A 49476-nucleotide genomic window follows, 5' to 3' on the forward strand; every position below is an offset into this window, starting at 1 on the left:
CTCCAGCGCCGCGCGCAGCCGCGCCACCGCATCCTCGCCATCGGGCCTGTCCGTCTCATGGGCGGCGCGCGTCTCCGCGACCCTGCGCGCATAGGCCGCCAGCAGCCGCATCGCCACCATATGCGGATGGCCGCGCTTCACCTTGCGGCTTTTCACCGTCCCCTCGGCGTCCAGCACCACCTCTTCCTGCTCGCTGCCGAACAGCGCCTGCCGCAGCATCAGCGCCTCCAGTTCCGCATAGCCGATGCTCAGCGCCTGCTCCCATTCCCGCGCAAATCCCGGATCGCGCCGCTTGAGCTGATAGGCGCCCGACAGGTTCCGCCCCGCCACCCGCGCCGCCTCGCTGACATTGCAGGTCGCCGCCAGCGTTTCCAGGAAGGTCTTGCGCCGCTTGTCCGTCCATCCGTCCTTGCGCACCGCCCGCATCTGCGCGCCCGCCCCGCCGCCGCAAAGCTGCCCCCGCTGCACCTTCATCTCCCTGCCCTTGCCCGCGCTCGCCCGCCCGCTGAAGCGGCGCACGCCGCCTTCGCCCTTCTCCTGCACGCTGACCTCCTCCTCCGCGCAACGCAAAAGGGCCGGTCCACCCGGACCAGCCCTCAGCGCCGCCTTGGCGACTCACATTTTCCCAATATCCGCTCATGTGCCATATGAGCGTGACGATGTCAAGATAAATGTTCCAAATAGGTTATATTACTTCCGTCACCCGTCTCCCCCGGCTGGCCCGGCGGACTGGCTATAGTCGATGCGGATGCGCACCCAGCTACCGACCATCGGCTTGCCGTTGACGCGCGGCGGCCGCACCAGAAACTGCCACGCCGCCAGCCGCACCGCCCGCGCAAAGCCGGATCCCTGCGGCGATTCGCCCAGCATCTGGCAATTTTCGACGCGGTAGTTTTCAACGGTCTTGCACGCCACCAGTCCCCATCCCTTGGCGGGCGCGTTGCCCGGAACATAGGTCGACAGTTCCGCATGAGTGGGCCGCCTGTACCATTCCGCTTCGAACAGCTGCACCCCGCCCGGCCCTTCGCCTGGGCCAGCGACGGCGGCCTGATCCCCTTGCCCCGCCGCGCCCCGGTCACCGCCGCCTCTGGGCATGCGCCCGATATCCGCGGCCGCCATCTGCGCGCCGTCCAGCACCAGGAAGGGCAGCGGCGTCTCGACCTCAGGCCTGCGCTCCACCTCGACCGGCCGCTCGCGTGGAGCCGCCGCCGCCCGCGCCTGCCGCTTTTCCTCCCGCCTGCGCTCGGTCTTCTCCGCTGTCTCCGCCCGATTCCCCGCCGCCACGTCAAAGGTGGTCAGCGGCCGCAGATCCTCCTGCCGCTGATCGGGCCTGGGCGCCAGCGTCAGCAGGGCCAGCAGCAACAGGGCGTTGAACAGCAGCGCGAACAGCAATCCGCCGCCGCGATCGCGCGCATCCCGCCAGGAAATCGCCGTCCTTCTCAAATCAACGCCCTTGAAAACCTTAGCCGGAACAGACCGCACCGCTCTGCCATCGGCTCCCCAAAGTCCACCGGCATCCGCAAGCTCCTATTGGCACGCCCCTCGCCCGGCCGCCAGCGAGTCGTCTCAAGTCCCGGCAAAAGCTCTGGCGGTGCGAAACGATCTCGGCTAGGCCCGCCGCGATGCTTACCAGGCTTTATCAATGGACGCTGGCGAAAGCCGCCCACGCCCATGCCGAACGCTGGCTGTTCCTTGTTTCCTTCATGGAATCCAGCTTCTTCCCCATCCCGCCGCATCCACTGCTCGGCCTCATGTGCCTGGCCCGGCCGGAACGCGCGATCCGCTTCGGCATCATCTGCACTCTGGCGTCGGTGCTGGGCGGCCTGCTCGGCTATGCGATCGGCTATTTCGTTTACGAAACGGTTGGCCAGCAGATCCTCGACGCCCTTGGCCTCGCCGCCAAATTCCCGGTCGCCGCCTGCTATCTGCGCGACTATGGCGCTGAAATCATCCTGGTGAAGGGCGCGACGCCCATCCCCTTCAAGCTGATCACGATCACCGCCGGGTTCATCGGCCTTTCGCTGTTCACCTTCATCTGGGCCAGCATCCTGTCGCGCGCCTTCCAGTTCATGCTGGTCGGCTTCCTGTTCTGGAAGTTCGGGCGGCCGATCAAGGCGTTCATCGAAAAATATCTCGGCCTGCTCTCCGCCGCCTTCCTGATCCTCCTCGCCGGCGGCTTCGTCGCTGCGTCCATGCTGTCGGGCGGCGGGCATGAAAGCGACAAGTGCAGCAACGCCACCATGGCGACCCTGCGCTGATCCGCGCCCGATGAAGGACCTGCTCAACCGTTTCCCGAACCTGGCCGCCCTGCTCGCCGGTTTCGCCGCCGCCACCGGCTTTGAACCCTTGAAGCTCTGGCCGGTCACACTTGCCTGTTTCGCGCTTCTCCTCTGGCTCATCGAAAACGCGCCCAGCCGCCGCGCCGCCTTCACCCGCGGCTGGCTGTTCGGCCTTGGCCATTTCACCCTGGGCCTCAACTGGATCGCCCACGCCTTCACCTTTCAGGACGCCATGCCCCACTGGTTCGGCTATGGCGCGGTCGTCCTGCTGTCCCTCTATCTCGCCGTCTATCCGGGTCTGGCGGCTTTGGGATCATGGTGGCTGCACAATCATGCGCTCCTGCGAAGGCAGGAACGCGGTTCGCTCACTCTCATCCTTCTCTTCGCCGCCTGCTGGCTCGCATCCGAATATCTCCGCGCCGTCATCTTCACCGGCTTCGCGTGGAACCCGCTCGGCGTCACCCTCCTTCCCACCGGCATCGCCATCGCCGCGACGCTGGTCGGCACCTATGGCGTGAGCGCGCTCGCCATCCTCGCCGCCGGAGCCATTCTCCTCGCAACGCGGCGCCGCTTCGTCCCGGCCGCCGCGCTTGCCGCCCCCCTCCTCGCCTGCGCCCTCTGGGGCCTGCTCACCTCCGCGCCCGCCACCCCCTCCGGTGCCCCCCGCATCCGCGTGGTCCAGCCCAACATAGGCCAGGACGAAAAATATTCGCCCGAACTTGAGCAGGCCCATTTCCGCACCCTTGCCCGCCTGTCGGGCGATCCGCGCCCCGCCCCCCGCCTCATCTTCTGGCCCGAAGCGGCGATCCCCGCCTATCTCGACATGGAACCGCAATGGCGCGCGCACCTCGCCGCGCTGCTCGGCCCCGGCGACCTGCTGATGACCGGCGGCACCAAGGTCTATTTCAAGCAGGTCGAAGAAAACGGCATCGTCACCAGCGCGCTGGCGGGCGCGAACAACAGCCTGTGGATCGTCTCGCCCCGCGCCCAGCTTCTTGGCCGTTATGACAAGGCGCATCTCGTCCCCTATGGCGAATATCTCCCCATGCGCGCGCTGCTCCAGCCCATCGGCCTGTCGCGCCTCGTGCCCGGCGACGCTGATTTCTGGCCCGGCCCCGGCCCGCAAAGCCTGACGCTGCCCGCCACGCTGGGGCGGCCGGAACTCAAGATGGGCGTCCAGATCTGCTATGAGATCATCTTTTCGGGCCAGGTCATCGACGCGAAGAACCGCCCCGCCTTTCTCTTCAACCCGTCGAACGACGCCTGGTTCGGAAGCTGGGGTCCGGTCCAGCATCTGGCGCAGGCCCGCCTCCGCGCGCTGGAGGAAGGCATCCCGATCATCCGCTCGACTCCGACCGGAGTCTCGGCCGTAATCGACGCGCGCGGCCATGTGCTGCACGCGCTCGGCCTGCACCGCGCCGGTTTCCTCGACACAGGACTCCCCCCGGCCCTGGCCCCCACCCTCTTTGCCCGCCTGGGAAATTGGGCCGCTTTCGCCTTCATGGCGCTGCTCGCCGGACTGGCCATTGCCATCGGCAGGGTGAGAAGCTAATAGCCACATAAACTTTTCTTTATGTCGCTTATCCAGCCAGCCTGCTAACGGGAGTTCCATGCGCAGCAACTATCTCTTCACCTCGGAATCCGTCTCCGAAGGCCATCCCGACAAGGTCGCGGACCAGATTTCCGACGCCATCGTCGATCTGTTCCTGTCCAAGGACCCCGAAGCCCGCATCGCCTGCGAAACGCTGACCACCACGCAGCTTGTCGTGCTGGCGGGCGAAATCCGCTGCAAGGGCGTCTATGAGGATGGGCAATGGGCCCCCGGCGCGCAGGAAGAGATTGAGCGCACCGTGCGCGAAACCGTAAAGCGCATCGGCTATGAGCAGGACGGCTTCCACTGGGAAACGTTGCGCTTCGAAAACAATCTTCACGCCCAGTCCGCGCACATCGCCCAGGGCGTCGACGCCAGCGGCAACAAGGATGAAGGCGCTGGCGACCAGGGCATCATGTTCGGTTTCGCCTGCGACGAAACCCCCGACCTTATGCCCGCCACGCTGGACTACAGCCACAAGATCTTGGCGAAGATGGCGCATGACCGCCACTCCGGCCGCGCCCCCTTCCTTGAACCCGACGCCAAGAGCCAGGTCACGCTGCGTTTCGAAAATGGCAAGCCCGTCGCCGCGACCGCGATCGTCGTCTCGACCCAGCATGGCAAGGGCTATGACGAAGGCGACAAGGAAGCGGAACTCAAGGACTATGTGAAGGGCGTCGTCGCCGAAGTCCTTCCGGCCGAACTGCTCTCCGCCGAAACCGTCTATCACATCAACCCCACCGGCAGCTTCGAAATCGGCGGCCCGGACGGTGATGCGGGCCTCACCGGCCGCAAGATCATCGTCGACACCTATGGCGGCGCATCCCCCCATGGCGGCGGCGCTTTCTCCGGCAAGGACCCGACCAAGGTCGATCGCTCAGCCGCCTACATCACTCGCTATCTCGCGAAGAACATCGTCGCCGCCGGGCTCGCCCGCCGCTGCACGATCCAGCTCGCTTATGCGATCGGCGTGTCCGAACCGCTCTCGCTCTATGTCGACACCCACGGCACCGGCAGCCTGGACGACGCGAAGATCGAGGACGCGATCAAGTCGATCAAGGAACTGGGCGGCCTCACCCCGCGCGGCATCCGCACCCATCTGGGCCTCAACAAGCCCATCTACCGCCCCACCGCCGCCTATGGCCATTTCGGCCGCAAGGCGGAAGGCGACTTCTTCCCCTGGGAAAAGACTGACCTGGTGGAAAAGCTCAAGGCCGCTCTTTAGGACCGGCTAAGCCTACCCGCCGCGCTCCTGCGAACACAGGAGCGCTCCCGGCGGTGGAGACGGCGCCATGCCTCAGAAGCGCAAGCCAACTCGCCCAAGCTTCCTGCCCTGGCATCCCCTCCACCCCCGTTCGGGCTGAGCTTGTCGAAGCCCATTCCTTCGCGCTTCGACAGGCTCAGGGCGAACGGAGGGGTTAGGTGGCGCTGTCAGCATAAGGCGTCATAAGCCAGCCCGCGCGATACCGGATGCGGGCAAGGCCTTCGTTGCCGCGCCTTTCCTTTTCGTCCCTCCGGCGCCATCCGTCCGGTTTGACCCGCCGCCAAAAGCCGGGCAGGTGCCGCAGCCATGACCGCATCTCCCCGCGTCCGCATCCATCTGATGCTCCTGCTCGTCATGCTGCTTTGGGCGGGCAATGCGCTGGTCGCGCGCGCGGTGCGGGCGGACGTTCCGCCCTTCACCCTCGCCTTCCTGCGCTGGAGCGGGGCCGCGCTTCTGCTCCTCCCCTTTGCCGCGCGCGGGATCGCCGCTGAATGGCCCCTCGTCCGCCGCCACTGGCCCATGCTCCTCCTGCTCAGCATATTCGGCGTGGGCTGCTTCAACGCTCTCCTCTATTCGGGCCTGCGCACTAGCAGCGCGACCAACGCCATGCTCATTCAGGCGGCGATCCCGGCGCTGGTGCTGGGATGCAACTATCTCTTCTTCCGCACCCGCGCGCTGCCCAGCCAGATCATCGGCGTCCTCGCCGCCGCGCTCGGCGCGCTGCTCATCATCTTCCGCGCGGACATCCACGCCCTTGCGGCGCTTCATTTCGGCACGGGCGACGCGCTCATCCTGCTGGGCGTCATCTGCTGGTCCGTCTACACGTCCCTCCTGCGCAAGCGCCCGCCGCTCACCGCCCCGACCTTCCTCTGGCTCAGCTTCGCGACCGGCGTCGTGATGATGGCCCCGCTGGCGGCAAGCGAATGGGCGAACCACCCCGTCCGCTGGACGCCCGGCGCTGCGGCAGGCATCGCCTATGTCGCGATCTTCCCGTCGATCATCGCCTATTTCCTCTACAATCATGCCGTGGCGCAGGCCGGTGCGGCGCAGGCGGGCCAGGCGATCAGCCTCCAGCCGCTGCTCGGCGCCTTCCTCGCCGCGCTGCTGCTCGGCGAAACGCTGCACGGCTATCATTTCGCGGGCATGGCGCTCATCCTGCTCGGCATCGCCGCCGCCGCCCGCAACGCCCGCGCGGCCGAATAGCCCGCTTGCCCGCACGCCCCGCCGCCGCTATCGGCGCGAGCCATGACAGCGCATAAATCCGGCGATCCGACGACCCTCAACCGTCTTTACGGCCGCCAGTCGGGGCACAAGCTGCGCGCGGGCCAGCAGGAACTGGTCGACACCCTCCTCCCGGCCCTGTCCGTCCCGGAAGAAGGGGAAGTCAGCGCCGCCCGCCTCTTCGGCTATGACCGCCCGCTGCACTTCGAAATCGGCTTCGGCGGCGGAGAGCATCTCGCCTACCGCGCCGACCTTCTGCCCGACCATGGCTTCATCGGCGCGGAGCCCTTCCTGAACGGCGTCGTCACCGCGCTCGGCCATGTCCGCGACAAGGCGCTGGGCAACGTCCGCCTCCACATGGGCGACGCGCTGTCGGTGCTCAGCCGCATCCCGGACGGAGCGTTGAGCTTCGTCTATCTCCTCCACCCCGACCCATGGCCCAAGGCCCGCCATGCCAAGCGGCGCATGATGAACCCCGGCCCGGTGGCGATGATCGCGCGCAAGCTCAAGCCCGGCGGCGAGTTCCGCTTCGGCACCGATCATCCCGTCTATCTGCGCTGGGCGCTGATGGTGATGAACGGCCATCCCGATTTCGACTGGCTGGCAAGCGAACCCGGGGACTTCCTCACCCGCCCCGGCGGCTGGCCGGAAACCCGCTACGAAGCCAAGGCCCGCCGCCTCGGCCATGAAGTGTGGTATTTCCGCTACCGGCGGCGCTGAACCGCGCGCGCCGTGACACGTTGGATGGGGCGAAGGAGATTGCCCCATGTCCGATAATCAGTCCGACAATCATGAAGAGATGATCCACGAAGACGGCCTGCCCGGTCACGAAAGCAGGCTGGAGCCCAAGCCGGAATGGGAGCCGCGCTATCCCGGCTCCGGGCGGCTCGCGGGCAAGGTGGCCCTCATCACCGGCGCGGACAGCGGCATCGGCCGCGCCGTCGCCGCGCTCTACGCCCGCGAAGGCGCCGACATCGCGATCCTCTATCTATGCGAACATGACGACGCGAAGAAGACTGCGCAGATCGTCGAAGCCGAAGGGCAAAAGGCCCTCACCATCGCCGGAGACATTGGCGAGAAAAGCTTCTGCGACGATGCCGTCAGGCAAGTCATCGACCGCTTCGGCCGCCTCGACATCCTCGTCAACAATGCGGGCGAACAGCACCCCGATCAGGACATTACCGACATCAGCGAGGAACAGCTGCGCCGCACTTTCCAGACGAACATCTTCGGCATGTTCTTCCTCACGCAGGCCGCCCGCCCGCATCTGAAAAAAGGCGCGGCGATCGTCAACTGCACCAGCGTCACCATGTATCAGGGCTCGTCGGAACTGCTCGATTACAGCAGCACCAAGGGCGCGATCACCGCCTTTACCCGCAGCCTGTCGGAAAATCTGGTGAAGGACGGCATCCGCGTCAACGCGGTCGCTCCCGGTCCGATCTGGACGCCGCTCAACCCGTCTGGCGGCGCGAGCCCGGAAAAGCTGGAGCATTTCGGCGAATCGACCCCCATGGGGCGCCCCGGCCAGCCCAATGAAGTCGCCCCCGCCTTCCTGTTCCTGGCCTGCGAGGATTCAAGCTATATGTCCGGGCAAGTGCTCCACCCCAATGGCGGCACGATCGTGAATGGCTAAGAAAAATCCTCCCCATGCCCGGCGTGGGGAGGATGAAGATCAATTCGCCTTGCTCATATCCACCTTCTCCACCCATTCCGGGTAGAAGGTCGGCTCCCGGTTCGACCAGCCGATCGCCGTCGCCGCCGCCTCGCTGATCGTCTGGAGCAAAGCCCGGCGCTTTTCCGGGTGAAGGTGCGGCAGGCTCGCCGCCGCGCAGAAGGCTCCGGGCAGCCACGGCCGGGCCCCCGCTCCCAGCAGCCGTTCGTACAGGAAACGATAGGCGGAAAAGCTGCCCAGCCGGTCCTGCCCCAGGTCGAAAGCGGACACCGTCACCAGCGGAGCCATGAACGGCTCCATCTGGTCGAGGCCGCTGTCGTCGGGCACCCGCGTCTTGATCTCGTCCAGCCGCCCGTAGATGCGGGCCTGTGCGCGGATGCTCGCTTCCTCCACCATGTCGCGCGACCATAGCTTCATGGCGTCGCGGCGGTGAAGGCCGATATCCAGCGAACGGCGGATATAGCGCTGTGTGGCAGACGGGAAACTGGCGAATTCACGCAACTCCGCCAGGGTGATTGCCCCGTCAGCTGGTCTTGCATTGGTGCCCATGCTCTTGCCCTCCGACTTCAAGTCGATCGACAGAAGATGCGCCCATCATGGTTACTATATGCTTAAGCGCGGATCCTGCCGACACCGACAAGGAATCATGTTTCCTTGTGCGGTGCAACATGAAAAATTTGTGAATGCGCCAAATGGTTTGATATGCGGCGATCCCCGGCCCGCGCCCGGACGGTCGCAGGCGGCAATTGCATGAAGAAGGGAGGATCGCGCCTGCTGCGCCCGGTCACTCGGCCCGCCGTTCCAGCACGGCGCCGATCATCTTGCGCCACACGGCCACGTCCCCGGCCTGCGCCATGTCGGCGTCGGGTTCGCGCAGCGTGTGCAGGATGGCATAGGCGTCGTCCACATGCTCGTGCCAGCTCGCGTCCACCGCGCTCGCCGCATGCGGATCGTCGCCATCGCCGTTCAGGCTCAACTGACGGCCTGCCAGCACGCGGGCGATGCGTTCGATTGCGGGAGTGGCGGACGTCGGCATGGATCAGGGTTCCTCTCTCCTGGGGAGGCGAACCGCCGGTCATCAACCCGCCGGTTCGACCTCTTCATGATCATATCACCATTGATGCGGCCGTCCATCAATCCTCATCATCTTCGTGGAAGCCGGACGAAGGCACCGGATGACCGTCATCGCCCGGCGTCGTGGCGGCTGGCGGGTCGGACGCGTCCATCGAATCCTTCAACCCCTCGTCCAGCTTCTCCTCGCGCGTCACGGCATGGTCCTGCGCGTCGGTCGGCCGCGCGTCGCCCGCTTCTTCCCGGCTGTTCGGCCTGATACCGGTCTTGTCCGTCATGTTCGCTCTCCTGGCGCAGGAACTATTTACCCGCGCTTGCCGGCATAAAACGGCCAGCGCCGATCCCCGGTTCCGTGGCGGTCATCGACCAACGGCGGCGTGCCTTCGACCAGCATCGGCCACGGGGGACGACAGGCGGCGCGCATTGGCCTAACAGGGGATGATGATCAGCCATGCCGAAGACGGCGATCGCGGCGGTGTTCCGGCCACGATCGCGCTCTATTCCATTCTGGGCTTCTGGTTCTTCTACGCGGTGCTGGTCACGCTGCGCGCATCGGTGATGGGTTTCGAAGCGCAGGGCGCGATGGCCGCGCGCCGCGCCGTGGTGACGGTGATCGGCATCGTCGTCACCTGGGTCCTGTATCTCTGCCTTCGCGGCTTCGACCGGAAAAGGCTCGCCATCCGCATCGTCGCCGCCTTCTCGCTGGCCGCGCCCTTCGCGCTCGCCACGGCGGCGGCCAATTTCTACGTCTTCAACATCTACGATCCGGCATCGCTCTTTCCCGATTCCGAATACCGGAAATATGCGCATGAGCAGGACTTCGCGCTCAAGCAGATCGTCGAGGATGCGATCAGCCGCTATTTCTTCCTCGCGGCATGGGCGGGCCTGTACCTCGCTTTGTCCTACGCCAGCGAAGCGCATCGGGTGGAACGGCGGGCCTCCCGCCTGGAACGCGCGGCCCAGCAGGCGGAACTGCGCTCGCTGCGCTATCAGGTGAACCCCCATTTCCTCTTCAACACGCTGAACTCCCTCTCCTCCCTGGTGATGAAGGACCGGCGGGACGAAGCGGAACAGATGATCCTTTCCCTCTCCAACTTCTACCGCACCAGCCTGACCGGCGACCCGCTGGAAGATGTCTCGCTGGAGGAAGAAGTCAGGCTGCAAAAACTCTATCTCGACATCGAATCCGTCCGCTTTCCCGATCGGCTGATCGTCCGCATCGACATTCCCGAAGCGCTGCTGAACGCCTGCGTGCCCGGCCTCATTCTCCAGCCGCTGGTCGAAAATGCGATCAAATATGGCGTGTCCCGCACCTCCAGCCCCGTCACCGTGACCATCGCCGCGCGGGAGGAATCGGGCATGCTCCTCCTCACCGTGGCGGACGATGGCGACAAGCCGCCCAGCGCCGATGACGGGGGCAGCGGCATCGGCCTCGCCAATGTCCGCGACCGCCTGTACGCCCGCTTCGGCGATCAGGGCCAGATTCGCTATGGCCGCCGCGATGGCGGCGGCTTCATGGTTCATCTCCGCCTGCCCATGATCCGCAGAGGCCAGTCATGACCATCCGCACCCTGATCGTCGATGATGAGCCGCTGGCGGTGGAGCGCCTGCAAATGCTGTGCGCCCGCGAACCGCGCATCACCCTGGCCGGAACCGCCAGCGACGGGGAGGCGGCGCTGCGCCTTATCGAAGGGCTTCAGCCTGACCTTGTGATGCTGGACATCGCCATGCCCTTGCTCGACGGGCTGGGCGTGGCGCGGGCGGCCAGCCGCATGGGCATCCGCCCGGCCGTCATCTTCGTGACCGCGTTCGAAGGCTTCGCGGTGGAGGCCTTTGACCTTGCGGCGGTCGACTATCTGCTCAAGCCCGTCGCGCATGAGCGGCTGACGCGCGCGATCGACCGGGTCGAATTGGCGCTGCGCAATCGCGAAGCCCCCTCGCCCGCCACCACCGCCGGGCCGGAATCGGAATGGGCGGAGGAATTCTGGGTCCCCCACCGTTCCGAACTCATCCGCATCGGCACCAGCCAGATCGACCGCATAGAGGCGGAGCGCGACTATATGCGGCTGCATGTCGGGCGGAACAGCTATCTGCTTCACCAGACGATCAGCTCGCTCGAAAGCCGCCTCGATCCGCAGCGCTTCGTGCGCCTGCACCGCTCGCACATCGTCCGCCGCGAATATATCGCCCGCCTGCGCCATGACGGCAGCGGCGTCTGGTTCGCCTGCCTCACCGACGGCGCGGAAATCCGCATCGGCCGCACCTATCTCGCCAACGCCCGCGCGATGACGGGACGATCCTGAAATAGCGTTCGGACTGAGCCTGTCGAAGCCTTCCACTGAGCGGAGCGAAGTGCCTTCGCCTCCAACACCGCTTGAAACCTCGACCAGCCCAGCCCGAACGGGCGAGAGGGCCGGGACGAACAAATCCGTCTGACAGCGATGCCCGCTATCTCACTTCCCGGCAGGCGCCGCCTGCTCCTTCCCCAGTTCCGCAAAGCGCTCCTCGCTCCGCGACTGCGCCTTGGCGATGGCGGCGTCGATCGGCGCGCGCAGATTGGCGACGGCCAGCTTCTGGCACTGCTTGGATGCAGCGATGGTATCGGCCGGGCACACCTTCACGGCCGCGCGCTTGATCCGGGCGTTCAGCGCGCGCTGGCCGGACGGCGTCGACAGGTCCAGATCATGATAGCGCACTTCGGTCGTATGGCCGTTCGATTCAAAGCCGCGGGCGCTGGCCATCCCGGCGCTGGCGGCAAGGGCGGTCGCGCCCAGGCTGGCGAGCATCTTCATCGTCATCTTGGCGGTCATCATGGCATGTCTCCTCAAAATCATTGTGGTGACGGCCATGACCCTGGCAGGCGGACCGTCGCGGGAAGGACGGTTCGCGCATCGGCGCTGGCTGCCTTCACATGACGCCTCCTACGCCTGTCCCGGCCATCGCGCGCTCGCCCTTCGACGGAAGCCGATGCTGGTCGTCCAACGACGCCCGGCTCGACCAACGGCTGACCGGGGCGGACCAATGACATTCATCGGGGCCGGAAAATGCCTTGTTTCCGTAACGTAAAACAAGGAAGCGCGCGGCTTGCGCCAAAGGAAAACGCCCCCGGCGCAAGGGAAGGCCGGGGGCGTATCCGGGATGCTGTCGGGCTATCCGGGATCTCATCGATATCTGTTCGCATCATCATAAAGGAAGCGTGGGAAAAGCCTTCCTCCATTCGATGACCCGCCACCCTGCCGCGCCGGGCGGCATGGCTCCACGACGAACGGCCGGCATTCGCCTACGAACGACATTCGCGCGCCGCTTGCGGCTTTCCCGCGCCACGCCCATATCCGCGCGACAGCCTTGCCCATCGGGAACAAATCTGGAACAACACGCCCCATGAGTCTCACCACGATTTCCGTGCGCGGCGCGCGCGAACATAACCTCAAGGGCGTGGACGTCGACCTGCCCCGCGACAGCCTGATCGTCATCACGGGCCTCTCCGGTTCGGGCAAGTCCTCCCTCGCCTTCGACACCATCTATGCCGAAGGGCAGCGCCGCTATGTGGAGTCCCTCTCCGCCTACGCCCGCCAGTTCCTTGAGATGATGCAGAAGCCGGACGTCGAGCATATTGACGGCCTCTCCCCCGCCATCTCGATCGAACAGAAGACGACCAGCCGCAACCCGCGCTCCACCGTCGCCACGGTCACGGAAATCTACGACTATATGCGCCTCCTCTGGGCGCGCGTCGGCATCCCCTACTCCCCCGCGACCGGAGAGCCGATCAGCGCCCAGACCGTCAGCCAGATGGTCGATCGCGTCATGCAACTGCCGGAGGGCACCCGCTTCTACCTCCTCGCCCCCGTCGTCCGCGGCCGCAAGGGCGAGTATCGCAAGGAATTGGCGGAATGGCAGAAGGCAGGCTTCACCCGCGTCCGCATCGATGGCGAGATGTACGCGATCGAAGACGCCCCCGCCCTCGACAAGAAGTACAAGCATGACATCGAAGTCGTCGTCGATCGCCTGGCGGTAAATGCCGACATGGCCACCCGCCTCGCCGACAGCTTCGAACAGGCGCTGAAACTCGCCGATGGCCTCGCTTATGTGGATTTGGCGGACACCACCGTTGTTCAGGCGCTTAGCACCCAACCCCCGTTCGCTTCGAGCGAAGTCGAGAAGCCGCGCGCAGGTGTCTCGACTTCGCTCGACACGAACGGAGGCAGTGAAAAGCCCAGCAAGGGCATGAAAAACGCAGGCATCCCCGACAACCGCATCGTCTTCAGCGAAAAATTCGCCTGCCCCGTCTCTGGCTTCACGATTCCCGAAATCGAGCCCCGCCTCTTCTCCTTCAACGCCCCGCAAGGCGCCTGCCCCGCCTGCGATGGCCTCGGCGAGCGGCAGGAGTTCGACCCCGAACTCGTCGTCCCCAACGAACATCTCACGCTCAAGAAGGGCGCCATCGTCCCCTGGGCCAAGTCCAACCCGCCCAGCCCCTATTATATGCAGGTTCTCGGCTCCCTTGCGAAGGAGTTCGGCTTCACCCTCGACACCCCGTGGATCGACCTGCCCGCCGAAGTAAAGATCATCATCCTCCACGGCACCGCAGGCAAGCCCGTCACCCTCCGTTTCGTGGACGGCAAGAAAAGCTACGAGGTCAAGAAACCCTTCGAAGGCGTCATCGGCAACCTCAACCGCCGCCTCCTCCAGACCGACTCCGCCTGGATGCGCGAGGAACTCAGCAAATACCAGACCGCCATGCCGTGCGAGACCTGCCACGGCGCCCGCCTCAAGCCCGAAGCGCTCGCCGTCAAGATCGCGGGTGAGGACATCTCCATGTCCACCCGCCGCTCCGTGGTGGACGCGCTCGGCTTCTTCTCCACCCTCCCCGCGCGCCTCAACGACCAGCAGAACCAGATCGCCAAGGCCATCCTCAAGGAAATCGTGGAGCGCCTCGGCTTCCTCAACAATGTCGGCCTCGACTATCTGAACCTCGACCGCACCAGCGGCACCCTGTCGGGCGGCGAGTCCCAGCGCATCCGCCTCGCCTCCCAGATCGGCAGCGGCCTGTCGGGCGTCCTCTACGTCCTCGACGAGCCCAGCATCGGCCTGCACCAGCGCGACAATGACCGCCTGCTCATCACCCTCAAACGCCTGCGCGACCTCGGCAACACCGTCATCGTCGTGGAGCATGACGAAGACGCGATCCGCATGGCCGACTATATCGTCGACATGGGCCCGGGCGCAGGCGTCCACGGCGGCCAGATCGTGGCGCAAGGCTCCCTCAACGAACTGCTCGCCCACAAGGACAGCCTGACCGCCGATTACCTCAACGGCACCCGCCGCATCGAAGTCCCGACCAAGCGCCGCAAGGGCAATGGCAAGAAGCTCACCGTCCACAACGCCCGCGCCAACAACCTGCAAAACGTCACCGCCAGCATCCCGCTCGGCACATTCACCTGCATCACCGGCGTCTCGGGCTCGGGCAAGTCCAGCTTCACCATCGACACCCTCTACGCCGCCTCCGCCCGCACCCTCAACGGAGCCCGCATCGTCGCAGGCCCGCATGACAAGGTCACCGGCCTTGAACATTGCGACAAGGTGATCGACATCGACCAGTCGCCCATCGGCCGCACCCCCCGCTCCAACCCCGCGACCTATACCGGCGCCTTCACCAACATCCGCGACTGGTTCGCGGGCCTCCCCGAAGCCCAGGCGCGCGGCTACAAGCCCGGCCGCTTCAGCTTCAACGTCAAGGGCGGCCGCTGCGAAGCCTGCCAGGGCGACGGCGTGCTCAAGATCGAGATGCACTTCCTCCCCGACGTCTATGTCACCTGCGACGTCTGCCACGGCGCGCGCTACAATCGCGAAACTCTCGAAGTAAAGTTCAAGGGCCACAGCATCGCCGACGTGCTCGACATGACGGTCGAGGACGCGGTCGAATTCTTCAAGGCCGTCCCCCCCATCCGCGACAAGATGGCGATGCTCGCCGAAGTCGGCCTCGGCTATATCAAGGTCGGCCAGCAAGCCACCACCCTGTCCGGCGGCGAAGCCCAGCGCGTCAAGCTCGCCAAGGAACTCTCCCGCAGAGGCACCGGCAAGACCCTCTACATATTGGACGAGCCCACCACCGGCCTCCACTTCGAAGACGTCCGCAAACTGCTCGAAGTCCTCCACGCCCTGGTCGAACAGGGCAACAGCGTGGTCGTGATCGAGCATAACCTCGACGTCATCAAGACCGCCGACTGGATCATCGACATGGGACCGGAGGGCGGCGTCAAGGGCGGCGAGGTCGTCGCCGAAGGCACGCCAGAGAAGGTCGCGAAGAACGCCCGGAGCTTTACCGGGCGCTATCTCGCGCCGTTGTTGGGGATGGAGGCTGTTGCAGCGGAGTGAAGCCGCTAATATAACGCGCTGGTAGCCGTTGGGGGGCATGATGACTGAGAAAAAGTTGAAACTTCGGGAAGTTTTTACTCCTGGCGGCCAACCATCTGTGACATACGTCAGTCGCGATCACCTAAATTTGGAACGTCGTGTTAAGCAGGCGATAGCAAAAGGATATTCGATAAACGTCGTTACGGGTGCTACGAAGTCGGGCAAGACAGTCCTCTGCAATCATGTGCTTGCGCAGTCTGGCGAATATATTTCAATTGAGGGCGGTCAAATTAGATCCGAAGCGGATTTCTGGGCGCAGATAGTTCATCTGTTGGACCTAGGCCGTGAGCGAATGCGATTAGAATCCGGTTCAGTAGCAGATAGCGTCAATGCTGGGGCAAAAGCTGGAATACCTGCGGTGGCCGAAATTAATGCCGCAGGCGGAAAAGCAAGCACCCGGACCACGCAGCGCTCGATCACTTATAATGTAAACCCGCAACGGGCCGCCCTAGATGCGTTGGTTGAACAAAGCATATCGTTGTTAGTGGATGACTTTCACTATATTCCGTCTGACGTTCAGAAAGCCCTAATTCAAGCATTAAAAGGGGCAGTATTCAAAGGTCTGACTGTTATTTTGCTCGCAGTGCCGCATCGGGCTTTCGATCCAATTACAGTTGAACATGAAGTCGAAGGACGATTTCAACACATCGAGATTGAACCTTGGGAAACGAGTGATTTGATCCTGATTCCAGAACGAGGCTTTGCAGCACTGAACATTCATACTTCTGCCGATCTGAACAAAGCGATTTGCGCGGAGGGATTCGGTAACCCGCTACTTGTTCAGGAAATTTGCAGCGACCTTTGCATCAAGAACGAGATTTATGAAAAGCAGGACACCGTCACTTCTATCGACGGCAAGAATCTCGAAAATTCATTAGAAGATATAGCAAAAAGCAAAGGATTTCCTAAGTACAATAAGCTGAAGGCAGGGCCCGACGCGCGTAAAAAGCGGCAACTTCGGAGCTTTAAGGATGGGTCATCTCAAGATAAATACTCTGCTATTCTTACAGCTATTGCGAGCCTAGGTCCGAAACCTAGAACTTCATATGACGAACTTCGGTCAGCCTTACAGGCGTTGTTGACCCCTACGTCTATGCCCGCAAAACATGAAATAACGGCTGCCCTCGTAAATATGACAAAAATCGCACGTGAAAAGATCGAGGGCGAGCCACCTATTGAATGGGTCGCCTCGGAGAACAGTTTAGTTATCACTGACCCGTTTTTACTGTTCTACATGAAATGGGCGACACATCATGATGCCCCTGGGAGTCACTTGCCGCTGAACTGACCGGATAGGAAAGGCACATAAACAATCTTGGCACGTTTAGGGAAACTTGGCAGCTTCGTGGCGCCTTGGTACAAGGGCATGATGGCCAAACTCACCCCCATCGAGTCCGAGTTCGCGACGACCGAGGAAGCCGAGGCCTACGACGCTTGGCTCCGCTCGGAAATCGATGCGTCATTAGCTGATCCCCGGCCCAGCATCCCGCACGACCAGGTCATGGCGGAACTACGCGCCATCATCGCGGCGAAGAAATCCAGCCAAGCATAATGCCGCACATAATCTGGCGTCCGAACGCGCGCGAGGAGGCGCGCCAGATCATCGACTATATTTCGGATCGCAATCTCGCCGCAGCCGCTCAGCTCGCTGAACTGACCGAATATGTTGCCGACCGGCTGGCCGATCCTCCCTATGTGAACCGGGCCGGGCGCGTTCCCGATACCCGCGAGGCGATAATCACCCCCAACTATATGCTCGTCTATCGCGTCGGCACCGAAGTCATAGAGATTTTGGCCATCAAGCACACCCGCCAGCAATATCCCTGACGCGTCCCCCTTCCCTTGCAATTCGCGTTCCCAGCCCCCATATCCTCTCTGCTACAGACGCAAATCGACGGTCTTTCGGCGCTTTGCGGCCCCTGAACTCCTTCTTTCCCTGCCCCTCTAGCGCAAGGCCCGTCCACACGGGGCGCGCCATACGAAAGAAGGAAACACCCAATGAGCATCACCGGAACCGTCAAATTCTTCAACGCTGACAAGGGCTATGGCTTCATCGCCCCCGACAATGGCGGCGCGGACGCTTTCGTCCACATCACCGCTGTCGAGCGCGCCGGCCTTGCCACGCTGCGTGAAAAGGACCGCGTCTCCTATGAACTGGAGCAGGACCGCCGTGGCAAGATGGCGGCCGTGAACATCGCCCACGCCGAATAAGGCGCTGCCTGAACCGTCCGGGCGCGCCACCCTGCGCCCGGACACTCACCCGCGAAAGGAGCCTCCATGTCCCACCCCGACTATCGCGCCCTCGCCGCCCAGTCCCGCAGCGATGCGGATGCGGCCACGCTCGCCAATGTCCGCGACCGTTGCCTGCGCTCCGAAGCCAGCTTCCTCGCCATGGCCGAACGGCAGGACCTTGCCGACCGCAACCGCGCCCGCCGCGAAGCCGCTGCCGCCGCCGTGGCGCAGGCGAATGAGGCTCCCGCCAGCGCCTGATATTTTCGGGCTGTCCTACAGGCCCCGAAATAGCATATCTGTCCTGTCCTCTTCCGCACTCAGGCGGAACATATGGAGGACAGACATGACCAAGCGTACCGGCAGGAACACCCCCGGCCATCCCGACAACCGCGCCGAGGACGGCTTTCCCCTTGGCCTGACCAAGCCTGTGCAGGAACTGACGCCTGCTGAAATGGAGGCCGTCGCCAAGCGCCACAATATCTGGACGCGGCCGAAAATGGCCCGCTTCCTCGATGCGCTGGCCAGCACCGCCTCCGTGTCGGCCGCGGCTCAGTCCGTCGGCATGTCGCGCCAGTCCGCCTATCGCCTGCGCTCCCGCCTTTCCAACCAGGCTTTCGATATCGCGTGGGAAGCGGCGCTTGAATTCGGCCTGCAACAACTCGCCCACGCCGCGCTCGAACGGGCGCTGCATGGGGTGGATGAGCCGATTTTCTACGAAGGGCGGCAGGTCGGCACCCGCAAGCGTTTCGATGAAAAGCTCACCGCCTTCCTCCTTGCCAACCCGGCCGCAGTCGGCCGCCGCGCGGTGCAGCGCGAATTGCTGCTGGAAAGCTGGCAGCGCGTGCTCGACCATGTCGAAACAGCGCCCGCCTCTGACGAAGCGGCCCTGCGCGAGCTGGAAAAGCTGCGGCAGGACCCGGATCAGGCCGAAGACCTCGCCGCCAGCGAAGCCTTGCTGGATGAGAAGATCAAGAGCTTCTACCGCGAACGCTCCCACTATCTCACCGGGGAAGAGGCAAAGGCGCCCCCGCGCGGCAAGACTCCGGGCAAATAGGAAAATTTCGGAAAAATGGCGGATTTCCGCGGCTCTGTCGTGTCACCTATGTCACCCTGCCGCGATCCCAAGTCCAGAACGCCGCCAGCGCCGCTCATCTTGTCGATTACTCCACAAGCGCCCGGAACCTGGCGGCGTCTGGCCGGTTATCCACGCAAACCTTGACAGGAACCATCCGGTAAGGAGCACCATCTATGATCCGCACTCTGATTTTCGGCGCCATCGCCGGTTATGTCGGCAAGAAGCTGTATGACGAAGGCAAGCTGACCGAGTTCAAGGATGACCTCGTCAGCCGCTACAACCAGGCCCGCAACGACATCTCCAACCGCAGCGCAGCCTCCGGCGCCAGTTCCGGCAGCAGCAATCTGGGCGGCAGCGACATTTCCCCGGCGGTAACGTCCACCCCCTCACGCCCCGCCACGGCCAGTTCGCCTGCGGTCAGCTGACGCTTAAAAAACATATTCCGGCGGCTTTTCCCTCTGGCCGCTGGCCACCGCCCGCCCGGCCCGCGTTCCCCCTTTCGCGAAGCCGCTGGCGGGCGGACTATTTCCATCCCTTTCCCGCTTCGTGCAACGCACCGCGATTCCGCTGAATGACCGATTGCCAGTGCCCCGAAGTGCATTGACCGGGACAAGAGATAGAAGCCACCGCCATGCTGATGCCATCACATCAGCCGCCGCAATAAAAAAGGGGGCAAGGTCATGGCAACCCGCCCCAAAGTAAGTTCCGTTCGTACCGGACTAACGAAGCCCAACAGAAACGCTTAGCAGAAAGGGCCGCTGGAGGCCGCCATTGAAGGCGGCACTCCAGCACCCGATCACAGCTTGCTGGTCAGTTCCGGGACCACCTTGAACAGGTCGCCTACCAGGCCGATATCCGCCACCTGGAAGATGGGCGCATCCTCGTCCTTGTTGATGGCGATGATGGTCTTGCTGTCCTTCATGCCCGCCAGATGCTGGATCGCCCCGGAAATACCGACGGCGATATAGACTTCCGGCGCGACGATCTTGCCGGTCTGTCCGACCTGATAATCGTTGGGCACATAGCCCGCGTCGACCGCCGCACGGCTCGCCCCCACGGCAGCACCCAGCTTGTCCGCCAGCGGGTAGATGACCTCCTCGAAAGTCGGCCCATCCTTCAGCGCGCGGCCACCCGACACGATCACCTTGGCGCTCGTCAGTTCAGGACGCTCCTGCTTGGCGATCTCCGCGCCGACAAAGGTCGACAATCCCTTGTCGCCGGTCGAGGAAACAGCCTCAACCACACCGGAACCACCCTCACGAGCCGCCTTTTCGAAAGCAGTACCGCGAACAGTGATGACCTTCTTCGCATCCTTCGACTTGACCGTCGCGATCGCGTTGCCAGCATAGATCGGGCGGGTGAACGTATCTTCGCTCTCCACCGAAAGAATGTCGCTGATCTGCATGACGTCCAGCAGAGCCGCGACCCGGGGCGCGATATTCTTGCCGTTGCTGGTGGCGGGCGCGACGAACGCGTCATGGCTGCCCATCAGCTCGACAATCAGAGGCGCGACATTTTCGGCCAGCGCATGACCGAAGGCTGCGTCGTCGGCCACATGCACCTTGCCCACCCCAGCGATCTTCGCGGCTTCCTCACCCACACTGCCCACGCCAGCGCCAGCAACCAGCAGATGCACTTCACCCAGCTTGGCAGCGGCGGTGACAGCGGAAAGGGTCGCGTCCTTGACAGCGCCGCCCTCATGTTCAACCCAGACTAGAGTCTTCATTGATGTTCCTTTCATCCCCACTTCCCGTTCGCTTCGAGCGCAGTCGAGAAGCGGCATGCGCATCCGTGTCTCGTTTTAGCCCGACACGAACGGCAGTTGGGTTCTTAAGCAGCGACGCCCAGAGCCTTCAGCTTCGCGACCAGTTCATCGACATCGGCAACCTTGACGCCAGCGGAACGCTTGGCGGGTTCGGCGACTTTCAGCGTCTCCAGCCGCGGTGCGATATCGACGCCATAATCGGCAGGCGCCTTCGTCGCGAGCGGCTTGCTCTTCGCCTTCATGATGTTCGGCAACGAAGCATAGCGCGGCTCGTTCAAGCGCAGGTCAGTAGTGACAATCGCCGGAATGTTCAGCTTCACCGTCTCCAGGCCGCCATCGACTTCGCGGGTCACGCTGACCTTGTCACCTTCAACCTCGACCTTCGACGCGAAAGTGCCCTGCGGCAGGTTCAGCAGAGCGGCCAGCATCTGGCCGGTCTGGTTGCTGTCATCGTCGATCGCTTGCTTGCCCAGGATGATCAGGCCAGCGCCTTCCTCTTCCTGCACCTTGGCGAGCAGCTTGGCGACGCCCAGCGGTTCAACCTCGTCATCGGTCTGGATCAGGATCGCACGATCCGCGCCCATGGCCAGCGCCGTGCGCAGCGTTTCCTGCGCCTTGGCGACGCCGATCGACACGGCGACCACCTCGGTCGCCACGCCTTTTTCCTTCAGGCGGATGGCTTCCTCAACCGCGATCTCGTCGAACGGGTTCATGCTCATCTTGACGTTCGCCAGATCGACGCCCGTGCCGTCGGCCTTCACCCGCGGCTTCACATTATAGTCAATGACCCGCTTCACGGGCACAAGGATCTTCATCGCAACATCCTCCGTTACACGCCATCGCCGCATATGCGGACAAGGACGCAGGCGGCCCTTTCAGACCGCCTGCGCCCCATGGTGCTTGTTCAAGTGGCTCGAAAGTGCCTCAGGCTGCCTTCCTCACTTCCGCCACGATCTTCTTGGCTGCGTCGCCCAGGTCGTCCGCGGGGACGATCGCCAGGCCCGACGATGCCAGAATATCCTTGCCCTGCTGGACGTTCGTGCCTTCCAGGCGCACGACCAGCGGAACCGATAGGTCAACTTCCTTGGCGGCGGCGACGATGCCCTCGGCAATGATGTCGCACTTCATGATGCCGCCGAAGATGTTGACCAGAATGCCCTTCACGGCCGGGTCCTTCAGGATGATCTTGAAGGCCGCGGTCACCTTTTCCTTGTTGGCGCCGCCGCCAACGTCCAGGAAGTTGGCGGGGAATTCGCCGTTCAGCTTGATGATGTCCATCGTCGCCATGGCCAGGCCCGCGCCGTTCACCATGCAACCGATATTGCCGTCCAGCTTGATGTAGGCGAGGTCATATTCGCTCGCTTCGACTTCCGCCGGATCTTCTTCGGTCAGGTCGCGCAGTTCGGCGATGTCCTTGTGACGGAACATGGCGTTGCCGTCGAAGCCGACCTTGGCGTCCAGCACCAGCAGGTTGCCCTGCTCGGTCAGCGCCAGCGGGTTGACTTCAATCTGCTCGGCATCGGTGTCCAGGAACGCGGCATAGAGCGACGAGGCGACCTTGGCGGCCTGCTTCGCCTGATCGCCAGTCAGGCCCAGCGCAGCCGCAACCGAACGGCCGTGGTGCGGCTGGAAGCCGGTGGCCGGATCAACCTTGACCGTATGGATCTTTTCGGGGGTCGAGTGGGCGACCTCTTCAATGTCCATGCCGCCCTCGGTCGACACGACGAAAGCGATGCGGCTGCTGGCACGATCGACCAGCAGGGCAAGGTAGAACTCCTTCGCAATGTCGGCCCCGTCGGTGATGTAGAGGCGATTGACCTGCTTGCCCGCCTCGCCGGTCTGGATGGTGACGAGCGTATTGCCCAGCATGTCGGTGGCGTGAGCCTTCACCTCGTCCAGGTTGAAAGCCAGCCGGACGCCGCCCTTGGCATCGGGGCCCAGTTCCTTGAACTTGCCCTTGCCGCGGCCGCCGGCATGGATCTGCGACTTCACGACATAGAGCGGCCCAGGCAGCTTCTTGGCGGCTTCCACCGCTTCATCGACCGAGAACGCAGCGAAACCCTGGGCGATCGGCGCGCCATATTTCGCCAGCAATTCCTTTGCCTGATATTCGTGAATGTTCATGGGCCCGGCCCGTCCTTTCGCTGCAAAGCTGTTGCGGCGGCTAAAGCACAGGCGGGGACGGGACTCCAGCAGGATTTTGCAAACGGACTTTGCAAAATTGCAAATCCGCTAAACTCGTCAGAACGAAAAGTGCGGATCAGCGCAGCAGTGTGCAGGCGACCGCAGCCTTGCTGGTCACCGCAAGTATCTCGGGATCCTCAAGGGCACGCAGCTTGTAGAGGAAACGATCCACCGTCAGATCGCCGATGTGTGAATTGCGGAGCGAGGCAAGGGACTGGACCCGCCGAAGCTGCCCCAGGCTCAACCGATCAACCATTCGCTCAGCCATGCAGCCTGCGGTAGAAGGCGGAAGACCTGCGTCGATCAGCCCGGCGCGCACCCGCGCCTCCGGCGAAACCGTAGCGCAGGAAGCCAAGAAAAGGGCGGGAAGCGTTATGCAGGGCAGGCGAAGGGATCGGATCGTCATACCCCTTCATCGCTCCCGCCGCCTGAACCTGCGGTAAACGGAACGTGCCAACGGAAATTCAGTGAGCGTGTTGCACCAAACGGCTATTCTCGCGCCGATAAGCATCGATCTGATCGGCATAGCCACGGGCAAGGCCCTCATAGGCGGCCCTTCCCTGCTGCGAACGGCTGAACTGCGCCCTTATCAGGGACACCTGCTGCCTGTGCAGCAAATAATTGACATCCTTCTCTCCGGTCATTCACGCCCTCCTACCGTATCGCTTTAAGACTGGCGGGGTGCCGCGACTGTGTCTGAGTCGTCTTTCCGGCAGAGCAACCATAACAGCGGCTCCACGCACCGGCGATTCCTCCTGGCGCATCACCGGAGCGGCCCAACGGAAAAATCGTGGTGACCTTCCGTGTCTCAAACACCACTCACCTCTCCTCATGCTTCATCATCTTGATTAACATAGGCTAAGCTTCGGTCCTTCCACGGAAAATTTTGAAGAAGACAGTTGAATCGCCGTCAAAGTAATGGCAACGCCGCCGCTCGATCAGAGGGGGGCTGACGATGGGGGAAGCGCTGATCGCCTTTCTGGCGATCGTTCATCATGAGGTTCTATTATTTGCTGTCCTAGGCCTCGCAATAGGCGGAGCGGACGATTTCTTGGTGGACGTTCTTTTCCTGTGCCGCCGCTGGTGGCGCAATATCACCGTCTATTCACGCCATCCCCGCATGACTACGGCGACATTGCCAGCATCGCCGCAGCCCGGCACGATCGCGGTCTTCGTTCCCGCCTGGGGTGAGGCGGATGTCATCGAGCCGATGCTGCGCAACGCGCTGATGCAATGGCAGCAAGGCGACTACCGCATATTCGTGGGCACCTATCCCAATGATTATGCGACACGGGCGGCCGTGGCACAGGTTGCCAAGGACGAACCGCGTGTCATCCTCTGCGTCAATGACCGGCCGGGGCCGACAACCAAAGCCGACTGCCTCAACCTGCTGTGGCGAAATATGCTGCGGGAAGAAAGCCGTACTGGCCGCCGTTTCAAGGCTGTAACTCTCCATGACGCCGAAGACGTGGTTCACGCCGATGAGATTCGCTTGTTCGATGTCATGATAGATCGTTTCCAACTGGTGCAGCTTCCGGTTCTGCCATTGCCCGGCCAAGGCGGATGGTGGTCGCGCGCGGTCGCCAATCACTATTGCGACGAGTTTGCGGAGAGCCATGGTAAATTCCTGACAGTGCGGGAGGCGATGGGCGCATCCATGCCGTCGGCAGGCGTTGCCTGTGCCTTTGCCCGCGATGCGCTGGAGGAGCTGGTCGATCCCGCCAATGGCGGCCCGTTCGATCCTGTGTCCCTCACCGAAGATTATGAGATGGGCCTGCGCATCGCCGACCAGGGCAGACGCGGAGTCTTCGTTCGCATGCGCGATGCGAAGGGTGAACTGGTCGCGACGCGCGAATTCTTCCCCGATGGCTTTTGGGCGGCCGTGCGGCAGAAAGCGCGCTGGATGGTCGGTATTTCTCTGGCGGGATGGGACCGCATGGGATGGCAGGGCGGCCCGATGGAATGGTGGATGCGCATCCGCGACCGGCGCGCCGCGTTGGCCGCCTTCATCCTCTTCACCGCCTACATCGCCCTTCTGCTCTGGTGCATCATCCTCGTCGGCGCATGGTTCGGCCTTGGCAAACCATATCAACCAACGCCGCTGGTCGAGGCGCTGCTGTGGGTCAATTTCGGCTTCATGGTTTGGCGGACCGGCATGCGCGCGATCTTCGTTAGCCGAAGCTATGGTTGGCGCTATGGGCTAGGAGCGATCCCAAGGACTCTCTTGGCCAACTTCATAGCAATGTTCGCAGCGCGGCGCGCGGTCGCTCTTTATATCGACTCGCTGTTCGGCAAACCGCTGGTCTGGGACAAGACCCAGCACCGCTTTCCTCAAATGTGAACCGGCATGCTTTGGAGCAATAGCGGACGGCCCGTCCGTTTCTTTCTCATTCTAATGAGCGGCTGGGTGGCGGTACGCTTTTCCAGTGGGATGATCGGATCTACCGAGCTTGCTGAAACGCAATCACGGCGCGGTCCCTCGCCCGCGTTCCGCTCCGCCAGCAAGCATGAATGGCGAGTCATTCCCAGGGCAGCGGCTATGCCGCTTCCCAAAGCCGCTGCTGTCCTCGTCCGCGCTCAGCTTTCGCACGCGGCCACGCTGCGCGTTAAGCAAAGGCATCTGCCGGAACCATCTCCGGGCGCTTTGGCGCTCAACCAAGTGCCCAGCGAGCAGCCGGAGGCCCAGACGCCGGCTGCCGCGCCATCCCTGGTTCCAGCCCTGCCGCTAACATCCGGGACCAATGCACCCTCACAGGATAGATGGCGCGGCAGCACATGGATATTATGGCGCGACGGCAGTTCTCCGGTAGCGGGTGCAATTCCGGCAGGCCGCCTCGGCGGATCTCAAGCCGGTATGCGGATCGACTATGACCTGACGCCCCGCTCCTTTGGAAGGGCGGCCCTCTACGGACGCATCAGCACCGCGCTCAACAGCCCGGCTTCGCCCGAAGCAGCGGCAGGCATAGGCTGGCAGCCCGCGAGAGCCGTCCCGGTCACGCTCGCCGCGGAACGCCGGATCGCACTGGGCAAAGGCGCGCGCGATGCAAGCGCGCTGCTCGTGACCGGCGGCTTCGGCCCGGCCCAACTCCTGCCGGGCCTCCAGGCCGAAGCCTATGCGCAAGGCGGCATGGTGGGTTTCCAGGCCCGCGACCTGTTCGCCGATGGAAAGATGTCACTGCTCTCGCCTGTCCGGAACACGCCGCTCAAGCTTGGCGGGAGCATATCAGGCGGCGCGCAGCCCGCGGTCGAACGGCTGGACATAGGCCCCGAAGTCCGGTTGCGCCTGCCGCTCCCCCGAATTGCAGCCCGCATGAGCCTGGAATGGAGGGAGCGGGTAGCCGGACGCGCCGCCCCTGGTTCGGGGCTGGCGATGACCCTTGGCGCGGATTTTTGATCGCCTGACACTCCTCCCGCCTTTATCTCGCTGCGCATTGGCCTTAACCCGATCAGCCGATGGACCTTTACCTCCCTGTCGCCAACCTGTCGGTCAATGCGCTGGTGATCATCGCCCTCGGCGGGGTGGTCGGTCTGTTGTCAGGCATGTTCGGGGTCGGCGGCGGCTTCCTGACGACGCCGCTCCTCATCTTCTACGGCATCCCGCCCACGGTCGCGGCGGCTTCGGCGGCGAGCCAGGTCACGGGGGCAAGCGTCTCAGGCGTGGTCACTCACATGGCGCGCGGCACGGTGGATGTGCGCATGGGCGGCGTGCTGATCGCCGGAGGCGTCGTTGGGGCAAGCATAGGCGTCTTCCTCTTCCGCCTGCTCCAGGCCGTGGGCCAGATCGATACGATGATCGGCATCCTCTATGTGCTGATGCTCGGCGGCATCGGCATATTGATGGCCAAGGAATCCATCCAGGCGCTGGTCGCGCTCAAGACGGGCAAGCGCCTCGCCGCGCGCAAGCGGCGTCACCACCCGTTGGTCGCCGCCTTGCCGATGCGGTGGCGCTTCTACCGCTCTGGCCTCTATATTTCCCCGCTCGCCCCCCTGCTGCTCGGCATGGCAACGGGCATCCTCACCATGTTGCTGGGTGTGGGCGGCGGCTTCATCCTCGTGCCCGCCATGCTTTATCTTCTCGGAATGACCACGCAGTCGGTCGTCGGCACGTCCCTGTTCCAGATCCTGTTCGTCACCATGGCGACGACGATGATGCACGCCATGACGACAAAGGCCGTGGACCTCGTACTCGCCATGCTGCTGCTCATCGGCAGCGTCACGGGAGCGCAGATCGGCACGCGCATTTCCATGTCGGTGCGCCCGGAATATCTGCGAATTCTCCTGTCGGCCATCGTCCTGCTGGTGGCAGCGCGCATGGCGCTGGGCCTTGGCTTCCGGCCCGACGAAATCTATACTGTGGAGGTCCGGTGAGCCTGCGCGCCCGCCTGACCCTCCTTTCCCCCGCCCTCCTGCTGTTGAGCGCGGCGGACGAGCCCTTGCTGGTGCCGGACGTGTCACAGCGCGAGGTGGAGATCCAATATAGCTTCACCGGCGCCGACCTGCTGCTGTTCGGCGCGATCGTCTACCCCGGCGGCAAGCAGCCGAAGAAACCCGCCGACATCCTCGTGGTGCTGAAAGGCCCCGACCAGTCCATCATCATGCGCGAAAAGCAGAAGGTGGCGGGCATCTGGGTCAATGCCGACACTGCCCGCTTCCGCTCCGCACCCAGCTTCTACGCCATCGCCTCCTCGCGCCCTATTGACGAGGTCGTGGACGAGCGCACCGCGGCCATTTACGAGATGGGGGTCGACAAGCTGCAACTCTCCCCTTCCTCCCTCAACGACAGCGCGGAACTGGATCGCTTTCAGGCCGGTCTCATCGACCTTCGCGAGCGTGCCGGTCTCTATGTGGAGCGGCCCGGAACGGTGGAGATCACGCAAGGCGTGCTCTACCGCGCCCGCCTGCCGCTGTCGGCACGCGTGATCGTGGGCGACTATACCGCCGAAACCTTTCTGGTGCAGGATGGCCGCGTCGTCGCCGCAGCGGTCCGCGACATCACCATCCGCAAATCGGGTTTTGAACGTTTCATGGCCGTTGCAGCCGAACAATGGCCCTTTCTATACGGCCTGACCGCCATAGCGCTGGCAGTCGGCATGGGCTGGACCGCCGGAGCAGTCGCGCGCCGTTTCTGACCCGCTCCCTTAGGGCGTCAAATCAACACGCTCATCCTCAGCGAACAGCATTTCCAGCAGAACCGACCGGTGGCAGGCGCTCGCATCCCGCTCGAAACAGAGCAGCGCCGTCGGCCGCTCCGCCGCCATTTCTCGGAGCTGTTCCGCCTGCACGACGGCTTCCGGCAGATCAAGCTGGCCCGCATAAATATCCCGCAGCTTCGCATGATCGCCTTTGCGCGCCGCTTCCCGCCCGGCCGGTGGCGTTCCCAGGGCTTTAAGGCCGACATATTCTATCCCCGCCTCCCGCAACCCCGCCGCCAGGATGTTCTTGGAAAAGCCGGGCCGGCGCGATAGCGGCACCGCCCTGATATCCGCCAGCAGCTTCACGCCTGCTTCCTGTAGCGCGGCGATAAGCTCCGCCTGCGTTGCCCCTTCATAGCCGATCGTGAAAATGCGCATGGCATCCAGATAGGAATGCGGACCGGCTTTCCAATATGGCGCCCCCTTCGCCCTGCCTGCGTGCGCCTTGCCCTCCTTCCCGCCCTCGCTTAAAGGGTCCGTTCATGCCCGACATCACCGTTCCATCCGCCTCGCCCGACCTGACTGGCCGGGCGCTGTTCCCGCACCGGCATTTGCTGTCCATCGCGGACCTCAAACCTTGGGAAATCCGCTTCCTGCTGGATGAGGCGGAACATTGGGCAAGGGCCAATCGCGGCAACGCGCGCAAGCATGACGACCGCTTGGCGGGCATGACCCAGATCAACGCCTTTTTCGAAAATTCGACACGCACGCTGCTGTCCTTCGAAATTGCGGGCAAGCGGTTGGGTGCCGATGTCGTCAACATGCATGCGGGCCAATCCAGCGTGAAGAAGGGCGAAACGCTGATCGACACCGCCATGACGCTTAATGCCATGGCCGCCGACGTGATCGTGATCCGGCATGCAAGTTCGGGCGCGGTGGCCTTGATCGCGGACAAGGTGGACTGCCCGGTGCTGAACGCGGGCGATGGCTGGCACCAGCACCCGACGCAGGCTTTGCTGGACGCGCTTACCATCCGGCGGCGCAAGGGCGGTTTCGAAGGGCTGATCGTCGCCATTTGCGGCGACGTGCTGCACAGCCGCGTGGCGCGATCCAACATGCTGTGTCTTGCGGCGCTGGGCGCTCAGGTGCGCGCGGTGGCCCCGCCCACATTGATGCCGCCCGAGGTGGAGATGCTGGGCGCGACGCCCTTCCACCGCATGGACGAAGGGCTGGAAGGCGCAGACGTGGTCATGATGCTGCGGCTCCAGAATGAGCGGATGGACGGCGCCTTCATCCCCTCGCCGCGCGAATATCATATGCTCTACGGACTGACGCAGGAACGGCTTGCGATCGCCAAGCCCGATGCCCTCGTCATGCACCCTGGCCCCATGAATCGCGGGGTGGAGATTTCCAGCGTCGTCGCTGACCACCCCGAACGATCGGCCATTACGGAGCAGGTGGAAATGGGGGTCGCCATCCGTATGGCCTGCCTGGACATACTGACCCGCCAAGCGCGCGGCGTGGAGGGATGGGCATGAACAAGCTCGCTATCATCAATGGGAAACTGGCCGATCCAGCCGGGCAGTCGCTTGGCAACGGCGTGGTCCTGATCGAAGGAGACCGTATCGCCGCCACAGGTGACATCCCCGTGCCAGAAGATGCGCAGCGTATCGATGCGGCCGGGCTGGTGGTTGCGCCGGGGCTGGTCGACCTGGGCGTCTTCGCGACCGACAAGCCAGCCTTCCATTTCGGCGGCATCACGCGGGCCGCGCTGATGCCGGACCAGTCCTTGCCCCTTGATGAGGCAGGGTTGATCCGCCAGGCCACCCGCGCGGGCAAGCCCGACTTCTGGGTCCACCCCATCGCCGCCGCGACGCGCGGGCTCAAGGGCACGGAACTTGCCGAAATCGGGATGATGCAGGCTGCCGGAGCCAGGGCCGTGGGCACCGGGCGCCAGTGGATCGCTGATTCCGGCGTGATGATGCGCGTGCTCGCTTATGCCTCCGGCCTCGGACTGACAGTCATCACTCATGCGGAAGATGGGGGCCTGGCAGGCAAGGCTGTCGCGACCAGCGGCGAAACCGCCACGCGCCTTGGCCTGCCCCATGCGCCCGCCTGCGCCGAAGCCATGGCCATAGCGCGGGACATCATGCTTGCGCGCGTCACCGGCGCTGCCATTCACTTCCGGCTGGTCACCACCGGGGCCGGGTTCGATCTGATCCGCGCGGCAAAAGCGGAAGGATTGAAGGTCAGCTGCGGCATCAGCCCCGCCTATCTGTTTCTGGCGGACAATGCGGTGACGGATTTTCGCACCTTCGCCCGGCTGTCGCCGCCCCTGCGATCGGAAGATGACCGCAAGGCGTCGATCGCAGCGGTGGCTGACGGGACGGTGGACGTGATCACCTCCAGCCATGACCCAAGGGGGCCGGAGGATAAGCGCCTGCCCTTCGCCGACGCCTCGCCCGGCATGGCGGGCGCGGAAACGCTGCTCGCCCTCTCGCTCAACCTCGTGCGGGACGGCCATGTATCGCTGAACCGGCTCATGACCCTGCTCAGCGGCAATCCCGCGAAGATTCTGGGCGTCAACGCAGGCAGCTTCGCCAGCGGGAGCGCGGCGGACCTCATATTCATCGACCCCGATGCGCCATGGATCGTGGATTCCGAGAAAATGGCCGCTCAGGCAGGGAATACGCCGTTCGACCGCATGCCGGTGCAGGGCCGGGCGCGCCGCATCATGAAGGGCGGCGTTTTCCTTTGAGCGGCAGCGCGATTATCTCCCTTGCCCTCCCAGGCAGGCCACGCTAAAGCGCCGTCCTTCGCCGGCACAGGAGTGTAGCTCAGCTGGTAGAGCGTCGGTCTCCAAAACCGAATGCCGGGGGTTCGAGTCCCTCCACTCCTGCCACGCCGCGCCTGCTTATCCTTGATTTTTCAGGGGTTCGGGGCTAGGCGGCCGAACGAAGATGGGTCGCGAAGCGGGCGGCCGCACCCCGGGACGCCGACATGGCGGGGTCCGGAGGGCGGACTGTTGCTTCGCGCTTTGGTGTTTGGTTCGAAGGTTTTGAGGCAGCGATGGCGAAGGTTTCTCCGGGCGAATTCGTCAATCAGGTGAAGACCGAGGCGTCGAAGATCGTGTGGCCTACCGGCCGCGAAACGGTCATGACGGCGGTGATGGTCGCCATCATGACGACGGTTCTCGGCCTCTTCTTCTTCGGCATCGACACTTTTTTCGGCGCGATCGTTCGGTGGCTGCTGAGCTTCGCCGCTAGTCAGGCCTGATTGGGAGTTTGAGACGGTAACATGGCGCGCTGGTACATCATCCACGCCTATTCGGGCTTCGAAAACAAGGTCAAGGAATCAATCCTGTCCGAAGCCGAGCGCATGGGCCTCTCTCAACTGGTCGAGCAGGTGGAAGTGCCCACCGAAACCGTGACCGAGGTGAAGCGCGGCAAGAAGGTGCAGGTCGAGCGCAAGTTCATGCCGGGCTATGTCCTCGCCAAGCTGGCGATGAATGACGATATCTATCACCTCGTCAAGAACACGCCCAAGGTGACGGGCTTCCTGGGTTCCTCCGGCAAGCCGCAGGCGATCAGCGAGAGCGAAGCCGCGCGCTATTTCGGCGCCCGCAAGGAAGCCGAAGCCGCGCCCAAGCACAAGGTCAATGTCGATTACGAGATCGGCGACAGCGTCAAGGTGCTGGACGGCCCCTTCGCCAGCTTCAACGGCACCGTCGAGGAACTGGATTTCGAAAAGAACCGGGTCAAGGTGTCCGTGTCGATCTTCGGGCGCGCGACCCCTGTCGAACTCGATTTCGAACAGGTCGAACTGTCGAAGTAAGGACCGCATTCGTCACCCCGGAACTGATCCGGCATGACGGAAAAAGGAATTTCCGGGCGACCGGAAATAGCTGCGGGAGGATCGCCCAGGTGATCCGTCAAGACCGCTAAACTTGAACCGGGCGCGCCTTTGGGCACGCCTAGCAACAGAGTGAGTGAAAATGGCCAAGAAGATTACGGGCTATATCAAGCTCCAGGTGCCCGCTGGAGCCGCCAACCCCTCGCCGCCGATCGGTCCGGCTCTGGGTCAGCGCGGTGTGAACATCATGGAATTCTGCAAGGCGTTCAACGCCTCGACGGAAAAGATGGAGAAGGGCACGCCGCTGCCGACCATCATCACCGTCTATGCGGACCGTTCGTTCAGCTTCGTCACGAAGCAGCCGCCCGCCACCTATCTGATCAAGAAGGCCGTCAACCTCAAGTCGGGCTCGAAGGAGCCGGGCAAGGTGACCGCCGGAACGATCAAGCGCTCGCAGCTCGCCGAAATCGCGCAGGCCAAGATGGCCGATCTGAACGCGAACGACATCGACGCAGCGACGAAGATCATCGAAGGCTCCGCTCGCGCGATGGGCCTCGAAGTGGTGGAGGGCTAAGACCATGGCAAAGCTGAGCAAGAAGGCGAAGGCCCTGGCCGCTGCCATCGACAAGGAAAAGCTGCACGGCGTTGACGAAGCGCTGGGCCTGATCAAGACCCATGCGACCGCCAAGTTCGACGAAAGCGTCGAAATCGCGATCAACCTGGGCGTCGATCCGCGTCACGCCGACCAGATGGTCCGTGGCGTCGTCACCCTGCCCGCTGGCACTGGCAAGACCGTCCGCGTCGCCGTGTTCGCCCGTGGCGACAAGGCTGAAGCCGCGACGGCCGCTGGCGCCGACGTTGTTGGTGCGGAAGACCTGCTGGAATCGATCCAGGCTGGCAACATCGACTTCCAGCGCGTGATCGCGACCCCCGACATGATGGGTCTGGTCGGCCGCTTGGGCAAGGTTCTGGGTCCCAAGGGCCTGATGCCGAACCCGAAGCTGGGCACCGTCACGCCGAACGTCGCCGAAGCCGTGAAGGCTGCCAAGGGTGGTCAGATCGAATTCCGCGTGGAAAAGGCCGGTATCATCCATGCTGGTCTGGGCAAGGCGAGCTTCTCCGCCGAAGACCTGCGCAAGAATTTCGACGCTTTCGTTGACGCGATCGTCAAGGCGAAGCCGTCGGGTTCGAAGGGCAAGTATGTCCGCAAGATCGCCCTGTCGTCGTCGATGGGTCCGGGCGTGAAGGTCGATGTGGCGGAAGTCGCTTCGGTCTGATCTGACGCTAGAACAGATAAGGGGAGCCTCCTTCCTCCACACGGGGAAGGAGGCTTTCTTCTTTTGTGAGGAGGCTGAAACGCCTATCCTCCATCAACCGTTCGGGCTGAGCTTGTCGAAGCCCCCGCTCTTTTCTTGAGGAAAAGGGATGCCCTTCGACACGTTAAGGGCGAACGGATTATGAGGCGGGTCAAAGCCTCTCAAACTGAACCGTCGGACAAGGACGGGTCGCTTTACCGACGGATAATATAATGTCTTTTGAACATCTTCCTCCCCTTCTCTCCGGCGCGTTGACGCGCAAAGGCTATGAAAGCCTCACCCCCGTCCAGGCCGAAGTCACCCAGCCCGAAGCCGAAGGCCGCGACCTCATCGTCTCGGCGCAGACCGGCTCCGGCAAGACGGTCGCCTTCGGCCTCGCCATGGCGAAGGAACTGCTGGACGACAGCAGCCGCCTCCCCGCTCCCGGTCTGCCGCTCGCCCTCGCGATCGCCCCGACGCGCGAACTGGCGCTGCAAGTGGCGCGAGAGCTGGAATGGCTCTACGGTGAGGCTCGCGCCCGCATCGCTACCTGCGTCGGGGGCATGGACGCCGCCAAGGAACGCCGCGCCCTCTCCCATGGCGCGCATATCGTCGTCGGCACGCCGGGCCGCCTGCGTGACCATCTGGAACGCGGCGCGCTCGACCTCTCCGGCCTCAAAACCGTGGTTCTGGATGAAGCCGACGAAATGCTCGACATGGGCTTTCGCGAGGATCTGGAAGAAATCCTCGACGGCGCACCGGAAGAACGCCGCACCCTCCTCTTTTCCGCCACCATGCCCAAGCCGATCGTGGCTCTGGCGAAGCGCTACCAGAAGGACGCGCTGCGCATTTCCACTGTCAGCGATGAACGCGGCCATGGCGACATCAGCTATCAGGCGGTAACGGTCGCGCCCGCTGACATCGAAAATGCCGTGGTCAACCTGCTGCGCTATCATGAGGCGGAAACGGCCATCCTCTTCTGCGCCACGCGCGACAATGTGCGCCACCTGCACGCCAGCCTCACCGAACGCGGTTTCGCCGCCGTGGCGCTGTCAGGCGAGCACAGCCAGAATGAGCGCAACCATGCCCTGCAAGCCCTGCGCGACCGGCGCGCGCGAGTCTGCGTCGCCACCGATGTCGCCGCGCGCGGCATCGATCTTCCGAACCTCAGCCTCGTCGTTCACGTAGAGATCCCTCGTGACGCCGAAACCATGCAGCATCGCTCCGGCCGCACCGGCCGCGCGGGCAAGAAGGGCACGGCCGTCCTTATCGTCCCCTATCCCCGCCGCCGCCGTGTCGAATCCATGCTGCGCGGCGCGAAGATCCCGGTCGAATGGGGCACCCCGCCCAGCAAGGAAGCAATCCAGCAACAGGATAATGCCCGCCTGCGCGAAAAGCTGATGGAGCGCGCCGAACTGGATGAGCAGGACTGGGCGCTGGGCGCCGAACTGCTCGCCGAAAAGTCGCCCAAGGAAATCGCGGCCATGCTGGTTAGGAGCGCCCGCGCTGCCCTCCCCGCGCCGGAAGAATTGCTGGACGCCAGCGAAGCGCCCCCGCGCCGCGATGGGCCGCGTCCGGGCTTCGAAGACACGGCCTGGTTCCGCATGGACATTGGTCGCCGCCAAAATGCCGATCCGCGCTGGATACTGCCGCTGATCTGCCGCCGTGGCCATGTGTCGCGTCAGGATATCGGTGCGATCCGCATCGCGGCGAATGAGACATTGTTCGAAATTCCGCGTGCCATCGTCTCGCGTTTCATAGCTTCGGTGAAGCGGACCGGAGAGGCCAGCGACGAAGGCGCGGAAATCTCCTTCGAACAGGTTGAAGGCACACCGCGCGAGGCAGCGCGGGAGAATCGGCGGGAAGCTCCGCGCGGCAAGGGACGCCCTAATGAAGGGCGCGGCCCCAAGCCCGCTTATGGCGCGCGGCCCTTCAAAGGCGGCCCCCGCAAGAGCGGCCCGCGCAAGCCGCGCGGCTGAATAGGGAGTTGTCCTGTTCAGGCTGAACGAATTCCTGCGCAGGCAGGAGTCCAGGTCCAATCAAGTCTGAACAGGACTACTCAGCAGGCTGAACGAACGTGGCCTAACCCACCCCGCATAACGACAGCATCCGCGCAGCCAGTTCCCGCTCACCCATGACGATATGGGGCACGCCCAGGCGTTCCAGATGGGCCACCTCCGCATCGGAATGGGCACGCGCAATCACCTGAAGGCTGGGGTTCAGGTGGCGGGCATGTTCGTGGATGGCGCCGCCCTCAAATCCTTCCGGCACGGCGATCAGCATGCGCCGCGCTTCGCCGATCCCCGCCGACAGCAGATGCCGGTCCTCCAGCGCGCTTCCGCGCACGACTGACAGCCCCGCCTCCTCGGCCTCGTCCGCCCGGTCGCTATCGCTCTCTATCACCACGAAATGCGCCTTGCGTTCCGCCAGACGCGCGGCGATCAGCTTGCCGACGCGACCGTAGCCTACCAATATGACGTGGCCGATGCGTGGCGCTTCCCTCGCGCGCTGGGCTGCCTGTTCTTCCTCAATCTCCTCCTTCTTGTGATCGCGCACGATCAGCGAAAAGATCAGCGGATTGAGGAAGATGGAAACCATCGCGCCCGCCAGGATCAGGTCGCGCGCTTGGGCGGGCAGCACGCCCAGCCCCGTACCCAGCGACGCCAGGATGAAGGAAAATTCGCCGATCTGCGCCAGGCTGGCGGCGATGGTCAGCGCCGTGTCCCCCGGATGGCCGAAAGCGCGCACGATGGCAAAGGCGGCGATGGACTTGCCGACCACGATGATCAGCACCGTCATCAGCAGGGGCAGCGGCTGTTGCACCACGATCGCCGGGTTGAACAGCATGCCGACCGACACGAAGAACAGCACGGCGAAGGCGTCGCGCAGCGGCATGGTTTCCTCGGTCGCCCGCCTGCTCAGCGGCGTTTCGCCCAGGATCATTCCCGCGAAGAATGCGCCCAATGCGAAGGATACGTCGAAGACGAAGGCCGCGCCAAATGCCACGCCCAGCGCGATCGCGAGGACGGCGAGGCGGAAAAGCTCACGCGACCCGCTATGCACCACCCAATGGAGCGCCCAGGGAATGATCCGGCGCCCCACGATCAGCATGAGCGCAACGAAGCCCGTCACCTTGAGCAGCGTGCCGACGAGCGGCGCCAGCAGCGCTCCCACTCCCGCCACGCTTTCCGCATTGTTGATGACCCCGGCCAATGCGGGCAGCAGAACCAGGGCGAGGACCATCGCCAGATCCTCCACGATCAGCCACCCGACCGCTATCCTGCCCCGCTGCGTCTCCACCAGGTCAGCGCCTTGCAGGGCGCGCAGCAGGACCACGGTGCTGGCCACTGACAGGGCCAGTCCGAAGACCAGCCCTCCCATCAGCGGCCAGCCCATGAAATGGCCCAGGGCCATGCCCATCATCGTGGCGACGGCGATCTGCCCGACCGCTCCCGGCACCGCGATATTCTTGACGGACAGCAGGTCGCGCAGGGAAAAATGCAGACCCACGCCGAACATCAGCAGGATGACGCCGATCTCCGCCAATTCGTTGGCAAGGCCGGCATCCGCAACGAAGCCGGGCGTGAAAGGCCCGACCATGATGCCCGCGATCAGATAGCCGACGAGCGGCGACATTTTCAGACGATGGGCGATCGCGCCCATGATGAACGCAGCGACCAGACCCGCTACGATCGTGCCGATGAGCGGCGTGTGATGAGGCATATATCGCTTTCCTGTGCGACGGCATGGCCGCCGCGCGCGTGGAAGATCATCCTTCGGCCAGAATGGCCACTGACAGCAGGCCGCCAGCCGCAGCCAGGGCGGTCATGACGGCAGGCATGAACCACCATGGCGGACGTTGGTTACCTGGTCCCGAACTCTTGCGGGGCATGGCAGACTCCTTTCCCTGTGATGGCGGCCTCGCCATATGCGAGACCGGTTGAAACCATCAGGAGCGGAGAGGAGGCGCCCTCGCGCGCTTTACCGAAACCAGAGCGAAAGCATGGCGATGAGCGCAGGAATAGCGTCGCGGCATGCATGAACTTGCAAGACGGCTTCCCAACAGCAGCATGGCGGCGGGAAGCAGCCAGGAATGAACCGCCAGGGGCAGCGGCGTTGGCGCGCCGTCACTGGGCTCCTGCACGATGGCGGCGGCGGCCTCGACCGGCGATCGGGCCTTGAGCACCACGCTGGTCGTCGCCGGGTTGAACGCCGATCCCGTCGCCCTGCTGAACGGCAGTCCAAGGGGTGCGAGCGCGGAGAACAGCGCGATGCCCATCGCCAGGCACACGGCCGCCAGAAAGAGCAGGCGGCCCTTCCCGTTGCTGTGCCCTTGCGATATCGGCGTCATCCGTTCCTCATATCCTTCCGGTCAACAAATAGGCGTGGATCGCGCCAAAAACCAGCGCCGATCACGGGCCATGGCGGTTGACATACGCGAGTCATTCAACTACCGGGCCACATTCCCGCGCGGGTCAACAGGACTTCGAAAGTCCTCGACGATCTGCGTAAAGCAGATTTGAACAAGAAGAGAAGAGCCATGTTCGCAGTCGTGCGCACGGGCGGCAAGCAGTATCGCGTCGCCGCCGGAGACAAGATCGTCGTTGAGAAGCTGGCTGGCGAGGCTGGCGACAAGGTGACCCTGGACGACGTCCTGTTCGCCGGTGAAGGCAATAACGTGAAGGACGCCAAGCAGCTGACCGTCGCCGCCGAAATCATCGCGCAGGCGAAGGGTGAGAAGGTGATCGTGTTCAAGAAGCGCCGCCGCCACAATTATCGCCGCAAGAACGGCCACCGCCAGAATCACACGATCCTCAAGATCGTATCGATCGGCGCCTGAGCGCTGCTGGCAAGACAAGTTTCGAGGAGTTTGAGTCATGGCACATAAGAAAGCTGGCGGTTCGTCGCGTAACGGTCGCGATTCGGAATCGAAGCGCCTTGGCGTGAAGAAGTTCGGCGGTCAGGAAGTGATCGGCGGCAACATCATCATTCGCCAGCGCGGCACGCGCGTCTATCCCGGCCGTAACGTCGGCATGGGCAAGGACCACACGCTGTTTGCGCTGGGCGAAGGCCGCGTGGTATTCCACACCGGCAAGCTTGGCCGCAAATATGTGTCGGTCGATGCCATGGCCGAAGCAGCCGAATAACGGACGATCGATGACGGATCGTCCCTCGCAATTGGGGCGGTCCTTCCGGCAACGGTCTTTTTGACCAAGCTGGGTTTTCGAGGGAAAAAGGGGGCGCCTCCATCCGGGAGCGCCCCCTTTTTCCCTTCCCCGGAACATCCCTTCATTTTCCCTCAAAGCTTTGGAACTCATGTCCTTTCCGCGCGTCATGCGGGCGGGGCTCAGCCAGAGAATTATCGTCGTAAAGCCGTAACTTTTCGCGGCCATTGGCGTGCCGACAGAGGAGAGATTTGAAGATGTTCGCCCGTACCCCCCGCCTGCTCCTGAGACCCGGCTGGATGGAAGATGCACCTGCCCTGGCCGAAGCGATCGGCGATCCGGCGATCCTGCGGAACCTGTTTCACGTCCCCGCCCCCTATGGCGAGGAAGAAGCGCGCGCTTTCCTGGCGACGCCGCACGATTCCCGCATGCCGCAATTGCTGGCCTTTACCCGCACCCGTGGCGCGCCTCGCCTGGTGGGCGGATGCGGCGTGCATCTGGCCGAAGACGGAACGCCTGAGCTGGGTTACTGGATTTCCCGCCCCTATTGGGGTCTGGGCTTTGCGACCGAAGCCGCGAGCGCAGTGCTGAGCATGGCGCGCGCAGCGGGCGTTCGCGGCATCCGTGCCGCGCATTTCGCGGACAATCCGGCGTCAGGCAACGTGCTGCGGAAGGTCGGCTTCCGCCCGATGGGCCGCGTCGAGCAGCGCTATAGCCCAGCGCGGGGCGTCCTCGCCGACTGCCTGGTGTTCGAAGAAGGCGTCGCTGGCCGAATGGCCGCAGACGTGGCGATGGACCTTTATCAGGATTCGGTCCCGGCGCTCGCAGCCTGATGGAATGATGGAAGGTAAGAGGGGCGGCGCGGATCGCTGGCGCCGCCCCTTCGCTGGTCCGATGGAGATCAGCATTGCAGCATGGATTGCAGTATATCAGGTCTCAACCGGTCCCCCGCCGCTGGCGGCATTTTGATGCGCGGGGCATGGTTTAATTCCGCCTCATAAGCGGCTATGGGCCAGCGATGCATTTTCTCGATCAGGCCAAGATATTCATCAAGTCCGGCCGGGGCGGCCCCGGCGCTGTCAGTTTCCGCCGGGAAAAATATATCGAATATGGCGGTCCCGATGGCGGCAACGGCGGCAAGGGCGGCGACATCATATTCGAAGCCGTCGCGGGCCTGAACACGCTCATCGACTTCCGCTACACCCAGCATTTCAAGGCGCAGCGGGGACAGCCCGGCGCTGGCAAGAATCGCTATGGCGCGGGCGGCGAAGACCTGGTGATCAAAGTGCCGGTCGGCACCCAGATCCTGTCCGATCCCCAGCCGATCGAAGGCACGGAGGATGAGGACGGCTATCCTGAATATGAGGAGCAGCAACTGCTCGCCGACTTCACCGAGGTGGGGCAGCGCGTGGTGCTCCTGCGCGGCGGAGACGGCGGGCGCGGCAACCTGTCCTACAAGACCAGCACCAACCGGGCTCCGCGCCAGCATGGCACCGGATGGCCGGGGCAGGAAATGTGGGTATGGCTGCGCCTCAAGCTTCTGGCGGATGTCGGGCTGGTCGGCATGCCCAATGCGGGCAAGTCCACCTTCATCAACCAGGTCACCAACACAAAGGCGAAGGTGGGCGCCTATGCCTTCACCACCACCAAGCCGCAGCTGGGCGTGGTGCAGCATCGCGACCGGGAATTCGTGCTGGCCGACATCCCCGGCCTGATCGAGGGGGCGGCCGAAGGCGCTGGCATCGGCGATCGCTTCCTGGGCCATATCGAACGCTGCCGCGTGCTGCTGCACCTGATCGACGCCACGGCGGACAATCCCGTCGATGCCTTCCGCATCGTGCAGGACGAACTGGCCGCTTATGATGGCGGCCTTGATGAAAAGCCGCAGCTCGTGGCGCTCAACAAGGGCGACCTGCTGGGTCAGGAACTGATGGAGGATATCGCCGCGCAGCTTCGGGACGAAGCGGGCGTGGAGGATGTCTTCATCATTTCCGGCGCGACCGGCGAAGGCGTACCGGCCCTGCTCGACGCGGTGCTGCCCTTGCTAGGCGATGCCAAGACGCAGGGTCAGGAAGCCCCGGACGAGGAAGGCGAAGCGCCGTGGTCGCCGATCTGAGCGGATTGCGTGACCATCGCTTCCCCCGCCCCCTGTTGATCGGCGGTCATGCAGCGCCCCCTCGACGCGCTCGACCCGAACGGAACTTCCAGTGACATCCTCGCTCTCCGGCTTCCCCCCTGCCCTCATCCGCCGCCTGGTTATCAAGATCGGCTCCGCGCTCCTCGTGGATCCCGATGGCCGGGTGCGCGATGCATGGTTGCGGACGCTGGTCGATGACATCGCCGCGCGCAAACAGGCGGGGCAGCAGATCATCGTCGTGTCTTCCGGCGCGATCGCGCTGGGCGCGCGGCGGCTGAAATTGCCCAAGGGCGGGCGCGGCAGCCTGGAAGATGCGCAGGCCGCCGCCGCCACGGGGCAGATCGCCCTGTCCCAATGCTGGGCCAGCCTGTTGCAGGACAAGGGGATCACGGCCGCGCAGATGCTGGTGACGCTGGAGGATCTGGAGCATCGCCGCCGCTACCTCAACGCATCGGCCACGCTGGAACGGCTGATGGCGCTGGATGTTGTTCCCGTGGTGAACGAGAATGACAGCGTCGCGACGGCTGAGATCCGCTTCGGCGACAATGACCGGCTGGCGGCACGGATCGGACAGGCGGCACGGGCCGACGCAGTTGTGCTGCTGTCGGACGTGGACGGGCTTTACACTGCCAATCCGCATGTCGATGCGGACGCCATGCTGATAGAAAGGATAGAGCGCATCGACGCGCGCATTGCAGGGATGGCGGATGGCGGCTCCGCGTCCGGCATGGGATCGGGGGGCATGACATCGAAAATTGAGGCCGCCCGCATCGCCACCGGCGCAGGCGCTCACCTGGCCATCATATCGGGCAAGGTCGACGCGCCGCTGTCGCACTGGGAACAGGGCGGCCGGGGCTCCATCTTCATCGCCGCCCCCGCCAAGCGGGCGCGCAAGGGATGGCTCGCCGGGCGGCTGACCGTCAGGGGCCGCATCACGGTCGATGCCGGAGCAGAACGCGCGCTCGGCAAGGGCAACAGCCTGCTTCCGGCCGGCGTTTCCAGGGTTGAAGGATTTTTCGCGCGCGGCGATGTGGTCGACATATTGGCGGAGGACGGCCGCGTCATCGCGCGGGGCCTTAGTGAATATGACAGCGAACAGGCCGCGCGCATCGCGGGGAAGCGCAGCGAGGATATCGCGATTCTGCTGGGGGAGCTGCCCCGATCCGTGCTTGTCCATCGCGATCATATGGCGATGGTCTGACGCATCATGACGCTACGCATTGCAATGACCGGCGCGACGGGCTTCGTCGGCGCCGAAACACTCGGTCAGGCTCTGGCTGCGGGCCATCATGTCACCGCCATCACCCGCCGGGCGCAGCCGCCGCGCGCGCATCTGAAATGGGTGCCGGGGTCCCTTGGCGACCGGGCCGCGCTCAACACGCTGGTGCGCGACGCCGATGTGGTGATCCACATCGCTGGCGTTGTGAATGCGCCGGACCGCCAAGGCTTTGAAGCGGGCAATGCGCGCGGCACCATGGCGCTGATCGACGCCATGCGCCAGCGCGGCGTGCGGCGGCTGATCCATGTCTCCTCCCTCGCCGCGCGCGAGCCGGATCTGTCCGATTATGGCTGGTCGAAGGCGCTTGCGGAAAAGCATGTGAAGGCCAGCGGCCTCGACTGGACCATCGTGCGGCCGCCCGCCATTTACGGGCCGGGCGACCGGGAGATGCTGGAATTGTTCCGCATGGCCAAGCGCGGGATCATGCTGCTGCCGCCGGGTGGCCGGCTGTCCCTGATCGAGGTCAGCGATCTTTCGCGGCTGTTGCTGAGGCTGGCGGGGGAAAAGGAAGAAAGCCTCGCCCATTGCTATGAGGCTGACGATGGCACGCCCGGAGGCTGGGACCATCTGGAGTTCGGCCAGGCGATCGGCCGGGCTGTGGGGCGTCCGGTGCGGACCTTCGCCACGCCCAACTGGGCGCTGGGCCTGGGGGCGCGGCTTGACCGGATATTGCGCGGCAAGGGCGCGAAGCTGACGCAGGACCGGGTCAGCTATTTCTGCCATCCCGACTGGGTGGTGACCAAGCGGAAGCAGCCGCCGAAAAAGCTGTGGGAGCCCAAGGTCGCGACCGATGAAGGACTGAAAGCCACGGCGGAGGCGTACCGGATCAAGGGCTGGCTTTAAGCCGTCGATTTCGCGGCTGTCATTCAGCGCCGGAAGAAGGCTTGCGGGCACGGCGTTCGGCGACGAATTCGCTGATCGCCTGCCCGCTGGCGTTGAGCAGCGGATAGGTGCGCGCGTCGGACAGCCAGTCGGGGCGGCGGGCGGCGCTGCCGTAGAAACTATCGTAGACGAGGCTGAAGGCGAGGAAGACGAGCGTCGCGCCGATCAGACCCTTCACCGCGCCAAAGCCCGCGCCCAGGACGCGGTCGACAGGACCCAGCACGGATTGCCGCGTGCGGCGGCCGATGGCGTGGGCGAGAAGTTTGCCCGCGCCGAAAGTGATGCCAAAGACAAGAGTGAAAGCGAGCACTGCTGCGCCGCTCGTGGTGCCGACGAAGGGGGTCAGCAGTTCGGTCGCGGAGCCGTGGAAGAGGCGGATGGCGAAGATGCCCAGGATCCAGGCGATCAGCGATAATGTTTCGAGAACGAAACCACGCAGCAGCCCCAGCACGGCGCAACCGCCCAGCGCAAGGAGGACAAGGATGTCGACGGCGTTCATGCGCCGATGGGCTATCCGCGCCCGAGCATCTGGTCAACCAATTGGCTGAGCGCGCGATAGCCGCTGACGGAAATGCCCTTCACCCCGTCCGCCGCCGCGGCGGGCACATAGGCGCGGTTGAAGCCCAGCTTGGCCGCTTCCCGCAAACGCAGCGGCGAATGGGCGACCGGACGAATTTCTCCCGACAGGGCGATCTCGCCGAACAGCACGACATCGGCGGGCACCGGCCGTTCGGAAAGCGCCGACATCAGCGCGGCGGCCACGGCAAGGTCGGCGGCCGGATCGGACAGCCGGTATCCGCCCGCAACGTTCAGATAGACTTCGCAGGTCGAAAAGCTGAGGCCGCATCGCGCCTCCAGCACGGCGAGGATCATGGCGAGGCGGCCGCTGTCCCAGCCGACGACCGCGCGCCGGGGCGTCGCCCCGCTGGAAAGGCGGACGACGAGCGCCTGGATTTCGACCAGCACCGGCCGCGTCCCTTCCAGCGCGGGGAAGACGGTGGCGCCCGTGACATTTTCATCGCGATGGGTCAGGAACAGGGCGGACGGGTTCGCCACCTCCTCCAGCCCTTCGGCCACCATCGCGAACACGCCGATTTCATCCGTGCCGCCGAAACGGTTCTTGATCGCGCGCAGGATGCGATATTGATGACTCCGCTCGCCTTCGAAGCTGAGCACCGTATCCACCATATGTTCCAGCACGCGCGGCCCGGCGATGCTGCCGTCCTTGGTCACATGGCCGACAAGGATGAGCGCGGTCCCGCGCTGCTTGGCGAAGCGGATGAGTTCCTGGCTGGACGCGCGCACCTGGCTGACGGTGCCCGGCGCGCCTTCGATCAGGTCGCTGTGCATCGTCTGGATGGAATCGATGACGAGCAGCGCGGGCGGCTCCCCTTCCCCCAGCGTCGTCAATATGTCGCGGACCGACGTGGCGCTGGCAAGCTGGACCGGCGCGTTGCCAAGGCCCAGCCGCTGCGCGCGCAGCCGGACCTGATCGGCCGCTTCCTCGCCGCTGATATAGGCGACGGACAGCCCGCGCGAGGCGATGCGGGCCGCCGCCTGGAGCAGCAGCGTCGATTTGCCGATGCCGGGATCGCCGCCGATCAGGGTCGCCGATCCGGGCACGATGCCCCCGCCGAGCGCCCGGTCGAATTCGGCGATGCCGGTGCCGGTGCGCGCGGGAAGCTCCACATTGCTGTCCAGCCCCACCAGCGTCAGGGCGCGTCCCCCGGTCTGGAGATCGTGCCGCGCGGAAAAGACGGTCTCCGCCGCTTCCTCCACGATGCTGTTCCATTCGCCGCAATCGTCGCATTGCCCCTGCCAGCGGCCGGATACGGAGCCGCACTGCTGACAGACGAATTTGCGCTTTGCCTTGGCCATGCACGAGCTATGACGCGGCTTTGCGAACATTTCAAGAACAAAGCGCTGGCTTGGGCTTCGGCAAGCTCAGCCGGGCCCTTCGACTTCGCTCAGGGCGAACGGATAGCAAGGGTAAGCCCATCGTCCTGCCTATGGAAACCAGCCGCAGGGTGAGGCATTGTTTCGGGATGAAATCCATTCGCGTCGCCAGCTACAATATCCGCAAGGCCATAGGAACCGATCGCCGCCGCAACCCGGAAAGGGTGCTGGAGGTGCTGAACGAGATCGACGCGGACGTGATCGCCTTGCAGGAGGCCGATCGCCGCTTCGGCGTCCGGTCGGCGGCGATCCCGCCCCTGCTTCTGGACAGCCTGAGCCCCTACAAGCCCGTGCCGCTGAACGTGCAGGTGGATTCCATGGGCTGGCACGGCAATGCGATATTGGTACGCAAGGAGGCGGAGATCGGCGCGCATGACGTGCTGCATCTGCCCTGCCTCGAACCGCGCGGCGCGACCATGGCGGAGGTCACGCTGGCGGGGAAGACCATGCGCTTCTTCGGCATGCATCTGGACCTGTCGGGGCTGTGGCGGCGCAGGCAGGCGGCGGCGGTGATCCATGCCGCCGGGGTGCGCGAGACGATGCCGACCGTCCTGATGGGCGACCTGAACGAATGGAGCGCCAATCGCGGATGCCTGGCCGATTTCGCCCGCCACTACAGCTTCGCGCCCTGCGGCCGCAGCTTCCATGCGCGGCGGCCGGTGGCGCAACTCGACCGGATCATGCATTGCGGCCAGTTGAAACTGCTGGACTGCGGGGTGCATGATAGCGCTGCGGCGCGCAAGGCGTCGGACCATCTGCCCATCTGGGCGGAGTTCCGGGCCTGAGGGGGAGGGACGGGTGAAGATGCTTGCGGTGGGGAATAATGGCTGAACGGCGCGCGGGCGGTGTTGGAGGGGCATGCGTTCCGGGACAGGTTGCGGCCCCATGAAGGAACGCGAACTCCGCCTCGCGCTGGTCTGCTATGGCGGCATCAGCCTGGCCGTCTACATGCATGGCATCACCAAGGAGATCTGGCGGCTGGCGCGGGCGAGCCGGGCCTTTCATGACGGCGCGCCCACCGGCGGCAGCAGCGAGGCGATCTACCGCAAGCTGCTGGAGGAGCTTGAAACGGCGGGCGGCGTCCGGCTGCGCGTCATGCCCGACATCATCGCGGGCGCGAGCGCGGGCGGGATCAACGGCATCTTCCTGGCGCAGGCGATCGAGACCGGCCAGTCGCTGGAGCCGCTGACCGAAATGTGGCTGGAAAATGCCGATGTCGAAAAGCTGCTGGACCCGGATGCCCGGCCCGCGCGGCGGATCACCAAATTCTGGGCGGCGCCGCTGGTGTGGATGGCCGCGCGGCACCCCGGCGACACGGTGGAGCGCACCGTCGCCCCCGTGGCGCGGGAGGAAGTGCGCCAGAAACTGTCCCATTTCATCCGGTCCCGCTGGTTCGAGCCGCCCTTCGGCGGCGCGATCTTCACTGCCATGATCCTGGACGCGTTCGATGCGATGGAGGCGGCCGATCGCGGGCCGCCCCTGCTGCCCGAAGGCCATCCGCTCGACCTGTTCGTCACCGTCACCGACTTTGAAGGCCATCCGCAAAGCCTGAACCTCAACAGCCCGCCGCAGGTGGTGGAGACGGAGCATAGGCTGTCGATCGGCTTCACCGCGCGCGGGCGGGATGCGGGCGGGGGCGGCCGCGCCTTCGCCGATCCCGCCGAACTGGTCTTCGCCGCGCGGGCGACGGCCAGCTTTCCCGGCGCTTTCCCGCCCTTCACCGTGCGGGAGCTGGACAAGGTGCTGGAGGAACGCAAGCGCCCCTGGCCGACCCGCGACGCCTTTCTGGCGCATGCCCTGCCCCGCCATTGGGCACGGGGCATGGCCGACGACGCCATATTGATCGACGGATCGGTGCTGGCCAACGCCCCCTTCGCCCAGGCGATCGGCGCGCTGCGCAACCGGCCGTCGCGGCGGGAGGTCGACCGCCGCTTCGTCTATATCGATCCCAAGCCGGGCCGCCGGTCGGTGCGGCTGAACCGACAGGGCGCGGCGGAGGAGGACGCCGGGGGCGAATCGACGGCCCTGCCCGGATTTTTCAGGACGATCTTCGGCGCGCTCAGCGACATTCCGCGCGAGCAGCCGATCCGCGACAATCTGGATGCGATCGACCGGCACAGTTCCCGCATCCGCCGCATGGTGCGCATCCTCAACGCCTTGCGGCCGGGGATCGAGGCGGAGGTGGAAAGCACGATCGGCGGCCTGCTGTTCCTAGACCGCCCCACGCCCGCCCGCCTGTCATCCTGGCGCGCGAAGGCGCAGCAGCGCGCGGCGAATTCGGCCGGTTTCGCCTTTCCCGCCTATGGGCATCTCAAGCTGTCGGGCATTGTCGAGGATCTGGCCGCCCTGCTGTTCGACCTGAGCGGCGAGGAAAGCCCATTGATGCGCGAAAGCTACCGGCAGGCGCTCTGGTCGCATGTCCGGGCGATCGGGGCGGACCGGCTGACGGAGGATGTGGGACCCAATTCGCCGCCCGTCACCTTCTTCCGCACCCATGACCTGTCCTTCCGCATCCGGCGGCTGCGCTTTCTGGCGCGGCGGCTGGCGGAGACGCTGGAGGTCGAATCGCAGGCGGGCGATGAGGTCATCCAGAAGATGCACGACGCCATCTATCAGGCGATCGCCCATTATACCGAATGCGAGGGGCATGATTTCTACGATGGCGCGATCCGGCAAGCGGCGGGCGAGGTGCCCAATGATCCCGCCACGGCGCTGGACGCGATCGCGCGGGCGCGCGGCCTCAATGAACGGGACCAGACCGCCGACCTGATGCTGGCCGAAGCATTGGCGGCCCTGCCCAAGGCGGAGCGGCGGGTGATGCTGCTCTCCTATCTCGGCTTCCCCTTCTACGACATCGCCACGCTACCGTTGCTTCAAGGACACGCCGCGGATGAATATGATCCGGTCAAGGTCGACCGGATTTCGCCGGAAGATTGCTCGGCGATCCGCGCGGGCGGCGCGGAAGCGACATTGAAAGGCATTGAATTCAACAACTTCGGCGCCTTTTTCAGCCGGGCCTACCGGGAAAATGACTATCTGTGGGGGCGGCTGCACGGGGTCGAGCGGCTGCTGGACATCGTGAATTCGGCAGTTCCCGCGGCAAGCCGCCTTTCCGAAGACGCGGTGCGGGCCTATAGGCGAGCCGCTTTCATGGCGATTCTCGATGAGGAGGAACAGCGGCTGCCGCATGTCGCTGACCTGATCGCGACATTGCGGGAGGAAATCGTTGGGCGCACGGGTGGGGCTGTTTCCGATGATGATGATACTGGCGCTGGCCGCCGGTTGCCGTGACGCGTCGGACGAAGATGCGCCCGCCGCCAATGCGATGACGTCCGCCCCTGCCCCGGCCGCCAATATCGTGGAAGCCGCGCCGCCGGTGGAAAATGCCGCCGCGCCCGCCCGGCCATCCGCGCAGGTGACGGTCAGGGCGCATCCCGCGCCGCGCGCCTCGCTGGACCTGCCCCCATCCCCCGACGCGGCTCAGCTCACCGCCTTTCCCGGCGAGGTGACCAGCTTCATGGTCGATCGCGACAGTTGCGATCATTTCCGGGGCGAGGAACCCTATGACGGCGAACGGCGCGTCTTCCTGGCCGAAAGCATCGCGGAACTGTGCACCGGCACCGACGCGCGGCTGGCACTGCTGCGGCGGCGCTATGCGAACGACCCCTCCGTCATCGCGGCGCTGCGGGGATATGAGGACCGGATCGAAACCGCGCGGCAGAACTGACCATCGCCGGACGAGCGCGGCAATGATCGCTCTGTTCACATGACGGGCTTTCGCTTATGGCCCGGCCATGTCCGATGATGGTCAGCCCTGCCAGATCGCGCCGACGCGCGCGCAGATCGAAACCCTGGCGCTGGAGGCGTTGTCGCGCCTGCCCGACCCCTTCCGCTCCCACCTGTCCAACGTCGTCCTGTTCGTCGAGGAATTCGCCGATGCGCAGGTGCTCAAGGACATGGAGATAGACGATCCGTTCGGCCTTACCGGCCTGTATAGCGGGCGGCCGGTGGGCGACCCGGCGCAGACCGGCGACAGTCCTCCCACGGTGCATCTGTTCCGCAGGCCGCTGCTGGATGAATGGGTGGAAACGGGCGTGCCGCTCGACGCGCTGATCACCCATGTGGTGGTGCATGAGATCGGCCATCATTTCGGCCTGTCCGACATCGACATGCAGGTTCTGGAGGACATGGTCGCGCCATGAGCGAAGCGGCGCTGCGCCTGTCGGGCATTGCCTGCGCGCGTGGCGGGCGGCTGCTGTTCCGGGGTGTGGACCTGCATCTGGAGGCGGGCGGCAGCGCCCTGCTGCGCGGCCCAAACGGCATCGGCAAGTCCAGCCTGATGCGGATCTGCGCCGGGCTGCTGCGCGAAGCGGCGGGGACGGTCGAACGGCACGGACAGATCGCGATGGCGGACGAGCGGCTGGCGCTGGATTTGGAGCAGCCGCTGATGCAGGCGCTGTCTTTCTGGGCAAGGCTGGACGGGGCGGACGCGGCGGCGCTGGATGGGGCGCTGGCGGCGATGGCCCTGATGCCGCTGCACGATGCGCCGGTGCGGATGCTCTCGACCGGGCAGCGCAAGCGGGCGGCGCTGGCGCGGGTGATCGCGAGCGGCGCGGTCATCTGGCTGCTGGACGAGCCGGGCAACGGGCTGGACGACGCATCGCTGGCGCTGCTGGGGCGCTGCGTGGAGGCGCATCTGGCGGGCGGCGGGATCGTGCTGGCGGCGTCGCACCAGCCCCTGCCGCTGCGCGCGCCGGTGCTGCTGGACCTTGCGGCCTATGGTGTCGAGGAAGCCGCATGAGGGTGCTGGCCCTGCTGGTGGCGCGGGACCTGCGGCAGGCGTGGCAGTCTGCGGGGCTGTGGCTGCCGGTCGCCTTCCTGCTGCTGGTGGCGAGCCTCTATCCCTTCGCGGTGGGGCCGGACGCGGCGCTGCTGCGGCGATCGGGCGGGGGCATGCTGTGGATCGCGGCGCTGCTCGCCAGCCTGCTGCCGGTCGACCGCCTGGTCGCG

Annotated in this window: 56 protein-coding genes and 1 tRNA gene; 40 read left to right on the forward strand and 17 right to left on the reverse strand. The window is 64.5% G+C overall.

Annotated features, from left to right (window positions below; genetic code table 11):
- On the reverse strand, window positions 1–543 hold a 543-nt coding region (locus tag L288_RS32585; RefSeq protein WP_021238426.1), incomplete at its 3' end, for a hypothetical protein.
- Window positions 544–699: 156 nt separating this feature from the next.
- Window positions 700–1443 carry a hypothetical protein gene (locus tag L288_RS32590; RefSeq protein WP_021238427.1) on the reverse strand — a complete coding sequence of 248 codons (744 nt, stop codon included), beginning with the start codon at window positions 1441–1443 and terminating at the stop codon, window positions 700–702.
- Window positions 1444–1622: 179 nt separating this feature from the next.
- On the opposite strand from L288_RS32590, the gene L288_RS32595 reads away from it, so the two are divergent.
- From L288_RS32595 to L288_RS32620, 6 genes are all read left to right on the forward strand, one after another.
- Window positions 1623–2258 carry a YqaA family protein gene (locus tag L288_RS32595; RefSeq protein ID WP_021238428.1) on the forward strand — a complete coding sequence of 212 codons (636 nt, stop codon included), beginning with the start codon at window positions 1623–1625 and terminating at the stop codon, window positions 2256–2258.
- Window positions 2259–2268: 10 nt separating this feature from the next.
- Window positions 2269–3831 (forward strand): apolipoprotein N-acyltransferase, encoded by a 1563-nt coding sequence (gene lnt, locus L288_RS32600; RefSeq protein ID WP_021238429.1) that lies wholly within the window; start codon window positions 2269–2271, stop codon window positions 3829–3831.
- 58 nt (window positions 3832–3889) lie between these two features.
- Window positions 3890–5095 (forward strand): methionine adenosyltransferase, encoded by a 1206-nt coding sequence (metK, locus tag L288_RS32605; RefSeq protein WP_021238430.1) that lies wholly within the window; start codon window positions 3890–3892, stop codon window positions 5093–5095.
- 345 nt (window positions 5096–5440) lie between these two features.
- A complete protein-coding gene (locus L288_RS32610) occupies window positions 5441–6337 on the forward strand; it encodes a DMT family transporter (RefSeq protein ID WP_021238432.1) in 897 nt (298 codons plus the stop codon).
- A 42-nt stretch (window positions 6338–6379) separates the two neighbouring features.
- On the forward strand, window positions 6380–7075 hold the full coding sequence (gene trmB / locus L288_RS32615; protein WP_021238433.1) for a tRNA (guanine(46)-N(7))-methyltransferase TrmB: 696 nt from the start codon (window positions 6380–6382) through the stop codon (window positions 7073–7075).
- Window positions 7076–7121: 46 nt separating this feature from the next.
- Complete coding sequence (locus L288_RS32620) at window positions 7122–7988, forward strand: SDR family oxidoreductase (RefSeq protein ID WP_021238434.1); 867 nt, start codon at window positions 7122–7124, stop codon at window positions 7986–7988.
- 39 nt (window positions 7989–8027) lie between these two features.
- Here L288_RS32620 and L288_RS32625 read toward each other — a convergent pair whose 3' ends face one another.
- The 3 genes from L288_RS32625 to L288_RS32635 all read right to left on the reverse strand — a co-directional run bounded on the left by L288_RS32625 (window position 8028) and on the right by L288_RS32635 (window position 9376).
- Entirely contained in the window at window positions 8028–8576 is a 549-nt protein-coding gene (locus tag L288_RS32625) for a hypothetical protein (protein WP_021238435.1), read from the reverse strand.
- Window positions 8577–8811: 235 nt separating this feature from the next.
- Entirely contained in the window at window positions 8812–9063 is a 252-nt protein-coding gene (locus L288_RS32630) for a hypothetical protein (RefSeq protein WP_021238436.1), read from the reverse strand.
- A 97-nt stretch (window positions 9064–9160) separates the two neighbouring features.
- On the reverse strand, window positions 9161–9376 hold the full coding sequence (locus tag L288_RS32635; RefSeq protein WP_021238437.1) for a hypothetical protein: 216 nt from the start codon (window positions 9374–9376) through the stop codon (window positions 9161–9163).
- Between the two features lie 163 nt (window positions 9377–9539).
- Here L288_RS32635 and L288_RS32640 point away from each other — a divergent pair, with 163 nt between their 5' ends.
- Both L288_RS32640 and L288_RS32645 read left to right on the forward strand, forming a co-directional pair.
- The gene (locus L288_RS32640; protein ID WP_031304418.1) at window positions 9540–10658 is read left to right on the forward strand and encodes a sensor histidine kinase; all 1119 of its coding nucleotides are present in this window, start codon (window positions 9540–9542) and stop codon (window positions 10656–10658) included.
- Window positions 10655–11401 (forward strand): LytR/AlgR family response regulator transcription factor, encoded by a 747-nt coding sequence (locus L288_RS32645; protein ID WP_021238440.1) that lies wholly within the window; start codon window positions 10655–10657, stop codon window positions 11399–11401. Before L288_RS32640 ends, L288_RS32645 begins: the two co-directional genes overlap by 4 nt.
- 150 nt (window positions 11402–11551) lie before the next feature.
- On the opposite strand, the gene L288_RS32650 is transcribed toward L288_RS32645, so the two are convergent.
- Window positions 11552–11911 carry a UrcA family protein gene (locus tag L288_RS32650; protein ID WP_021238441.1) on the reverse strand — a complete coding sequence of 120 codons (360 nt, stop codon included), beginning with the start codon at window positions 11909–11911 and terminating at the stop codon, window positions 11552–11554.
- Between the two features lie 568 nt (window positions 11912–12479).
- On the opposite strand from L288_RS32650, the gene uvrA reads away from it, so the two are divergent.
- The 8 genes from uvrA to L288_RS32680 all read left to right on the forward strand — a co-directional run bounded on the left by uvrA (window position 12480) and on the right by L288_RS32680 (window position 19244).
- The gene (uvrA, locus tag L288_RS32655; protein ID WP_021238442.1) at window positions 12480–15473 is read left to right on the forward strand and encodes an excinuclease ABC subunit UvrA; all 2994 of its coding nucleotides are present in this window, start codon (window positions 12480–12482) and stop codon (window positions 15471–15473) included.
- Window positions 15474–15510: 37 nt separating this feature from the next.
- Window positions 15511–16800, forward strand: a complete 1290-nt coding sequence (locus L288_RS43055; RefSeq protein WP_152522073.1) for an ATP-binding protein — start codon at window positions 15511–15513, stop codon at window positions 16798–16800.
- A gap of 81 nt (window positions 16801–16881) precedes the next feature.
- Window positions 16882–17064 carry a type II toxin-antitoxin system RelB family antitoxin gene (gene relB / locus L288_RS32660; RefSeq protein ID WP_084465788.1) on the forward strand — a complete coding sequence of 61 codons (183 nt, stop codon included), beginning with the start codon at window positions 16882–16884 and terminating at the stop codon, window positions 17062–17064.
- Window positions 17064–17339, forward strand: coding sequence for a type II toxin-antitoxin system RelE/ParE family toxin (locus L288_RS32665; RefSeq protein WP_021238444.1), 276 nt, complete (start codon window positions 17064–17066; stop codon window positions 17337–17339). The genes relB and L288_RS32665 overlap by 1 nt, the downstream gene beginning before the upstream one ends.
- Before the next feature lie 171 nt (window positions 17340–17510).
- On the forward strand, window positions 17511–17723 hold the full coding sequence (locus L288_RS32670; protein WP_021238445.1) for a cold-shock protein: 213 nt from the start codon (window positions 17511–17513) through the stop codon (window positions 17721–17723).
- Between the two features lie 66 nt (window positions 17724–17789).
- A complete protein-coding gene (locus L288_RS32675; RefSeq protein ID WP_021238446.1) occupies window positions 17790–18002 on the forward strand; it encodes a hypothetical protein in 213 nt (70 codons plus the stop codon).
- A gap of 85 nt (window positions 18003–18087) precedes the next feature.
- On the forward strand, window positions 18088–18798 hold the full coding sequence (locus tag L288_RS41975) for a hypothetical protein (RefSeq protein WP_021238447.1): 711 nt from the start codon (window positions 18088–18090) through the stop codon (window positions 18796–18798).
- Window positions 18799–18992: 194 nt separating this feature from the next.
- Window positions 18993–19244: a hypothetical protein gene (locus L288_RS32680; protein WP_021238448.1), complete on the forward strand. Its 252-nt coding sequence runs from the start codon at window positions 18993–18995 to the stop codon at window positions 19242–19244.
- Between the two features lie 371 nt (window positions 19245–19615).
- On the opposite strand, the gene L288_RS32685 is transcribed toward L288_RS32680, so the two are convergent.
- From L288_RS32685 to L288_RS32700, 5 genes are all read right to left on the reverse strand, one after another.
- Window positions 19616–20545: an electron transfer flavoprotein subunit alpha/FixB family protein gene (locus L288_RS32685; RefSeq protein WP_021238449.1), complete on the reverse strand. Its 930-nt coding sequence runs from the start codon at window positions 20543–20545 to the stop codon at window positions 19616–19618.
- A gap of 104 nt (window positions 20546–20649) precedes the next feature.
- Complete coding sequence (locus tag L288_RS32690) at window positions 20650–21399, reverse strand: electron transfer flavoprotein subunit beta/FixA family protein (RefSeq protein ID WP_021238450.1); 750 nt, start codon at window positions 21397–21399, stop codon at window positions 20650–20652.
- A 109-nt stretch (window positions 21400–21508) separates the two neighbouring features.
- Window positions 21509–22708: an ADP-forming succinate--CoA ligase subunit beta gene (gene sucC / locus L288_RS32695; RefSeq protein ID WP_021238451.1), complete on the reverse strand. Its 1200-nt coding sequence runs from the start codon at window positions 22706–22708 to the stop codon at window positions 21509–21511.
- A 136-nt stretch (window positions 22709–22844) separates the two neighbouring features.
- Window positions 22845–23174: a hypothetical protein gene (locus L288_RS0121625; protein ID WP_031304421.1), complete on the reverse strand. Its 330-nt coding sequence runs from the start codon at window positions 23172–23174 to the stop codon at window positions 22845–22847.
- A gap of 58 nt (window positions 23175–23232) precedes the next feature.
- Window positions 23233–23412 carry a hypothetical protein gene (locus L288_RS32700; RefSeq protein ID WP_021238453.1) on the reverse strand — a complete coding sequence of 60 codons (180 nt, stop codon included), beginning with the start codon at window positions 23410–23412 and terminating at the stop codon, window positions 23233–23235.
- Between the two features lie 311 nt (window positions 23413–23723).
- On the opposite strand from L288_RS32700, the gene L288_RS32705 reads away from it, so the two are divergent.
- From L288_RS32705 to L288_RS32715, 4 genes are all read left to right on the forward strand, one after another.
- A complete protein-coding gene (locus tag L288_RS32705; protein WP_021238454.1) occupies window positions 23724–25109 on the forward strand; it encodes a glycosyl transferase family protein in 1386 nt (461 codons plus the stop codon).
- Window positions 25110–25622: 513 nt separating this feature from the next.
- Window positions 25623–26162: a hypothetical protein gene (locus L288_RS43885; protein ID WP_021238455.1), complete on the forward strand. Its 540-nt coding sequence runs from the start codon at window positions 25623–25625 to the stop codon at window positions 26160–26162.
- Window positions 26163–26221: 59 nt separating this feature from the next.
- Window positions 26222–27136 (forward strand): sulfite exporter TauE/SafE family protein, encoded by a 915-nt coding sequence (locus L288_RS32710; protein ID WP_021238456.1) that lies wholly within the window; start codon window positions 26222–26224, stop codon window positions 27134–27136.
- Window positions 27137–27138: 2 nt separating this feature from the next.
- Window positions 27139–27897, forward strand: a complete 759-nt coding sequence (locus L288_RS32715) for a TIGR02186 family protein (protein ID WP_051209650.1) — start codon at window positions 27139–27141, stop codon at window positions 27895–27897.
- Between the two features lie 9 nt (window positions 27898–27906).
- Here the strand turns inward: L288_RS32715 and L288_RS32720 are convergent, their stop codons facing one another.
- Window positions 27907–28338 carry a DUF488 domain-containing protein gene (locus L288_RS32720; RefSeq protein WP_021238458.1) on the reverse strand — a complete coding sequence of 144 codons (432 nt, stop codon included), beginning with the start codon at window positions 28336–28338 and terminating at the stop codon, window positions 27907–27909.
- A 104-nt stretch (window positions 28339–28442) separates the two neighbouring features.
- Here L288_RS32720 and L288_RS32725 point away from each other — a divergent pair, with 104 nt between their 5' ends.
- From L288_RS32725 to L288_RS32760, 8 genes are all read left to right on the forward strand, one after another.
- Window positions 28443–29438: an aspartate carbamoyltransferase catalytic subunit gene (locus tag L288_RS32725; protein ID WP_021238459.1), complete on the forward strand. Its 996-nt coding sequence runs from the start codon at window positions 28443–28445 to the stop codon at window positions 29436–29438.
- A complete protein-coding gene (locus tag L288_RS32730; protein WP_031304423.1) occupies window positions 29435–30658 on the forward strand; it encodes a dihydroorotase in 1224 nt (407 codons plus the stop codon). Before L288_RS32725 ends, L288_RS32730 begins: the two co-directional genes overlap by 4 nt.
- Before the next feature lie 68 nt (window positions 30659–30726).
- Window positions 30727–30802, forward strand: a tRNA-Trp gene (locus L288_RS32735).
- Between the two features lie 167 nt (window positions 30803–30969).
- Window positions 30970–31176, forward strand: coding sequence for a preprotein translocase subunit SecE (gene secE / locus L288_RS32740; RefSeq protein WP_021238461.1), 207 nt, complete (start codon window positions 30970–30972; stop codon window positions 31174–31176).
- 21 nt (window positions 31177–31197) lie between these two features.
- Window positions 31198–31734, forward strand: a complete 537-nt coding sequence (gene nusG, locus L288_RS32745; RefSeq protein WP_021238462.1) for a transcription termination/antitermination protein NusG — start codon at window positions 31198–31200, stop codon at window positions 31732–31734.
- A gap of 160 nt (window positions 31735–31894) precedes the next feature.
- Window positions 31895–32326 carry a 50S ribosomal protein L11 gene (rplK, locus tag L288_RS32750; RefSeq protein ID WP_021238463.1) on the forward strand — a complete coding sequence of 144 codons (432 nt, stop codon included), beginning with the start codon at window positions 31895–31897 and terminating at the stop codon, window positions 32324–32326.
- A gap of 4 nt (window positions 32327–32330) precedes the next feature.
- Window positions 32331–33029 (forward strand): 50S ribosomal protein L1, encoded by a 699-nt coding sequence (gene rplA / locus L288_RS32755; protein ID WP_021238464.1) that lies wholly within the window; start codon window positions 32331–32333, stop codon window positions 33027–33029.
- Between the two features lie 251 nt (window positions 33030–33280).
- The gene (locus L288_RS32760; RefSeq protein ID WP_021238465.1) at window positions 33281–35026 is read left to right on the forward strand and encodes a DEAD/DEAH box helicase; all 1746 of its coding nucleotides are present in this window, start codon (window positions 33281–33283) and stop codon (window positions 35024–35026) included.
- A gap of 103 nt (window positions 35027–35129) precedes the next feature.
- Here L288_RS32760 and ybaL read toward each other — a convergent pair whose 3' ends face one another.
- From ybaL to L288_RS32770, 3 genes are read right to left on the reverse strand one after another with little or no spacing between them, the layout of a single operon-like run.
- Window positions 35130–36770 (reverse strand): YbaL family putative K(+) efflux transporter, encoded by a 1641-nt coding sequence (ybaL, locus tag L288_RS32765; RefSeq protein WP_021238466.1) that lies wholly within the window; start codon window positions 36768–36770, stop codon window positions 35130–35132.
- A gap of 46 nt (window positions 36771–36816) precedes the next feature.
- The gene (locus tag L288_RS44110) at window positions 36817–36939 is read right to left on the reverse strand and encodes a hypothetical protein (RefSeq protein ID WP_269077974.1); all 123 of its coding nucleotides are present in this window, start codon (window positions 36937–36939) and stop codon (window positions 36817–36819) included.
- 57 nt (window positions 36940–36996) lie between these two features.
- Window positions 36997–37398 (reverse strand): hypothetical protein, encoded by a 402-nt coding sequence (locus tag L288_RS32770; RefSeq protein WP_021238467.1) that lies wholly within the window; start codon window positions 37396–37398, stop codon window positions 36997–36999.
- A 189-nt stretch (window positions 37399–37587) separates the two neighbouring features.
- Here L288_RS32770 and rplU point away from each other — a divergent pair, with 189 nt between their 5' ends.
- From rplU to L288_RS32800, 6 genes are all read left to right on the forward strand, one after another.
- Window positions 37588–37887 (forward strand): 50S ribosomal protein L21, encoded by a 300-nt coding sequence (gene rplU / locus L288_RS32775; RefSeq protein ID WP_021238468.1) that lies wholly within the window; start codon window positions 37588–37590, stop codon window positions 37885–37887.
- Window positions 37888–37924: 37 nt separating this feature from the next.
- Complete coding sequence (gene rpmA, locus L288_RS32780) at window positions 37925–38194, forward strand: 50S ribosomal protein L27 (RefSeq protein ID WP_007683600.1); 270 nt, start codon at window positions 37925–37927, stop codon at window positions 38192–38194.
- Window positions 38195–38469: 275 nt separating this feature from the next.
- A complete protein-coding gene (locus tag L288_RS32785; protein ID WP_030539009.1) occupies window positions 38470–39045 on the forward strand; it encodes a GNAT family N-acetyltransferase in 576 nt (191 codons plus the stop codon).
- Window positions 39046–39230: 185 nt separating this feature from the next.
- Complete coding sequence (gene obgE / locus L288_RS32790; protein WP_021238470.1) at window positions 39231–40328, forward strand: GTPase ObgE; 1098 nt, start codon at window positions 39231–39233, stop codon at window positions 40326–40328.
- Window positions 40329–40419: 91 nt separating this feature from the next.
- A complete protein-coding gene (proB, locus tag L288_RS32795; protein ID WP_021238471.1) occupies window positions 40420–41550 on the forward strand; it encodes a glutamate 5-kinase in 1131 nt (376 codons plus the stop codon).
- A gap of 6 nt (window positions 41551–41556) precedes the next feature.
- A complete protein-coding gene (locus L288_RS32800) occupies window positions 41557–42471 on the forward strand; it encodes an NAD-dependent epimerase/dehydratase family protein (protein WP_031304424.1) in 915 nt (304 codons plus the stop codon).
- 19 nt (window positions 42472–42490) lie between these two features.
- Here L288_RS32800 and L288_RS32805 read toward each other — a convergent pair whose 3' ends face one another.
- A complete protein-coding gene (locus L288_RS32805) occupies window positions 42491–43009 on the reverse strand; it encodes a CvpA family protein (protein ID WP_021238473.1) in 519 nt (172 codons plus the stop codon).
- 11 nt (window positions 43010–43020) lie between these two features.
- Window positions 43021–44388: a DNA repair protein RadA gene (gene radA, locus L288_RS32810; protein ID WP_021238474.1), complete on the reverse strand. Its 1368-nt coding sequence runs from the start codon at window positions 44386–44388 to the stop codon at window positions 43021–43023.
- 167 nt (window positions 44389–44555) lie between these two features.
- On the opposite strand from radA, the gene L288_RS32815 reads away from it, so the two are divergent.
- The 6 genes from L288_RS32815 to L288_RS0121640 all read left to right on the forward strand — a co-directional run.
- The gene (locus tag L288_RS32815) at window positions 44556–45251 is read left to right on the forward strand and encodes an endonuclease/exonuclease/phosphatase family protein (RefSeq protein WP_030539003.1); all 696 of its coding nucleotides are present in this window, start codon (window positions 44556–44558) and stop codon (window positions 45249–45251) included.
- A gap of 100 nt (window positions 45252–45351) precedes the next feature.
- Entirely contained in the window at window positions 45352–47757 is a 2406-nt protein-coding gene (locus L288_RS32820) for a patatin-like protein (protein WP_021238476.1), read from the forward strand.
- The gene (locus L288_RS32825) at window positions 47726–48193 is read left to right on the forward strand and encodes a hypothetical protein (protein ID WP_031304426.1); all 468 of its coding nucleotides are present in this window, start codon (window positions 47726–47728) and stop codon (window positions 48191–48193) included. Before L288_RS32820 ends, L288_RS32825 begins: the two co-directional genes overlap by 32 nt.
- 67 nt (window positions 48194–48260) lie before the next feature.
- Window positions 48261–48668 carry a metallopeptidase family protein gene (locus L288_RS32830; protein ID WP_021238478.1) on the forward strand — a complete coding sequence of 136 codons (408 nt, stop codon included), beginning with the start codon at window positions 48261–48263 and terminating at the stop codon, window positions 48666–48668.
- Complete coding sequence (gene ccmA / locus L288_RS32835; RefSeq protein WP_021238479.1) at window positions 48665–49267, forward strand: heme ABC exporter ATP-binding protein CcmA; 603 nt, start codon at window positions 48665–48667, stop codon at window positions 49265–49267. The genes L288_RS32830 and ccmA overlap by 4 nt, the downstream gene beginning before the upstream one ends.
- Window positions 49264–49476, forward strand: a 213-nt coding sequence (locus L288_RS0121640) for a heme exporter protein CcmB (RefSeq protein WP_031304427.1), incomplete at its 3' end; no start/stop codon positions are given. The genes ccmA and L288_RS0121640, both read left to right, overlap by 4 nt.

The sequence above is a fragment of the Sphingobium quisquiliarum P25 genome (assembly GCF_000445065.1).
Lineage (GTDB): Bacteria > Pseudomonadota > Alphaproteobacteria > Sphingomonadales > Sphingomonadaceae > Sphingobium > Sphingobium quisquiliarum.

Bases quoted from the DNA above. Each gene is read 5' to 3' on its own strand.
- L288_RS44110 (WP_269077974.1), bottom strand. From the start codon at position 36,939: ATGCCCCGCAAGAGTTCGGGACCAGGTAACCAACGTCCGCCATGGTGG.
- L288_RS32645 (WP_021238440.1), top strand. From the start codon at position 10,655: ATGACCATCCGCACCCTGATCGTCGATGATGAGCCGCTGGCGGTGGAG.
- L288_RS32610 (WP_021238432.1), top strand. From the start codon at position 5,441: ATGACCGCATCTCCCCGCGTCCGCATCCATCTGATGCTCCTGCTCGTC.
- trmB (WP_021238433.1), top strand. From the start codon at position 6,380: ATGACAGCGCATAAATCCGGCGATCCGACGACCCTCAACCGTCTTTAC.
- L288_RS32680 (WP_021238448.1), top strand. From the start codon at position 18,993: ATGATCCGCACTCTGATTTTCGGCGCCATCGCCGGTTATGTCGGCAAG.
- L288_RS32640 (WP_031304418.1), top strand. From the start codon at position 9,540: ATGATCAGCCATGCCGAAGACGGCGATCGCGGCGGTGTTCCGGCCACG.
- L288_RS32705 (WP_021238454.1), top strand. From the start codon at position 23,724: ATGGGGGAAGCGCTGATCGCCTTTCTGGCGATCGTTCATCATGAGGTT.
- L288_RS32830 (WP_021238478.1), top strand. From the start codon at position 48,261: ATGTCCGATGATGGTCAGCCCTGCCAGATCGCGCCGACGCGCGCGCAG.
- L288_RS32685 (WP_021238449.1), bottom strand. From the start codon at position 20,545: ATGAAGACTCTAGTCTGGGTTGAACATGAGGGCGGCGCTGTCAAGGAC.
- L288_RS32700 (WP_021238453.1), bottom strand. From the start codon at position 23,412: ATGACCGGAGAGAAGGATGTCAATTATTTGCTGCACAGGCAGCAGGTG.
- L288_RS32625 (WP_021238435.1), bottom strand. From the start codon at position 8,576: ATGGGCACCAATGCAAGACCAGCTGACGGGGCAATCACCCTGGCGGAG.
- rplU (WP_021238468.1), top strand. From the start codon at position 37,588: ATGTTCGCAGTCGTGCGCACGGGCGGCAAGCAGTATCGCGTCGCCGCC.
- rplK (WP_021238463.1), top strand. From the start codon at position 31,895: ATGGCCAAGAAGATTACGGGCTATATCAAGCTCCAGGTGCCCGCTGGA.
- L288_RS43055 (WP_152522073.1), top strand. From the start codon at position 15,511: ATGATGACTGAGAAAAAGTTGAAACTTCGGGAAGTTTTTACTCCTGGC.
- uvrA (WP_021238442.1), top strand. From the start codon at position 12,480: ATGAGTCTCACCACGATTTCCGTGCGCGGCGCGCGCGAACATAACCTC.
- L288_RS32720 (WP_021238458.1), bottom strand. From the start codon at position 28,338: ATGCGCATTTTCACGATCGGCTATGAAGGGGCAACGCAGGCGGAGCTT.
- L288_RS32710 (WP_021238456.1), top strand. From the start codon at position 26,222: ATGGACCTTTACCTCCCTGTCGCCAACCTGTCGGTCAATGCGCTGGTG.
- ccmA (WP_021238479.1), top strand. From the start codon at position 48,665: ATGAGCGAAGCGGCGCTGCGCCTGTCGGGCATTGCCTGCGCGCGTGGC.
- L288_RS32785 (WP_030539009.1), top strand. From the start codon at position 38,470: ATGTTCGCCCGTACCCCCCGCCTGCTCCTGAGACCCGGCTGGATGGAA.
- obgE (WP_021238470.1), top strand. From the start codon at position 39,231: ATGCATTTTCTCGATCAGGCCAAGATATTCATCAAGTCCGGCCGGGGC.
- L288_RS32725 (WP_021238459.1), top strand. From the start codon at position 28,443: ATGCCCGACATCACCGTTCCATCCGCCTCGCCCGACCTGACTGGCCGG.
- L288_RS32675 (WP_021238446.1), top strand. From the start codon at position 17,790: ATGTCCCACCCCGACTATCGCGCCCTCGCCGCCCAGTCCCGCAGCGAT.
- L288_RS32635 (WP_021238437.1), bottom strand. From the start codon at position 9,376: ATGACGGACAAGACCGGTATCAGGCCGAACAGCCGGGAAGAAGCGGGC.
- relB (WP_084465788.1), top strand. From the start codon at position 16,882: ATGGCCAAACTCACCCCCATCGAGTCCGAGTTCGCGACGACCGAGGAA.
- rpmA (WP_007683600.1), top strand. From the start codon at position 37,925: ATGGCACATAAGAAAGCTGGCGGTTCGTCGCGTAACGGTCGCGATTCG.
- L288_RS32770 (WP_021238467.1), bottom strand. From the start codon at position 37,398: ATGACGCCGATATCGCAAGGGCACAGCAACGGGAAGGGCCGCCTGCTC.
- L288_RS32670 (WP_021238445.1), top strand. From the start codon at position 17,511: ATGAGCATCACCGGAACCGTCAAATTCTTCAACGCTGACAAGGGCTAT.
- rplA (WP_021238464.1), top strand. From the start codon at position 32,331: ATGGCAAAGCTGAGCAAGAAGGCGAAGGCCCTGGCCGCTGCCATCGAC.
- secE (WP_021238461.1), top strand. From the start codon at position 30,970: ATGGCGAAGGTTTCTCCGGGCGAATTCGTCAATCAGGTGAAGACCGAG.
- L288_RS32730 (WP_031304423.1), top strand. From the start codon at position 29,435: ATGAACAAGCTCGCTATCATCAATGGGAAACTGGCCGATCCAGCCGGG.
- radA (WP_021238474.1), bottom strand. From the start codon at position 44,388: ATGGCCAAGGCAAAGCGCAAATTCGTCTGTCAGCAGTGCGGCTCCGTA.
- L288_RS32815 (WP_030539003.1), top strand. From the start codon at position 44,556: ATGAAATCCATTCGCGTCGCCAGCTACAATATCCGCAAGGCCATAGGA.
- ybaL (WP_021238466.1), bottom strand. From the start codon at position 36,770: ATGCCTCATCACACGCCGCTCATCGGCACGATCGTAGCGGGTCTGGTC.
- L288_RS32595 (WP_021238428.1), top strand. From the start codon at position 1,623: ATGCTTACCAGGCTTTATCAATGGACGCTGGCGAAAGCCGCCCACGCC.
- L288_RS32690 (WP_021238450.1), bottom strand. From the start codon at position 21,399: ATGAAGATCCTTGTGCCCGTGAAGCGGGTCATTGACTATAATGTGAAG.
- L288_RS32805 (WP_021238473.1), bottom strand. From the start codon at position 43,009: ATGAACGCCGTCGACATCCTTGTCCTCCTTGCGCTGGGCGGTTGCGCC.
- L288_RS32800 (WP_031304424.1), top strand. From the start codon at position 41,557: ATGACGCTACGCATTGCAATGACCGGCGCGACGGGCTTCGTCGGCGCC.
- L288_RS32650 (WP_021238441.1), bottom strand. From the start codon at position 11,911: ATGATGACCGCCAAGATGACGATGAAGATGCTCGCCAGCCTGGGCGCG.
- L288_RS32665 (WP_021238444.1), top strand. From the start codon at position 17,064: ATGCCGCACATAATCTGGCGTCCGAACGCGCGCGAGGAGGCGCGCCAG.
- nusG (WP_021238462.1), top strand. From the start codon at position 31,198: ATGGCGCGCTGGTACATCATCCACGCCTATTCGGGCTTCGAAAACAAG.
- sucC (WP_021238451.1), bottom strand. From the start codon at position 22,708: ATGAACATTCACGAATATCAGGCAAAGGAATTGCTGGCGAAATATGGC.
- lnt (WP_021238429.1), top strand. From the start codon at position 2,269: ATGAAGGACCTGCTCAACCGTTTCCCGAACCTGGCCGCCCTGCTCGCC.
- L288_RS32760 (WP_021238465.1), top strand. From the start codon at position 33,281: ATGTCTTTTGAACATCTTCCTCCCCTTCTCTCCGGCGCGTTGACGCGC.
- L288_RS0121625 (WP_031304421.1), bottom strand. From the start codon at position 23,174: ATGACGATCCGATCCCTTCGCCTGCCCTGCATAACGCTTCCCGCCCTT.
- metK (WP_021238430.1), top strand. From the start codon at position 3,890: ATGCGCAGCAACTATCTCTTCACCTCGGAATCCGTCTCCGAAGGCCAT.
- L288_RS41975 (WP_021238447.1), top strand. From the start codon at position 18,088: ATGACCAAGCGTACCGGCAGGAACACCCCCGGCCATCCCGACAACCGC.
- L288_RS32630 (WP_021238436.1), bottom strand. From the start codon at position 9,063: ATGCCGACGTCCGCCACTCCCGCAATCGAACGCATCGCCCGCGTGCTG.
- L288_RS43885 (WP_021238455.1), top strand. From the start codon at position 25,623: ATGCGGATCGACTATGACCTGACGCCCCGCTCCTTTGGAAGGGCGGCC.
- L288_RS32820 (WP_021238476.1), top strand. From the start codon at position 45,352: ATGAAGGAACGCGAACTCCGCCTCGCGCTGGTCTGCTATGGCGGCATC.
- L288_RS32825 (WP_031304426.1), top strand. From the start codon at position 47,726: ATGATACTGGCGCTGGCCGCCGGTTGCCGTGACGCGTCGGACGAAGAT.
- L288_RS32620 (WP_021238434.1), top strand. From the start codon at position 7,122: ATGTCCGATAATCAGTCCGACAATCATGAAGAGATGATCCACGAAGAC.